51 protein-coding genes, 5 tRNA genes, 1 other RNA gene and 1 pseudogene (2 of these 58 running past the window's edge) are annotated in these 56,883 nt (G+C 63.8%); 25 read left to right on the top strand and 33 right to left on the bottom strand.

Translation table 11 applies throughout. The annotated features are described in order from the left end of the window. Positions 1 to 274, bottom strand: the 5' portion of a protein-coding gene (locus KG104_RS11550; protein WP_207347094.1) for a DUF488 domain-containing protein. It extends 146 nt beyond the left edge of the window; 274 of the gene's 420 nt are visible here — the first part of the coding sequence; it begins with the start codon at positions 272 to 274; its stop codon lies off the left edge, out of view. A gap of 113 nt (positions 275 to 387) precedes the next feature. Between KG104_RS11550 and valS the strand changes: the two genes are divergently transcribed. Next, entirely contained in the window at positions 388 to 3,030 is a 2,643-nt protein-coding gene (valS, locus tag KG104_RS11555; protein ID WP_207347095.1) for a valine--tRNA ligase, read from the top strand. A 79-nt stretch (positions 3,031 to 3,109) separates the two neighbouring features. Here the strand turns inward: valS and KG104_RS11560 are convergent, their stop codons facing one another. The 6 genes from KG104_RS11560 to KG104_RS11585 all read right to left on the bottom strand — a co-directional run bounded on the left by KG104_RS11560 (position 3,110) and on the right by KG104_RS11585 (position 8,423). Further along, positions 3,110 to 3,727, bottom strand: coding sequence for a mycothiol-dependent nitroreductase Rv2466c family protein (locus KG104_RS11560; RefSeq protein ID WP_372434135.1), 618 nt, complete (start codon positions 3,725 to 3,727; stop codon positions 3,110 to 3,112). An 85-nt stretch (positions 3,728 to 3,812) separates the two neighbouring features. Further along, positions 3,813 to 5,105, bottom strand: a complete 1,293-nt coding sequence (gene clpX, locus KG104_RS11565; protein ID WP_104053905.1) for an ATP-dependent Clp protease ATP-binding subunit ClpX — start codon at positions 5,103 to 5,105, stop codon at positions 3,813 to 3,815. Between the two features lie 163 nt (positions 5,106 to 5,268). Beyond that, the gene (locus tag KG104_RS11570) at positions 5,269 to 5,940 is read right to left on the bottom strand and encodes an ATP-dependent Clp protease proteolytic subunit (RefSeq protein ID WP_104053904.1); all 672 of its coding nucleotides are present in this window, start codon (positions 5,938 to 5,940) and stop codon (positions 5,269 to 5,271) included. Positions 5,941 to 5,988: 48 nt separating this feature from the next. After that, positions 5,989 to 6,609 carry an ATP-dependent Clp protease proteolytic subunit gene (locus KG104_RS11575; RefSeq protein WP_104054784.1) on the bottom strand — a complete coding sequence of 207 codons (621 nt, stop codon included), beginning with the start codon at positions 6,607 to 6,609 and terminating at the stop codon, positions 5,989 to 5,991. Positions 6,610 to 6,913: 304 nt separating this feature from the next. Continuing rightward, positions 6,914 to 8,293 (bottom strand): trigger factor, encoded by a 1,380-nt coding sequence (tig, locus tag KG104_RS11580; RefSeq protein ID WP_104053903.1) that lies wholly within the window; start codon positions 8,291 to 8,293, stop codon positions 6,914 to 6,916. A 56-nt stretch (positions 8,294 to 8,349) separates the two neighbouring features. Next, a tRNA-Pro gene (locus KG104_RS11585) sits at positions 8,350 to 8,423 on the bottom strand. Between the two features lie 140 nt (positions 8,424 to 8,563). Here KG104_RS11585 and KG104_RS11590 point away from each other — a divergent pair. Then, positions 8,564 to 8,634 (top strand) — tRNA-Gly (locus KG104_RS11590). A gap of 197 nt (positions 8,635 to 8,831) precedes the next feature. Next, complete coding sequence (locus tag KG104_RS11595; RefSeq protein ID WP_207347096.1) at positions 8,832 to 10,610, top strand: penicillin-binding protein; 1,779 nt, start codon at positions 8,832 to 8,834, stop codon at positions 10,608 to 10,610. Positions 10,611 to 10,759: 149 nt separating this feature from the next. Here KG104_RS11595 and KG104_RS11600 read toward each other — a convergent pair whose 3' ends face one another. Further along, a complete protein-coding gene (locus tag KG104_RS11600; RefSeq protein ID WP_207347097.1) occupies positions 10,760 to 11,647 on the bottom strand; it encodes an Fpg/Nei family DNA glycosylase in 888 nt (295 codons plus the stop codon). Beyond that, complete coding sequence (locus KG104_RS11605; protein ID WP_104053900.1) at positions 11,647 to 12,123, bottom strand: ribose-5-phosphate isomerase; 477 nt, start codon at positions 12,121 to 12,123, stop codon at positions 11,647 to 11,649. The genes KG104_RS11600 and KG104_RS11605 overlap by 1 nt, the downstream gene beginning before the upstream one ends. Before the next feature lie 276 nt (positions 12,124 to 12,399). Here KG104_RS11605 and pepN point away from each other — a divergent pair, with 276 nt between their 5' ends. Both pepN and KG104_RS11615 read left to right on the top strand, forming a co-directional pair. Further along, the gene (gene pepN / locus KG104_RS11610; RefSeq protein WP_207347098.1) at positions 12,400 to 14,952 is read left to right on the top strand and encodes an aminopeptidase N; all 2,553 of its coding nucleotides are present in this window, start codon (positions 12,400 to 12,402) and stop codon (positions 14,950 to 14,952) included. 111 nt (positions 14,953 to 15,063) lie between these two features. Next, positions 15,064 to 15,540: an OsmC family protein gene (locus tag KG104_RS11615; RefSeq protein ID WP_207347099.1), complete on the top strand. Its 477-nt coding sequence runs from the start codon at positions 15,064 to 15,066 to the stop codon at positions 15,538 to 15,540. Between the two features lie 61 nt (positions 15,541 to 15,601). On the opposite strand, the gene KG104_RS11620 is transcribed toward KG104_RS11615, so the two are convergent. Continuing rightward, positions 15,602 to 16,618, bottom strand: coding sequence for an NAD-dependent epimerase/dehydratase family protein (locus KG104_RS11620; RefSeq protein ID WP_104161316.1), 1,017 nt, complete (start codon positions 16,616 to 16,618; stop codon positions 15,602 to 15,604). Between the two features lie 96 nt (positions 16,619 to 16,714). Here KG104_RS11620 and KG104_RS11625 point away from each other — a divergent pair, with 96 nt between their 5' ends. Continuing rightward, the gene (locus KG104_RS11625) at positions 16,715 to 17,467 is read left to right on the top strand and encodes a mechanosensitive ion channel family protein (RefSeq protein WP_237686899.1); all 753 of its coding nucleotides are present in this window, start codon (positions 16,715 to 16,717) and stop codon (positions 17,465 to 17,467) included. Positions 17,468 to 17,493: 26 nt separating this feature from the next. After that, complete coding sequence (locus KG104_RS11630; protein ID WP_104054782.1) at positions 17,494 to 17,907, top strand: globin; 414 nt, start codon at positions 17,494 to 17,496, stop codon at positions 17,905 to 17,907. 21 nt (positions 17,908 to 17,928) lie between these two features. Here the strand turns inward: KG104_RS11630 and KG104_RS11635 are convergent, their stop codons facing one another. Further along, positions 17,929 to 18,615, bottom strand: a complete 687-nt coding sequence (locus KG104_RS11635) for a DUF8185 domain-containing protein (RefSeq protein WP_104053896.1) — start codon at positions 18,613 to 18,615, stop codon at positions 17,929 to 17,931. Then, the gene (locus KG104_RS11640) at positions 18,612 to 19,127 is read right to left on the bottom strand and encodes an acyl-CoA thioesterase (RefSeq protein ID WP_207347100.1); all 516 of its coding nucleotides are present in this window, start codon (positions 19,125 to 19,127) and stop codon (positions 18,612 to 18,614) included. Before KG104_RS11640 ends, KG104_RS11635 begins: the two co-directional genes overlap by 4 nt. 155 nt (positions 19,128 to 19,282) lie before the next feature. On the opposite strand from KG104_RS11640, the gene KG104_RS11645 reads away from it, so the two are divergent. Further along, positions 19,283 to 20,167 carry an acyl-CoA thioesterase gene (locus KG104_RS11645; RefSeq protein ID WP_104053894.1) on the top strand — a complete coding sequence of 295 codons (885 nt, stop codon included), beginning with the start codon at positions 19,283 to 19,285 and terminating at the stop codon, positions 20,165 to 20,167. Positions 20,168 to 20,302: 135 nt separating this feature from the next. Here KG104_RS11645 and ettA read toward each other — a convergent pair whose 3' ends face one another. The 4 genes from ettA to KG104_RS11665 form a co-directional block, all read right to left on the bottom strand. Next, positions 20,303 to 21,985: an energy-dependent translational throttle protein EttA gene (gene ettA / locus KG104_RS11650; RefSeq protein ID WP_104053893.1), complete on the bottom strand. Its 1,683-nt coding sequence runs from the start codon at positions 21,983 to 21,985 to the stop codon at positions 20,303 to 20,305. A gap of 125 nt (positions 21,986 to 22,110) precedes the next feature. After that, positions 22,111 to 22,602: a DUF6993 domain-containing protein gene (locus KG104_RS18130; protein ID WP_237686900.1), complete on the bottom strand. Its 492-nt coding sequence runs from the start codon at positions 22,600 to 22,602 to the stop codon at positions 22,111 to 22,113. 50 nt (positions 22,603 to 22,652) lie between these two features. After that, entirely contained in the window at positions 22,653 to 23,246 is a 594-nt protein-coding gene (locus KG104_RS11660; protein ID WP_104053892.1) for a single-stranded DNA-binding protein, read from the bottom strand. 361 nt (positions 23,247 to 23,607) lie between these two features. Beyond that, positions 23,608 to 23,680, bottom strand: a tRNA-Arg gene (locus KG104_RS11665). Between the two features lie 192 nt (positions 23,681 to 23,872). Here KG104_RS11665 and KG104_RS11670 point away from each other — a divergent pair. The 5 genes from KG104_RS11670 to KG104_RS11690 all read left to right on the top strand — a co-directional run bounded on the left by KG104_RS11670 (position 23,873) and on the right by KG104_RS11690 (position 27,708). Continuing rightward, a complete protein-coding gene (locus KG104_RS11670; RefSeq protein ID WP_207347101.1) occupies positions 23,873 to 24,694 on the top strand; it encodes a DUF4397 domain-containing protein in 822 nt (273 codons plus the stop codon). Positions 24,695 to 24,853: 159 nt separating this feature from the next. After that, positions 24,854 to 25,534, top strand: coding sequence for a class F sortase (locus KG104_RS11675; protein ID WP_104053890.1), 681 nt, complete (start codon positions 24,854 to 24,856; stop codon positions 25,532 to 25,534). A gap of 80 nt (positions 25,535 to 25,614) precedes the next feature. Continuing rightward, positions 25,615 to 26,187, top strand: a complete 573-nt coding sequence (locus tag KG104_RS11680) for an RNA polymerase sigma factor (RefSeq protein ID WP_104103915.1) — start codon at positions 25,615 to 25,617, stop codon at positions 26,185 to 26,187. Continuing rightward, positions 26,168 to 26,959 carry an anti-sigma factor gene (locus KG104_RS11685; protein WP_207347102.1) on the top strand — a complete coding sequence of 264 codons (792 nt, stop codon included), beginning with the start codon at positions 26,168 to 26,170 and terminating at the stop codon, positions 26,957 to 26,959. The genes KG104_RS11680 and KG104_RS11685 overlap by 20 nt, the downstream gene beginning before the upstream one ends. Continuing rightward, positions 26,959 to 27,708 carry a M50 family metallopeptidase gene (locus tag KG104_RS11690; protein WP_237688587.1) on the top strand — a complete coding sequence of 250 codons (750 nt, stop codon included), beginning with the start codon at positions 26,959 to 26,961 and terminating at the stop codon, positions 27,706 to 27,708. The genes KG104_RS11685 and KG104_RS11690 overlap by 1 nt, the downstream gene beginning before the upstream one ends. On the opposite strand, the gene KG104_RS11695 is transcribed toward KG104_RS11690, so the two are convergent. Then, entirely contained in the window at positions 27,705 to 28,121 is a 417-nt protein-coding gene (locus tag KG104_RS11695) for a DUF3224 domain-containing protein (RefSeq protein ID WP_104053887.1), read from the bottom strand. The genes KG104_RS11690 and KG104_RS11695 overlap by 4 nt on opposite strands. 117 nt (positions 28,122 to 28,238) lie before the next feature. Here KG104_RS11695 and KG104_RS11700 point away from each other — a divergent pair, with 117 nt between their 5' ends. After that, entirely contained in the window at positions 28,239 to 29,510 is a 1,272-nt protein-coding gene (locus KG104_RS11700) for a glycosyltransferase family 87 protein (protein ID WP_207347103.1), read from the top strand. Here the strand turns inward: KG104_RS11700 and mptB are convergent. Next, positions 29,473 to 31,011, bottom strand: a complete 1,539-nt coding sequence (mptB, locus tag KG104_RS11705; protein WP_181032301.1) for a polyprenol phosphomannose-dependent alpha 1,6 mannosyltransferase MptB — start codon at positions 31,009 to 31,011, stop codon at positions 29,473 to 29,475. The two genes, KG104_RS11700 and mptB, sit on opposite strands and share 38 nt — an antisense overlap. 337 nt (positions 31,012 to 31,348) lie before the next feature. On the opposite strand from mptB, the gene KG104_RS11710 reads away from it, so the two are divergent. The 5 genes from KG104_RS11710 to KG104_RS11730 all read left to right on the top strand — a co-directional run bounded on the left by KG104_RS11710 (position 31,349) and on the right by KG104_RS11730 (position 35,490). Next, on the top strand, positions 31,349 to 32,635 hold the full coding sequence (locus KG104_RS11710; RefSeq protein ID WP_207347104.1) for a hypothetical protein: 1,287 nt from the start codon (positions 31,349 to 31,351) through the stop codon (positions 32,633 to 32,635). Positions 32,636 to 32,710: 75 nt separating this feature from the next. Further along, a complete protein-coding gene (orn, locus tag KG104_RS11715) occupies positions 32,711 to 33,313 on the top strand; it encodes an oligoribonuclease (protein ID WP_104161322.1) in 603 nt (200 codons plus the stop codon). Positions 33,314 to 33,455: 142 nt separating this feature from the next. Beyond that, positions 33,456 to 33,531: transfer RNA gene (locus tag KG104_RS11720), tRNA-His, on the top strand. Between the two features lie 170 nt (positions 33,532 to 33,701). Then, positions 33,702 to 34,859, top strand: coding sequence for an acyl-CoA dehydrogenase family protein (locus KG104_RS11725; protein ID WP_104053883.1), 1,158 nt, complete (start codon positions 33,702 to 33,704; stop codon positions 34,857 to 34,859). Positions 34,860 to 34,917: 58 nt separating this feature from the next. After that, on the top strand, positions 34,918 to 35,490 hold the full coding sequence (locus tag KG104_RS11730; RefSeq protein WP_104053882.1) for a peptide deformylase: 573 nt from the start codon (positions 34,918 to 34,920) through the stop codon (positions 35,488 to 35,490). Positions 35,491 to 35,603: 113 nt separating this feature from the next. On the opposite strand, the gene KG104_RS11735 is transcribed toward KG104_RS11730, so the two are convergent. The 3 genes from KG104_RS11735 to rnpB form a co-directional block, all read right to left on the bottom strand. Further along, the gene (locus KG104_RS11735; protein WP_104054778.1) at positions 35,604 to 37,070 is read right to left on the bottom strand and encodes a glyceraldehyde-3-phosphate dehydrogenase; all 1,467 of its coding nucleotides are present in this window, start codon (positions 37,068 to 37,070) and stop codon (positions 35,604 to 35,606) included. A gap of 125 nt (positions 37,071 to 37,195) precedes the next feature. Further along, a complete protein-coding gene (locus tag KG104_RS11740; protein WP_207347105.1) occupies positions 37,196 to 38,479 on the bottom strand; it encodes an MFS transporter in 1,284 nt (427 codons plus the stop codon). A 115-nt stretch (positions 38,480 to 38,594) separates the two neighbouring features. Next, positions 38,595 to 38,996, bottom strand: an RNA gene (rnpB, locus tag KG104_RS11745) — RNase P RNA component class A. 87 nt (positions 38,997 to 39,083) lie between these two features. Here rnpB and KG104_RS11750 point away from each other — a divergent pair. Beyond that, entirely contained in the window at positions 39,084 to 39,863 is a 780-nt protein-coding gene (locus KG104_RS11750; protein WP_207347106.1) for a YaaA family protein, read from the top strand. Here KG104_RS11750 and KG104_RS11755 read toward each other — a convergent pair. From KG104_RS11755 to KG104_RS11765, 3 genes are all read right to left on the bottom strand, one after another. Further along, a complete protein-coding gene (locus tag KG104_RS11755; RefSeq protein WP_307858981.1) occupies positions 39,860 to 40,822 on the bottom strand; it encodes a reverse transcriptase-like protein in 963 nt (320 codons plus the stop codon). The genes KG104_RS11750 and KG104_RS11755 overlap by 4 nt on opposite strands. 3 nt (positions 40,823 to 40,825) lie before the next feature. Continuing rightward, a complete protein-coding gene (locus KG104_RS11760) occupies positions 40,826 to 41,566 on the bottom strand; it encodes a zinc ribbon domain-containing protein (RefSeq protein WP_104053879.1) in 741 nt (246 codons plus the stop codon). Positions 41,567 to 41,637: 71 nt separating this feature from the next. Continuing rightward, positions 41,638 to 42,570, bottom strand: coding sequence for a Nif3-like dinuclear metal center hexameric protein (locus tag KG104_RS11765; RefSeq protein WP_207347107.1), 933 nt, complete (start codon positions 42,568 to 42,570; stop codon positions 41,638 to 41,640). Positions 42,571 to 42,702: 132 nt separating this feature from the next. On the opposite strand from KG104_RS11765, the gene msrA reads away from it, so the two are divergent. The 3 genes from msrA (at position 42,703) to epsC (ending at position 44,904) form a co-directional block, all read left to right on the top strand. Then, a complete protein-coding gene (msrA, locus tag KG104_RS11770; RefSeq protein ID WP_104053877.1) occupies positions 42,703 to 43,227 on the top strand; it encodes a peptide-methionine (S)-S-oxide reductase MsrA in 525 nt (174 codons plus the stop codon). A gap of 114 nt (positions 43,228 to 43,341) precedes the next feature. After that, a complete protein-coding gene (gene cysK, locus KG104_RS11775) occupies positions 43,342 to 44,277 on the top strand; it encodes a cysteine synthase A (protein ID WP_104053876.1) in 936 nt (311 codons plus the stop codon). 42 nt (positions 44,278 to 44,319) lie between these two features. Beyond that, the gene (gene epsC, locus KG104_RS11780) at positions 44,320 to 44,904 is read left to right on the top strand and encodes a serine O-acetyltransferase EpsC (protein ID WP_104053875.1); all 585 of its coding nucleotides are present in this window, start codon (positions 44,320 to 44,322) and stop codon (positions 44,902 to 44,904) included. A 93-nt stretch (positions 44,905 to 44,997) separates the two neighbouring features. Here the strand turns inward: epsC and gndA are convergent, their stop codons facing one another. From gndA to KG104_RS11810, 6 genes are all read right to left on the bottom strand, one after another. After that, a complete protein-coding gene (gene gndA / locus KG104_RS11785; protein WP_104053874.1) occupies positions 44,998 to 46,434 on the bottom strand; it encodes an NADP-dependent phosphogluconate dehydrogenase in 1,437 nt (478 codons plus the stop codon). A gap of 77 nt (positions 46,435 to 46,511) precedes the next feature. Then, positions 46,512 to 47,459, bottom strand: coding sequence for a serine hydrolase (locus tag KG104_RS11790; protein WP_181032302.1), 948 nt, complete (start codon positions 47,457 to 47,459; stop codon positions 46,512 to 46,514). A gap of 255 nt (positions 47,460 to 47,714) precedes the next feature. Then, a tRNA-Val gene (locus KG104_RS11795) sits at positions 47,715 to 47,787 on the bottom strand. A 115-nt stretch (positions 47,788 to 47,902) separates the two neighbouring features. Beyond that, complete coding sequence (locus KG104_RS11800) at positions 47,903 to 48,874, bottom strand: NAD-dependent protein deacetylase (protein ID WP_207347108.1); 972 nt, start codon at positions 48,872 to 48,874, stop codon at positions 47,903 to 47,905. Next, positions 48,871 to 49,353 carry a peroxiredoxin gene (locus tag KG104_RS11805; RefSeq protein WP_237686901.1) on the bottom strand — a complete coding sequence of 161 codons (483 nt, stop codon included), beginning with the start codon at positions 49,351 to 49,353 and terminating at the stop codon, positions 48,871 to 48,873. The genes KG104_RS11800 and KG104_RS11805 overlap by 4 nt, the downstream gene beginning before the upstream one ends. A gap of 5 nt (positions 49,354 to 49,358) precedes the next feature. Then, entirely contained in the window at positions 49,359 to 49,778 is a 420-nt protein-coding gene (locus KG104_RS11810) for a DUF3052 domain-containing protein (protein ID WP_104053870.1), read from the bottom strand. Between the two features lie 360 nt (positions 49,779 to 50,138). Between KG104_RS11810 and aceE the strand changes: the two genes are divergently transcribed. Then, complete coding sequence (gene aceE / locus KG104_RS11815) at positions 50,139 to 52,877, top strand: pyruvate dehydrogenase (acetyl-transferring), homodimeric type (protein WP_207347109.1); 2,739 nt, start codon at positions 50,139 to 50,141, stop codon at positions 52,875 to 52,877. A 152-nt stretch (positions 52,878 to 53,029) separates the two neighbouring features. Here aceE and KG104_RS11820 read toward each other — a convergent pair whose 3' ends face one another. The 3 genes and pseudogenes from KG104_RS11820 to KG104_RS11830 all read right to left on the bottom strand — a co-directional run bounded on the left by KG104_RS11820 (position 53,030) and on the right by KG104_RS11830 (position 55,642). Continuing rightward, positions 53,030 to 53,944 carry an HNH endonuclease gene (locus tag KG104_RS11820; RefSeq protein ID WP_237688588.1) on the bottom strand — a complete coding sequence of 305 codons (915 nt, stop codon included), beginning with the start codon at positions 53,942 to 53,944 and terminating at the stop codon, positions 53,030 to 53,032. Between the two features lie 98 nt (positions 53,945 to 54,042). After that, positions 54,043 to 54,759, bottom strand: a pseudogene (locus KG104_RS18320) (DUF222 domain-containing protein); the annotation flags it as partial. A gap of 187 nt (positions 54,760 to 54,946) precedes the next feature. Continuing rightward, the gene (locus tag KG104_RS11830) at positions 54,947 to 55,642 is read right to left on the bottom strand and encodes a FadR/GntR family transcriptional regulator (protein ID WP_207347111.1); all 696 of its coding nucleotides are present in this window, start codon (positions 55,640 to 55,642) and stop codon (positions 54,947 to 54,949) included. 174 nt (positions 55,643 to 55,816) lie between these two features. On the opposite strand from KG104_RS11830, the gene KG104_RS11835 reads away from it, so the two are divergent. Then, positions 55,817 to 56,883 carry the 5' portion of an SLC13 family permease gene (locus KG104_RS11835; RefSeq protein WP_104053866.1) on the top strand. 295 nt of this gene lie beyond the right edge of the window, so only the first 1,067 of its 1,362 coding nucleotides appear in the window; it begins with the start codon at positions 55,817 to 55,819; the stop codon falls past the right edge of the window.

Genomic DNA, 56,883 nt, shown 5'->3' on the forward strand with positions numbered 1-56,883 from the left:
CGCAGTCCCGGGAGAAGTCCGGAACCTCCGGGTTCGCGGCAAGCTCCTCCCGGTACCGTTCCTGGAATCCGGTCCAGCGGTCTTCCCGGTGCCCGAACCACTTGCGCAGGTCATTGCTGGGGGCCAGGTCCTTGAGCCACTCATCCAGTTCCGCCCGGGCCTTCGAAACCCCGCGCGGCCAGAGCCTGTCCACCAGGACCCGGTAGCCGCCGTCGGGCGGTTCATAGATGCGGCGGATGCGGATCGACGCCGGCTTCTCCTGAAGCGTTGCCATACCCCGGATGCTACGGCCGCAGGCCCGGCTCCGAACAGGGCTTCCGACCGGCGGCGCCGGCAGGCAGCCGCAACAGTCCCCGTGCCGCGCTGCCCGCATGAAAGAATGGCAGTATGGCTGAAAACTTTCCGGGCACAGACACGCCCGACAATGAACCCAAGACCGTATCCGTCCCCGACAAGCCCGCCCTTGAGGGGCTGGAAGCAACACTGAGCCGCCGCTGGCGCGATGAGGGAACGTACGCGTTCAACGAAGACACGGTCCGCGAGGACGTCTACTCGATCGACACTCCCCCGCCCACGGCCTCCGGCTCGCTGCACGTGGGGCACATGTTCTCCTACACGCAGACCGACGTCATGGCGCGTTACCAGCGCATGACCGGCAAGAACGTCTTCTACCCCATGGGCTGGGATGACAACGGCCTGCCCACCGAACGCCGGGTGCAGAACTACTACGGTGTCCGCTGTGATCCTACAAAGCCGTACGATCCCGATTACCGGCCGCCGGCAACGGCGCCGAAGAACCAGCGCGATTTCGATGTCATCTCCCGCCGGAACTTCATCGAGCTGTGCGAAGAGCTGGCGGTCGAGGACGAGAAGGTCTTCGAGGACCTCTTCTCCACCCTGGGCCTGTCCGTTGACTGGACCCGCACTTACCGCACCATCGATGACAACTCCCGCGCCGTCAGCCAGCGCGCCTTCCTGGAGAACCTCAAGGCCGGGGACGCCTACATGTCCGAGGCCCCCACTCTGTGGGACGTCACCTTCCGCACCGCAGTGGCCCAGGCCGAGGTGGAGGACCGCGAACAGGCCGGCGCCTACCACCGCATCAGCTTCCATGCGCCCGACGGCGAAAAGGTTTTCATCGAGACCACCCGCCCCGAGCTGCTTCCGGCCTGTGTGGCGCTGGTGGCCCACCCCGACGACGAGCGCTACCAGCGCTTGTTCGGCACCAAGGTCACCTCCCCGCTGTTCGACGTCGAAGTTGAGGTCCGGGCACATCCGCTGGCCAAGCCGGACAAGGGTTCGGGCATCGCCATGATCTGCACCTTCGGCGACCAGACGGACGTCACCTGGTGGCGCGAGCTGAACCTTCCCACCCGCGCCGTCGTCGGCCGGGACGGCCGTCTGCTTGCTGATACCCCGGACTGGATCACCACGGACAAGGCGAAGGAAAACTACGCCGCTGTCGCCGCCAAGACCGTCTTCAGCGCCAAGGAAGCCGTCGTGGAAATGCTGCGCGAAAGCGGCGACCTCGAAGGCGAGCCGAAGAAGATCACCCACCCGGTCAACTTCTTCGAAAAGGGCGACAAGCCCCTTGAGGTTGTCACCAGCCGCCAGTGGTACATCCGCAACGGCGGCCGCGACGAGGACCGCCGTGCAGCCCTCATTGCCCGCGGCAGGGAAATCGACTTCCACCCGTCCTTCATGCGCTCACGCTATGAAAACTGGATCGAAGGCCTGAACGGTGACTGGCTGGTCTCACGCCAGCGCTTCTTCGGCGTTCCGGTTCCGGTCTGGTATCCCCTGGATGCCTCCGGCAACCCGGACTACGACAACCCCGTGCTGCCGTCCTCGGAGCAGCTGCCCGTGGACCCGGCCGCCGAACCGGCTCCGGGCTACGAGGAATCCCAGCGCAATCAGCCGGGCGGTTTCGTGGGCGACGCCGATGTCTTGGACACCTGGGCTACGTCCTCCCTGACCCCGCAGATTGTGGGCGGCTGGAGCCGGGACGAGGACCTGTTCAGCAAGGTCTTCCCGTTTGACCTGCGTCCGCAGGGCCACGACATCATCCGCACCTGGCTGTTCTCCTCCGTGGTGCGCGCCGATGCCCTGAACCACGCCGCACCGTGGAAGCACGCCGCCATCTCCGGCTGGATCCTGGACCCGGACCGCAAGAAGATGTCCAAGTCCAAGGGCAACGTGGTGGTTCCCACCGACGTGCTCAACGACTACGGATCCGACGCCGTGCGCTACTGGGCGGCCTCCGCCAAGCTGGGCGCGGACACGGCCTACGAGATTGCGCAGATGAAGATCGGCCGCCGCCTCGCCATCAAGCTCCTCAACGCCTCGAAGTTCGTCCTGAACCTGGGTGCCACCGAGGCAAACGTCGTCACGGCGGACACCTCGGTGATCACCAACGCCCTGGACTCCGCCCTGTTGAAGCAGCTGGCCGAGGTGGTCAATGCTTCCACCGCAGCGTTTGAACGCTACGACTACGCCAAGGCACTGCAGCTGACCGAATCCTTCTTCTGGTCCTTTACGGATGACTATGTGGAGCTGATCAAGGACCGCGCCTACGGTGCCGCCGGCGAAGCAGAGCAGGCTTCAGTGCTGGCTACCCTGGCCACCACACTGGATGCGCTGCTGCGCCTGTTCGCCCCGTTCCTGCCCTTCGCCACCGAAGAGGTTTGGGGCTGGTGGCGTAACGGCTCGGTGCACCGCGCCCCGTGGCCGAACGTTGACGCGCTGTCCTCCGCGGTCGCCACGGCCGACGCCGGCATCCTGGCTACCGTTGCCACCGCCCTGGGCGGCATCCGCAAGGCCAAGTCCGAGGCGAAGGTCAAGCAGCGCACCGAGGTCCTCACAGCCACGGTGACGGCGTCCGAGGCGCAGGTGGCGCAGCTGCAGGCCGGCCTCGCCGATCTGAAGGCAGCGGGCAATGTCCGCGAGCTCTCGCTGGCCACGGGCGAAGGTGAACTCGCCGTGTCCGGCGTCGAGCTGGCGCCGGTGGAACCGGCTCCTGCGGCCGAATAACAGACACAGCACAGAATAAAACAGAACGCCCGGCCGGAAATCTCCGGCCGGGCGTTCTGTTTGCTGGAAGCAAAAGCAGTTAGTCGAACTGCGGGCTTTCGGTGCGGCTGCGCTTGAGTTCAAAGAAGGCGGGGTTTTCAGCCAGCATAACGGCGCCGTCGAACATCCGGCCCGCTTCCTCGCCGCGCGGTATGCGCGTCAGGACCGGCCCGAAGAAGGCGGTGCCATTGAAAGCAACAATGGGGGTTCCGACGTCGTCGCCCACCTTGGAGATGCCTTCCTGGTGCGAGGCACGAAGCTGGGTGTCGTACTCATCGCTGTCGGCAAACCGCGCCAGGTCGGCCGGGAGGCCAACCTCGTCGAGGGACTCGCGGATGACAGCGTCGAGATCATCATTGCCGCCGACATGGATCCGGGTGCCCATGGCATCGTAGAGCGGCTTGATGTACTTGTCGCCGTGGAGCTCGGAGGCGGCAATGATGACGCGTACCGGCTTGATAGCCGCCTTCATGCGCTCCATGTAATCCTCGGGCAGGTCCCGTCCTTCATTCAGGAGGGACAGGCTCATCACGTGCCAGTCGGTGCTGACGTCGCGGACCTGCTCCACTTCACCCATCCAGCGGGACGTGACCCACGCGAACGGACAGATCGGGTCGAACCAAAAATCGGCTTTTGCTGCAGAATCGGGCAGGCTCACGAAATTCTCCTTCAGGGCATTGCGGACCCGCGGCGAAGATCGCGGGTTGCTGGGAACAGCATTAGTTATTCGTGCAAACCCGCGGTCAGGCTGATTTGTTCCGGCGTTTGGTGGCAACTGCCTGCGAAATCAGTGTGGGTTCGGCCTTTTGGGTCACCACTTCTTCGGTGATGACCACTGTGGCGACGTCGTCGCGGCTGGGCAGGTCAAACATGACCGGCAACAGGACTTCTTCCAGGATGGCGCGCAGCCCGCGCGCACCGGTGCCGCGGGACAGCGCTGCGTCCGCAACGGCGTCCAGGGCGGCGGGTTCGAAGGTGAGCTCAACGCCGTCAAGCTGGAACATTTTCTGGAACTGCTTGATGAGCGCGTTCTTCGGCTCGGTGAGGATCCGGATCAGTGCTTCCCGGTCCAGGTTCGAGACCGTGGTGATCACCGGGAGCCGGCCGATGAACTCCGGGATCAGGCCAAACTTCAGCAAATCCTCGGGCATGACGTCGGCGTACGAGTCGGCTTCCTTGGCGTTCTCATTCAGCGGTGCACCAAAGCCGATTCCCTTGCGGCCGGACCGTGACCCGATGATCTCCTCCAACCCGGCAAAGGCGCCGGCAACAATGAAGAGGACATTGGTGGTGTCGATCTGGATGAACTCCTGATGCGGATGCTTGCGTCCTCCCTGCGGGGGAACCGAGGCAACCGTGCCTTCCAGGATTTTCAGCAGGGCCTGCTGCACGCCCTCGCCGGATACATCGCGTGTAATCGACGGGTTCTCGCTTTTGCGCGAGATCTTGTCGATCTCGTCAATGTAGATGATGCCCTGCTCGGCCTTCTTGACGTCATAGTCTGCGGCCTGGATGAGCTTGAGCAGGATGTTCTCGACGTCCTCCCCCACGTAGCCGGCTTCGGTCAGTGCGGTGGCGTCGGCGACGGCGAAGGGTACGTTCAGACGGCGCGCCAGGGTCTGTGCCAGATAGGTCTTGCCGCAGCCGGTGGGACCGATCAGCAGGATGTTGGACTTGCCGATTTCCACGTCATCGGAGACCACGGCGTCAGACAGATTGCCTGTGTTGCGCGGTGCGTGGCCGGACTGGATGCGCTTGTAATGGTTGTAAACGGCGACGGCGAGGGAACGCTTGGCCGGTTCCTGGCCAATCACATACTCCTGCAGTGAATCGAAGATCTCCCGCGGCTTGGGCAGCTCGAAGGAGCCGAGGTCAGCTACCTCGGAGAGCTCTTCTTCGATGATCTCGTTGCAGAGATCAATGCACTCGTCGCAGATGTAGACTCCGGGACCGGCAATAAGCTTGCGGACCTGTTTCTGGCTCTTTCCACAGAAAGAGCACTTGAGCAGATCCGTGCTCTCACCAATGCGAGCCATAGTTCAGTCCCCTTAGATGGTCCATCGTTAATTCAGTGCCGGCAGTCGTCCCGAGGGGGACAGCGAAGCCGGTCAGCATGTTCCACTCTAGGACACTTGGTTCAGTGATACAGCAACCGAAAGGCCCGCGGTGCGATATTTCGGCCGCGGGCCTTCCTGAGGCTTACATCCGGTTGATGGCCGGAGTCTTGATCTTGCGGGAGTCAAGCACCTGGTCAATCAGTCCGTATTCGAGGGCGCCGGCGGCCGTGAGAATCTTGTCACGCTCGATGTCACGGTTGACTTCCTCCGACGTGTGGTTGGAGTGAAGCGCCAGGGTGTCTTCCAGCCAGGTCCGCATGCGCATGACTTCAGCTGCCTGGATTTCCAGGTCCGAAGCCTGTCCACGCTCGCCTCCGCCCAGTGCCGGCTGGTGGATGAGCACGCGGGCGTTGGGCAGCGCGAGGCGCTTGCCCGGCGTGCCGGCTGCCAGAAGGACAGCTGCGGCGCTGGCCGCCTGGCCCAGGCAAACCGTCTGGATTTCAGGGCGGATGTACTGCATGGTGTCGTAAATGGCCGTCATGGCCGTGAACGAACCGCCCGGAGAGTTGATGTACAGGGTGATGTCGCGGTCCGGGTCATTGGACTCAAGGACCAGCAGCTGGGCCATGACGTCGTCAGCAGATGCGTCGTCGACCTGGACGCCCAGGAAGATGATGCGGTCCTCGAACAGCTTGGTGTAGGGGTCCTGGCGCTTGAAGCCGTACGGCGTGCGCTCTTCGAACTGCGGCAGTACGTAGCGGCTGGACGGCATCTGCGGCGCCGATCCGCCTGCGGTTCCGAAATTCATGTTCATTGCTTTGCTCCTGAAGTCTAAGAAAAGTGCGCTGGAAGAGAGGAAGGGTTAGTCCTCGGCCGGAGCCGCGCCCTTGTCCTGATCCGTTCCGCCGCCGCCGGTGACGCCGCCCGCATGTGCGGAGATCTTGTCAAAGAACCCGTATTCCAGTGCTTCCTGGGCCGTGAACCACTTGTCACGGTCATTGTCCTTCAGGATGGTCTCCACGGTCTGGCCGGTCTGTTCGGCGGTCAGTTCCGCCATGACCTGCTTCATGTGGAGGATCAGTTCAGCCTGAATCCGGATGTCGGAAGCGGTGCCGCCGATGCCGCCGGAGGGCTGGTGCATGAGGATGCGGGCGTGGGGGGTGGCGTAGCGCTTGCCCTTGGTGCCGGAGGACAGCAGGAACTGTCCCATGGACGCTGCCAGGCCGGTTGCCACGGTGACTACGTCATTGGGGATGAACTGCATGGTGTCGTAGATGGCCATGCCGGCCGTCACTGACCCGCCGGGAGAGTTGATGTAGAGGAAGATGTCCTTTTCGGGATCCTCAGCGGAGAGAAGCAGAAGCTGGGAGCAGATGGCGTTGGCGTTGTCATCGCGGACTTCCGAGCCCAACCAGATGATCCGCTCACGCAGCAGACGATTGTAGATGTAGTCGTCCCGGCTGGCCGGGTCCACCGTTGCCATTGTGGGTGTGTTGGGTGCAATTGCCATACTGAGTGACCTCTCGCTCTGGCGGGGTACAGAACCGCTAACCGCGTCAGCTGGTCCCGCCGTTTATCTCTCCTAGGACCCTAACCTGTTGCGCGTGTGATCTGCTTGCGTTTCGCGGGCTGTTCGCTGACGGCGCACGATGCCGGTCACAGCTCGGGGCGGGGCGGATCACAGCACCGCGGGCGGCCGGGGGCACTTAAACGCAAATGCGCCGCCTGCCCTTCCGGGCGGACGGCGCATTGCTATGACCGGAGGTCATGCGCTGCTGTTGGGCAGGCTATGCCTTGTCGTCGCTCTTGGACTCTTCGGCAACCTCGGCCTCGGGAGCTTCGGTTTCGGCTTCTGCAACCGGTGCTTCTTCGCCTGCGGGGCGAACGAACTCGGTCAGGTCGATCTCATTGCCGGCGGTGTCGGTGACCTTGGCCAGCTCGAGAACCTTGGCCAGCGCCTTACGACGGCGGACTTCGCCAACCATCATGGGAACCTGGCCGCTCTGGTCGATCAGCTGTGCGAACTGGTTCGGATCCATGCCGTACTGGCCTGCTGCGGAAACGATGTAGTCAATCAGCTCGTTCTGGCTGACGCCCACCTCTTCCTTGTCGGCAACAGCGTCAAGGATGATCTCGTTCTTGAAGGCGGCGGCCGTGTTCTCGCGAACTTCTGCGCGGTGCTCTTCGGTGTCGTGATCCTCGCCCTGGGACTGGGCGCTCTCAGAGTTGAAGTGCTGTTCCAGCTGATCTTCGATGACGGATTCCGGAACCGGAACCTCGATCATTTCCAGCAGCTTCTCCAGAACCTTGTCGCGGGCTTCAACGCCCTGCTCCATGAGCTTGGACTCAGCGGCACGCTTGGTCAGGTCTTCGCGCAGCTCTTCGATGGTGTCGAATTCGCTGGCCAGCTGGGCAAAGTCGTCGTCGGCCTCGGGGAGCTCGCGCTCCTTGACTGCCTTGACCGTCACCGTGATGGTGGCGTCTTCGCCGGCGTGCTCGCCGCCGGCCAGCTTGGTTTCAAAGGTGGCGGACTCGTCAGCGGACAGACCGGCGACTGCTTCATCCATGCCCTCGAGCATGGTGCCGGCGCCAACCTGGTAGGACAGGTCCGCAGCGGAGTCGACCTCTTCGCCGTCGACCTTGGCTACGAGATCCATGGTGAGGAAGTCGCCTTCGGCAGCGGGACGGTCCACGGACTTCAGCGTGCCGAAGCGGCCGCGCAGTTCATCCAGTGCCTTGGTGACGTCATCGTCGGAGGCTTCAGCAGGCTCAACCGTAACCTCGAGGCCGGCGTAATCCGGGAGCTCGATTTCGGGGCGGATGTCCAGCTCAACGTTGAAGACCAGCTGGCCTTCGTTGGTGGCGGGATCCGGAACTTCGCTGATCTCAACCTCGGGGCGGCTCAGCGGACGGATGCCCGTTTCCTGCACGGCGCCCTGGTAGAAACCGTTCAGACCGTCATTGATGGCTGTTTCCAGGACGTAGCCGCGGCCAACGCGCTGGTCGATGAGCCTGTTGGGGACCTTGCCCTTGCGGAAGCCAGGCACCTGCACCTGGGTGGCGATGGTCTTGTAGGCCTCGTCGATGCTCGGCTTCAGTTCCTCAAACGGAACTTCGACGACGAGCTTTACCCGCGTGGGTGTGAGGTTTTCTACAGCGCTCTTCACAGCGTAGTTCTCCTGAGGTTTCTGGGGATTGGGTCTGCACCATGTGTACTACAGAGTCGGGGTGACAGGATTTGAACCTGCGACTTCCTGCTCCCAAAGCAGGCGCTCTTCCAAGCTGAGCTACACCCCGTCAGTGCACCTGACAGCCTACCGGCAGAAACCGCCCTGTGCACAATTGGAGGGAGCCCGGCCTTGCAGCAGGCCTGTTCTTGGACGGGATTACCGAACAGCGGAATTCCCGTGCTAAGGTAAAACCTGCCTTAGGGCGCCGGGGATGTAGCTCAATGGTAGAGCCTCAGTCTTCCAAACTGATTACGCGGGTTCGATTCCCGTCATCCCCTCAGTAATATAACCGGCTGCCGCCGGCTTCGAAAGGGTCCTGCACTATTGTGCGGGGCCCTTTTTTGTTTGCCTTCACGAACCACGGGCAGGCGGGCGTTCATGGACGGCTTGTCCGGAAACGGCCGATAAGGTCCCCGCAAGAGCAATTCGGAGCTTTCCCCGTTCCTTTTTCCCTGCGCGCAACTATCCTTCCGGCATGGGGAAGAACCGCCTGACAGCCGCCATCCTTGTTTTCTCGTTCCTGGGCCTTCCGCTGGCCGGATGTTCCGATGCAGAGCGCCCCGGACCGGAAGAAGCCGTCGCCTCGCTGGCGGACGGGATCTCCCGCGTGGACGTCACCGGAAACGAGTTCGCCGGTTCAACCGTCGAGGCCGTGAACGGCATGCTTGAGTACGTGGTCTCCGGCATGAAGATTAAACCTTCCGTCACAGTGTCAAAAATCGACGAAGTCTCAGCCAACGAGGCCGTTGCCACCTTGAACTACGTGTGGGACGTCAACGCGTCAACGGAGGACTACACCTACCAGACCACTGTGACGCTGGAGCGCGGAAGTGACACCGGCTGGCAGACCCGTTTCCGTTCCACCACGGTGCATCCGGACCTTCTTCCGTGGCAAAGGCTGGTGCGCAAGGCATCCCCGCCCACGCGGGCGGACATTCTGGGCGCCGGCGGGTCCGTGCTGGTGCGCCACTGGCCGGTTTGGCGGGTGGTCCTGGACAAGTCAGTGCTGGGCGAAAATGAGTACGCCGCTTCGGTCTATTACCTATCTCTCTTCCTCGGTCTGGATGCGGACGCACTCACGGCAAAAGTCCAGGCCGCCGGGCCCGATGATTTCGTTGAAGTCACTACCGTGCGCCAGGACAAGGTGTCGCCGTCCTTCGATTCCGAGATCGCAACCATTCCCGGCGCCGATGCCCTTCCGGAAAGGCGGGTACTGGGTCCCAGCCCCGGCTTTGCGGCAGACCTGTTGGGGACGGTGGGGCCCGCAACAGATGAAATGGCCGCTGACGGCCTGCTGGCTCCGGGGGACCTCACCGGGCTCTCCGGGCTCCAGCGTGAATACGATTCCCAGCTCAGGGGCTCAGACGCGGTGACTGTTCGTGTCCTGAACGCGGACAACACTCTTTCCCCGCCTCTTTTTGAAGCACCGGCGGAACCCGGCGTGGCCCTGGAAACCACCCTTGACCTGGGGATCCAGTCCCAGGCAGATGCCCTCCTGGCCGACACACCCGGTGGCTCGCTGGTGGCAATCCAGCCCTCCACCGGCAATGTCCTGGCCGTCGCCAATTCATCCGGAGGCAAGGGGACCCAGACTGCCTTGCTGGGCGAATACTCCCTGGGCCGTTCGTTCCTCCCGGTTACCGAGCTGGCCCGGCTCCGTGCCGGCGCACCGGGAGGAACCGAAGAACCTGACATTCCCGCTGACGCGGACCTGGCGGCAGCGTCTCAGAGCCTGGGGCTGGGCACAGCCGAGGGTCTGGGAACGCCGGCGTTCTACGGCGGAGTGCCGGGCGGCGGAGCCGAGCAGACAGTGGCCGGGGACGTTCCGGGAACGGTACTCGCTTCACCCTTCGCCGTGGCAGCCGTGGCGGCCTCTGTGGGCAGGGGCGAAAGGGTCTCTCCCGTGCTGGTCCTTAACCCCGGGGCCCGGCAGGACTCCGGGGACGGAGAGACTGAGCCCCCCTCATCCGCCGGCGCCCCGGCCCTGTTCGCCGACGAGGCGGAACAGCTGCAGTCGATTCTGCGTGCCAATGTGGCCGGCGTACGTGCCTCGGAGGAGTTGGAGGTCCTGGGATACGTCTCCGGCAAACCTGTCATGGCGGCGGCAGGCACCGCGGGGACCGGCGGTGAGAAGCCCGACCACGCCTGGGTGGCGGCCATCCAGGGCGATCTCGCCGTCGCCGTCTTCCTGCCCGGCAGCTCCGCCGACGCAGTGGCCGTGACAGCGGCGTTCCTTGAGGCCCTGGCGGGCTAGCGGCAGGACGGGCCCGGGTAGCGGGCTGATGCCGTAGGGGTCCCACCAAAACTCCCACCGGGAACAACTACCGATCCAACCTCCCCTTCCGTGGGATGAAAACGGTCTCTACGCACAGGATAAAAACGGAGAACGGGAGGAGTTTAGCTTCAGCGTTCCTGACAGCTCAGGCACCAATAGAGCTTTCGGGCACCCATCTCGGTACCGGCAACAGGCGTCCCGCATCGGCGGCACGGCAATCCGGTCCGCTGATAAACGTAGTGGGCGTCAGCCCGGGGCACCGGCAGAGCGTCGCTGGCCCGATCCGCAGGCAGGGTGGTGATTATCCTGCCCTCGGCAACGCCATCGCGCATAACGGACACAATGTCGGCCCACAGGTCCGCTGCTTCGTCCGCTGCCACATCCCGGCCCAGCCGGAAGGGCGAGATCCGCTGCCGGAAGAGCACTTCAGCCCGGTAGACGTTGCCTACCCCGGCAAGGATTTCCTGGTTCATCAGCAGCAGACCCACAGGGGAACCCCTCCCCCGCAGCCGCGCGGCAAACTCCGCACCGTCAGCGTCGTCCTGGAGCGGGTCGGGTCCCAAGCGGGCGACGACGGCCGCACGCTCGGCTTCGGTGATTACCTCACAGGCAGTGGGGCCGCGAAGATCGGCCCAGCCGTGCTCCGACACCAGCCGCACGCGAACAGCACCCTTGGGAGGGGGCGGACCCGCATAGCTGCCGCCGTCGTCGTCGGACGCGATCTCCCGCTCCCCCACTTTCCGCGGGGCCCCAAAACTGGAGGCGCCGAGGAAGCTGGAGTCGCCGCCAAAGTCGAACGCGCCGTACAGCCCAAGGTGGACGCGCAGGTACAGGTCATTGTCGAAGCCCAGGAACAACTGCTTGCCGTGCGCCGCAGCGCCCGCCAGAACATGTCCGTCCAGCCGTTGTGCACCAGCCGCGAATCGTCCCTGCGGGCTGGATACTTCCAGCCGGTGGCCGGCAAACACCGAAGTGAACTGCCGGGCCAGCCGGTGGATGGAATGCCCCTCAGGCATCAGGAATCCGCGATGGTACCGGTGGTCTCGTACTCGGCAATCTTCGCGATGCGGCGGTTGTGCCGCTCGGCGTTGCTGTAGGGCTCGGCGAGGAAGGCTTCAATGATTTCGGTGGCTTCCTCAACCGTGTGCTGGCGGCCGCCCACCGCGACCACGTTCGCGTCATTGTGTTCGCGGGCAAGCTTGGCCGTGGACAGGTTCCACGCGAGCGCGGCACGGACGCCGCGGACCTTGTTGGCTGCAATCTGCTCGCCGTTGCCGGAACCGCCCAGCACGATTCCCAGTGCATCAATACCGCTCTGCTGGTCAACCACCACGGCCTCGGCTGCGGCAATGCAGAACGCGGGGTAATCATCTTCGGCGTCGTATACCTGCGGGCCGTGGTCTACCATCTCGTAGCCCTTGCCGCGAAGGTGGGCCAGAAGGTGGGCACTGAGTTCCATGCCCGCGTGGTCGGTTGCAATATGGACGCGCATGTTCCATCCGTTTTCTGTGAGGGGAAATCCTGCCCTTCCAGCCTAGCCCGTGATCGCCGGGCACAAATAATGCTCGGCGGTCTGCGTCATGGTGTGCCCGCACCCGAAAAACTGCACTCTTTCGCCGGAAATCCGCGGTTCCTTTCCACCCCGGGCGTTAACCAGTGAGACAATGTTGCAATTGTTATAAGCCGTCAGGCCGAGTTCCGTCAGGCTGAGTTGTGGCGACGGCGGACTCCACTTCGCACATATTGGAAAGGCAACACCTTGCCAGGTATGAATCTCACGCGCTCAGAAGCCCGTGAACGAGCAGAACTGATCAGCGTCGATTCCTATGACGTGAACCTGGACCTCACCCGCGGGGACGAGGTCTTCGGCAGCACCACCGTGGTTCGGTTCTCCGCGCGGCAGGGCGCCTCCACGTTTATCGATGCGGTGACCGCCGCCGTCAGCCGTGTCACCCTGAACGGCGTTGACCTGGACCCCGCCGAGGTGTCCGACGGCGTCCGCATCCAGCTGCCGAACCTTGCCGCCACCAATGAACTCGTGGTGGAAGCCGACGCCTTCTACATGAACACGGGCGAAGGACTGCACCGCTTCGTGGACCCGGTGGACAACGAGGTGTACCTCTACTCCCAGTTTGAGGTCCCGGATTCCCGCCGGATGTTCACCGTCTTTGAACAGCCTGACCTGAAGGCCACGTTCCGCTTCACCGTCACGGCGCCCTCGCACTGGGATGTCATCTCCAACTCCCCCACCCCGGAACCGGTGCCCGCGGGTTCGCTGGAAGAAGGCGGCAAGAACGCCACGTGGTCCTTTGAACCGACCCCCCGCATTTCCTCGTACATCACTGCGCTGATCGCCGGACCGTACCAGTCAGTGCGCAGTGAACTCAGGAGCTCCGACGGCCGGGTAATTCCGCTGGGTGTGTTTGCCCGCAAGTCCCTCATGCAGCACCTCGACGCGGAGAATGTTTTCAAGCTGACCCGCCAGGGCTTCGAGTTCTACGAAGCGCAGTTCGGCACGCCGTACCCGTTTGAGAAGTATGACCAGCTGTTCGTCCCGGAATTCAACGCCGGAGCCATGGAGAACGCCGGAGCCGTTACCTTCCTGGAAAGCTATGTCTTCCGTTCCCGGGTGCCCGATGCCACGGTGGAGCGCCGTGCCATCACCATCCTGCACGAGCTGGCGCACATGTGGTTCGGCGACCTGGTCACCATGCGCTGGTGGAACGACCTGTGGCTGAACGAGTCCTTTGCTGAATTCATGTCCACCCTCGCTGCCGCCGACGCCACTGAGTTCAAGCAGTCCTGGACCACGTTTGCGTCCATGGAGAAGGCCTGGGCCTACCGCCAGGACCAGCTGCCCACCACCCACCCGATCGTTGCCGAGATCCGCGACCTCGAAGACGTGCAGGTGAACTTCGACGGCATCACCTATGCGAAGGGCGCCTCCGTGCTCAAGCAGCTGGTCGCCTGGGTTGGCCAGGACCAGTTCATGGCCGGTGTCCGCCAGTACTTCGGCAAGCACGCCTGGGGCAACACCGAGCTCAAGGACCTGCTCTCGGAGCTGGAAGCTGCCAGCGGCCGCGACCTGAAGGGCTGGTCCGAGCTGTGGCTCGAGACCGCGGGCGTCAACACCCTGCGTCCCGAGCTGGAAGTGGACGACGACGGCGTGATCACCTCGTTCGCGGTTCTCCAGAGCGCCGTGGCCGAGTACCCGACGCTGCGCCCGCACCGGCTCGCCATTGGTTTCTACGACAGCGGCGAGGACGGAAAGCTGCACCGCACCCACCGGGTGGAGCTGGATGTCGACGGCGAACGCACCGACGTTGCCGAGCTCGTGGGACGGCAGCGTCCGGACCTTCTGCTGCTGAACGACGATGACCTGGCCTACGCGAAGATCCGCCTGGATCCGAAGTCCGAGCACACCGCCGTCCGGCGCCTGCGGGACATTGCGGAGTCGCTGCCCCGCACTTTGGTGTGGGCCTCAGCCTGGGACGCTGCGCGCGACGGCGAGATCCCGGCCCGCAACTACGTGGAACTGGTGCTGCAGAACATCGGCTCCGAGTCCGACTCTTCGGTGGTCCAGGTGCTGCTGCGCCAGCTCGCCACCACCCTGGCCTTCTACGTGGCGCCGGCAGACCGGGAGGCCATGACGGCCGCCGCGGCGGACAGCCTGTGGGAGCTGGCGGCCGCGGCAGCACCCGGTTCGGATTCCCAGCTGCAGTTCGTGAAGTCCTTTGCCGGACACGCGGTGACGGATGAGCACCTGGACACGCTGGCCGGACTGCTTTCCGGGGACCGGACGCTGGAGGGCCTGCAGATTGATGCCGACCTGCGCTGGGAACTGCTCACCGGCCTGGTGGCCGGCGGCCGCCTGGGCGAAGCGGACATCGCAGCGGAGGCCGAGAAGGACGCCACCGCCACCGGCCAGCTCGCTGCCGCCATGGCCCGTGCCGCAATCCCCACCGCTGAAGCAAAGGCTGCAGCATGGGAAGCCATTGTGGAGCGCACCGATATGCCCAACGCCGCCCAGCGTTCGGCGATTGTCGGCTTCAGCCGCGTGCACGACTCAGCGCTGCTGGAACCCTACGCGGAGAAGTACTTCTCGTCGGTTCGTGAGGTCTGGAATACCCGGACCCATGAAATTGCCCAGCAGATCGTCACGGGACTGTACCCGTCCCGGCTGACGACTCAGGCCACTGTTGACACAACGGACGCGTTCCTGGAGTCTCTGGGCGACGAAGCTCCCTCGCTGCGCCGGCTCATCCTGGAAAGCCGTGACGGCGTGGTCCGTGCCCTGAAGGCCCAGGCTGCGGACAGGTAATACCCGACCGGCCAGCTAACACAACGGCGGTGTCCCGGCGAAACCCGGGACACCGCCGTCGTCGTGTCGTCAATTTCAACGAGCCACACCAGAAACGGGATGCCAGGAACCATGAACCTTTCCGAACACCGGTACACCGTCTCCCTTGAGTGGACGGGAAACCGGGGCAGCGGCACCTCCACTTACCGCGGCTACGGCCGCGACCACATCATCCGCGCCTCCGGTCTGCCGGATCTGGCCGGCACCGCAGACCCCACCTTCCACGGCGACCGGGACCGGTGGAACCCTGAACAGCTGCTGCTCACGGCGCTCTCTCAGTGCCACATGCTTTCCTACCTGCACGTTGCGGTGAAGCACGGCATCACCGTGGTGGCCTATACCGACGACGCCGAGGGCACCCTGCGCCTGAACCGCGACGGAAGCGGTGAGTTCACCGGTGCCGTGCTCCGTCCCCGGGTCACCGTTGCCGTGGGCGACTCGGCACATGCCGCCCAAGAGCTGCACGCGGAGGCCAACCGGCTATGTTTCATCGCCCGGAGCGTGAATTTCCCGGTGCTGCACGAGCCCGAGACCGCCGTCGCCACCTGAACCGCGCCACCTGAATCTGCACCGCCTGCTACTGCTGGCCTGACTGCTACTGCCGGCCTTGCTACAGGCCGGTGGAACCCAATGCATCCAAAGCGGCCAGCAGGGACGTTTCGCGGGCAGCAGACAACCCGGATTTACGCTCCCGGTGCAGTCCCCTGGCTTCCTCATCGGTGAGGACATCGCGGACGGTGTGTTCAACGGGCCTCAACTCAAGCCCGGCGGCCACGGCGGCAGCATTCGAGCGGGTGGAGAAGCCTTCGTAGCCTTCCGGCATCCACAACGGCAGGGACTCGTTTCCGGCCCAATAGGCCACTCCCTGCTCATGCAGCCACTGCGGATCCGCTGTGCGGAAGCTTCCGTGGTAGCCCGCCGCAGCCGTGGACAGCGTCAGAAGCTCTCCGAAGGGAACGGAGGGACCCATCGTGTTGTACGTGCCGGTCCGGTTGTCCTCAGCTCCCGTCACCAGCCACAGCGCCAGGTCGCGGACGTCAATGGTTTGCGTCATGGTCTCGGCCATGTCGGGGATCAGGACCGGGCTGCGTTCCTGGGCCACCCGTGCGGGCCAGTAGCCAAACCGGTCGCTTTCATCCTCGGGACCGGCGATCAGACCGGGTCTTGTCACCAGCACGTTCCCCGGGCCCAAGTCCCACACCAGTTCTTCGCAGGCAACTTTGCCGGCACCGTATTCATTGTCGGCGGGGTCCGGAAACACTCCGTCGACGGGCTTCAGCGCCGGAACAAGTGCGGCATTCTCGTCTTCTCCCGGGGTGTCGTTGGAGGCGTACACCGAGGCTGTGGACACCAGCGACCAGTGGCTGCTGCGTCCTGACAGTGCGGCCAGGGCTTCCTGAACCTGCTGCGGCTTGCGGGCGACGTCGATCACTGCGTCCCAAACGCCGTCGAGCTCCTCGTAGGCGGACGCGCCTGCGTCCCGATCCGCTCGAACAAAGTCCGCACCGGTGACGGGCGGCCCGGATTCTCCCCGGGCCAGACAGGTCACATCATGACCGCGGGCAACGGCCTGCCGGGCAACTTCGCGGGACAGGAATCGGGTTCCACCAAGAATAAGGATGCGCATGTTGGGAGCCTATCCCGGTAGCCTTGTTTGTGCCCGCAGCTTGGTTGCCAACACGGCAGAGAAGCTCCATCACACGAAAGGGACGGTACCCGTCCGTTGCTGACCGCCGCAGAAATCGACACCCCATCCGTCCCCATTGAGGACTTTGACTGGTCCGGGCTGATCCAGGCAGGGTTCATTATCCTGACCGGCCTGCTGCTCTGGACGGCAGCACGGTTCCTGATCAACCGCGTGGTCCAGCGCGCACAGAAGGGGTATGCGCTCTTCAGCTCATCGAAGCTGAAATGGGCCCAGCCCGTCATGCGCACCCTGGACAGGAAACGCCGCGCCCAGCGTGCAGACACCATCGGCGCACTGCTGCGCAGCGCCGTGAGCCTGTTCATTTGGACCACCGTGATCATCATGGTGCTCAAGGCCGTCGGCATCGACGTTGCCCCCTTGATTGCCAGCGTCGGAATTGTCGGCATCACCCTCGGTTTTGGTGCCCGCGAGCTGATCCGCGATGCCCTGGCCGGATTCTTCATTACCATCGAGGACCAGTACGGCATCGGCGATGTGATTGAAGTGGGCGACACCATCGGTACCGTGCAGTCAGTGGGCATCCGCATCACCCGCATGGTCGATGACCGCGGCGTGATCTGGTATATCCGCAACGGCGAGCTGGCCAAGGTGGGCAACCGCTCGCAGGGGAATTACCGTGAGCCCCAGGAGGTTCCCGGAGAGGGCACCGCAGGCAACGTTGCTTCCGGAAACATTGCCGCGGGCAACGATGCCGCGGCTCCCGCCGAAGCTGCGCCTGCCGCGGCGCCGGCCGCACCTGCCGATTCGACCAAGGGGAAAAACCTGTGAGCACACCGTCAGAGAACCGTCCTTCCATGCCGCTGTCCGTACAGCCTGCCTTTACGCAGCCTGGCTACACGGAGAACTTCTACGAGGCAGTGGGCGGACATCCAACCTTCGTCAAACTGGTTGACGTCTTCTATGACGGTGTTGCCGAGGACCCGCTGATGCGGCCGATGTACCCCGAAGAAGATTTGACCGCAGCCAAAGAGCGTCTGCGGGGATTCCTGGAGCAGTATTGGGGCGGGCCGAAGACCTACTCGGAGCAGCGCGGACATCCGCGGCTGCGGATGAGGCACATGCCCTTTACCGTCACTCCCCAGGCCCGCGACGCGTGGCTAAAGCACATGCGCGACGCCGTCGACGCCTTGGACCTCTCCCCGCTGCACGAAGCGACGCTGTGGGATTACCTGGAGCGCGCCGCACACTCGATGGTCAATTCCGCTTAGGGCAGGCGCGTTCAGCCGTACTTAGGACAGGACAGCTGCCGATCGGATCAGCACGTGGCCCCGGGGCATGCTCAGCCGGATCCAGCGGCCGCAGCGGAACACCGCTGCGGCCCCGTCCGATCCGGCCGGTAAGAAGCCCAGCGTCAGCGCAGCAAACGCCGCACCGGCCGGGACGGGCGCGGAAACGTCCGGCAACTGCTGTCCCCAGACCGCACCGCGTGCAGTCTGGACCACCGGCGCTCCCGAGCTGGCGGGAACCAGTGCAGCAACTTCCCTGATGCCGCGGTGCGCGGCCTGTTCCAACGCTTTGAACGGAATATCCTCGCTGCGCTCCCATCCGCTGCGCGGCGCCCCGACACCGGTCCAGCTTTCCGTAACCGTCATGGGCGGCACCGGCAGTACCGTCTCGGTCTCCCCCATTCGGGCCAGCCGGTCCGCGACTGAGGCCAGGGATACGGCAGTATCAAGCCGTGCCTCGGCAGCGAGCGGCATCGTCCGCATCCCAAGGACGGTGGGGGTGTCCTCTCCCAGTGCACGCGGCCGGAGAACGCAAACATAGGCAGCCAGCACGGATCCCACTGCTTGAAGCCGCACGGCGCCGTCCTCTGCTGCCCTGGCGCGCACGACGAATGTCCTCAGATCGGCTGTGACCTGGGGGTCTGCGAGGACCAGTTCGGTGGCCGCCGGCAGTGACGAGGGCCCGGTCATCGGTTTGCTCCGGCGGACGCGGACATCCCGTTGCCGGCGTTGGCCGGTCTGCTCCTCCGGAAAGGCACGGGGTCCCCGCGCCAGCTCTCCAACACCCGGATCTGCAGATCGGACAGGGCTGTGGGACGGCCGGTTTCCGCGTCAGCCATCACCAGTGTGCATTCAGCGAGGGCGTAGACCGTGCCGTCGTCGTCGGCGATGCGGAAGCCGTACGCGAGGCTGGAACCGCCGACTCCGGTCACCCAGACCTCAACCCATACGGGCTCCTGCCGGTACACCATGGGGGCTCGGTATTCGATTTCCTGATGTGCCACCAGCGTCATCCCGGTTCGGGAGGTCACTGATCGGAAGGTCGCGGCAGGTTCGGCCGGGCTAAGTTCCTCACCAAGCGGCAGGAGACTCAGGCGTACCCGTGCCTCTTCCAGGAACTGGACAAAACGCACGTTGTTCACGTGTCCGTTGGAATCCTCGTCGCCGAAGCGCAGCTGGATGGGAAAGCGATTCATAGGCATGACCCCATCCTCTCAAACGAGGCGGACACCTGCGCATTCCTGCTCCGGCTTGGGTGTGGCCGGACGGTGCGTCTAATCTCGAAGGGGGCCTCCGCGATTTTTCCGGAGCTCTCACCCATGCATATTTTATTTTTGTCCAAGGAGACCAACCACCCATGGCCGACACCGTCGATCCCACCGCTTCCCTGCTGAGCCTGCTTAACCTCAGCCCTGCCGACGGCGCGCAAACAGATGAAGACATTTTTGTGGGCCGATCACAGCAGGAACCGCGGAAACGGGTGTTTGGCGGGCAGGTGCTCGGACAGTCGCTCGTGGCGGCCGCACTGACCGTGGAGCCCGGACGCCTGATGCATTCGATGCACGGCTACTTCCTGCGGCCCGGAGACACGGATATCCCCATTACCTTCGGTGTACAGCGGTTGCGTGACGGCCGGTCCTTCTCGGCCCGGCGGACGCATGCGTACCAGAACGGCGCCCCCATCCTGTCCATGATCTCCTCATTCCAGGAGCCGGGCGAGGGGCTCGACCACCAGGTAGAGATGCCGGACGGAGTTCCGGAGCCGGAGTCGCTGCCGACCACCGCCGAACTGCTTCAGGGCATCGACCATCCCGTAGCCAAGGCTTGGTCCCACGAGCGGCCGATGGACATCCGGCACGTGGAAAAGCCCGTGTACTTCGAAGCCGGACCGGAGAAGGTGGCCCGCAATGCCGTGTGGATGAAGACCTTCGGTCCGATGCCCGATGATCAGAACCTGCACCGTGCGGCCCTGGCCTACGCCAGCGACTACACGCTGCTGGAGTCGGTTCTGCGCCGGCACGGCCTGGCCTGGTCCGCCCGCGGCATGTCCGTGGCCAGCCTGGACCACGCCATGTGGTGGCACCGCCCGCTGCGGGTTGACGACTGGCTGCTCTATGTCCAGGAATCGCCGAGTGCCTCCGGAGCCCGCGGACTGGCAAGCGGCAGGATTTTCAACCGGGCCGGTGAGCTCGTAGCCACTGTCGCGCAGGAAGGCATGATCCGCATTCCGGAACAGCCGTAACGCTGACGTAGGCCGCGTTCTGGCCGCGTTAACGCGCTTTGGAAGGAACCCGGTTAAAAAAGAACCCGCCCCGTTTGTACGGGGCGGGTTCTTTTGGTTCCGGCGGCTGCCGCCGGTGCCTGTCTGGCCGCTGTACTAGTCGCGGGTCAGACGGCGGTGGGTCACGCGGTGCGGCTTGGCTGCATCGGGGCCCAGACGCTCGATCTTGTTCTGCTCGTAGGCTTCGAAGTTACCCTCGAACCAGTACCAGTTCGCCGGGTTCTCCTCGGTGCCTTCATAGGCCAGGATGTGGGTGGACACGCGGTCCAGGAACCACCGGTCGTGCGAGACAACCACTGCACAGCCGGGGAATTCCAGCAGCGCGTTTTCGAGGCTGGAGAGGGTTTCCACGTCCAGGTCGTTAGTGGGCTCATCAAGCAGGAGAAGGTTTCCTCCCTGCTTCAGGGTCATGGCCAGGTTCAGGCGGTTCCGCTCACCACCGGAGAGCACACCGGCCTTCTTCTGCTGATCCGGGCCCTTGAAGCCGAACGCGGAGACGTAGGCACGGGAAGGCATTTCCACCTGGCCGACCTGGATCCAGTCATGGCCGTCGGAGACTACCTCCCACAGGCTCTTCTCGGGGTCGATGCCGCCGCGGGACTGGTCCACATAGGAAATCTTGACGGAATCACCGATCTTGAGCTCACCGCCGTCGAGCTCTTCAAGGCCAACGATGGTCTTGAACAGCGTGGACTTACCAACACCGTTGGGGCCGATCACGCCGACGATGCCGTTGCGCGGCAGCGAGAAGGACAGGCCGTCGATGAGCTTGCGGTCGCCGTAACCCTTTTCCAGGTTCTTGGCTTCCAGCACCAGCGAGCCCAGGCGCGGGCCCGGCGGAATCTGGATTTCTTCGAAGTCCAGTTTGCGGGTGCGGTCCGCTTCGGCAGCCATTTCCTCGTACCGGGCCAGACGGGCCTTGGACTTGGTCTGGCGTCCCTTGGCATTGGAACGGACCCAGTCCAGTTCCTCGGTGAGGCGCTTGGCCAGTTTCTGGTCCTTCTTGCCCTGGACTTCGAGGCGGGCGCGCTTCTTCTCCAGGTAGGTGGAGTAGTTGCCCTCGTACGGGTAGAGGTGTCCGCGGTCCACTTCGGCGATCCACTGGGCAACGTGGTCCAGGAAGTACCGGTCGTGGGTCACGGCCAGGACGGCGCCGTGGTAGGCGGAAAGGTGCTGCTCAAGCCACAGCACGCTCTCAGCGTCAAGGTGGTTAGTGGGCTCATCGAGAAGCAGCAGGTCCGGCTTCTGCAGCAGCAGCTTGCACAGTGCAACACGGCGGCGCTCACCACCGGAGAGCAGGGTGACATCGGCATCGGCCGGCGGGCACCGCAGCGCGTCCATGGCCTGTTCGAGCTGGGAGTCAATGTCCCAGGCGTCGGCAGCGTCAATGGCTTCCTGCAGCTTGCCCATTTCTTCAAGCAGACTGTCGAAGTCTGCGTCGGGCTCGGCCATTGCCTCGGAGATCTCGTTGAAGCGCTGGATCTTGGCATAAATCTCGCCAACGCCCTCCTGGACGTTGCCGAGTACGGTCTTTTCCTCATTCAGGGGTGGTTCCTGGAGCAGGATGCCCACGGTGTAGCCGGCGCTGAGCCGTGCTTCACCGTTGGAGGGGGTGTCCAGTCCGGCCATGATTTTGAGGATGGTGGACTTACCCGCACCGTTGGGACCCACCACGCCGATCTTGGCACCGGGGTAGAAGGACATGCTTACGTCGTCGAGGATAACTTTGTCGCCAACGGCCTTGCGGGCCTTGGTCATCGTGTAGATAAATTCCGCCATAGGTTCAAGGCTAGTGGGTCAGGCCGGAATAGTGCCATTTGGCCTTTGACGCATAACTATGGACAGCCGGTCGCCCAACAGGCTCATTTCCCGCAGGCAGCCCGGCGGCCCCTCCCGGACGAGGCTTAGCGCTGGTCGCCCACGAAGCAGTACCCGCTGTCCAGCACGGGCAGAACACTGACCGAGACTGCGCCTTGCCGCACCTCTCCGAAGAGACAGGAGCCATCCTCTGCCGCCGCTCCGCGAATGGAATCGACGGCCAGACCGGTAGGCGTAATGTCCAGCGACACTTCCACTGATTCACCGGGGAACCCGGCCTCCGTGAATGCCTTTCGGATCATGGCACGGTCCGGAGTGGGAGATTCGGCGGCGAGCGCTTCAAGTGCCTTCGTCAGGCTTTCCGGGGTCCGCTCTGCTGCCATTGGAAGCAGGGTTTTCGCGTCCGGCTGGACGGCTGCCCCCTGAATGGGAGTCACCGCCTGGGCAGCGGTGCTGTTTTGCAGGGATCCCGCAGGCGATGCCGGCACGGCAGCCGGAGCAAGCAGGCCTGCGGAGCCAATCAAAAGCAGAGAAAGAGTAACCCCGGAGAGCCTGCTGCTGCGGTGAACGCGAATCATTCGCCTATTGTGCCACGCCCCTGCACCCCACGCGCCGCTGCAGCTCCCGTTCAGCGCTTCGTTTTGGACAACGCTGCCTCCGACAATCCGCTCTCCGGCAACGCGTTGGGATCCTGTGGATTGTTCTCTGATCCGTCCCCTTCAATCCCGTCGGACGCAGTTCCGACCAGTTCACCCGTGTCCAGGTCCAGATCTGCGGGAAGGTCATCGGTACCGCCGTCCTCGCCGTCCTCGCCGGCAGAACCTTCACTTCCCTCAGCCCCGGCCCCGCCCACGGCCCGGTCCTGAACATTTCGGCGGTAATTGGCCGTACCCCACATGAGGTCATGTCCGACGCTCTCGGCGTCAATGTCTACGGAGGTTCCGCTCCTACCATCCTCAGAGACCCATTGCCGGACCTTCAGCCGGCCGGTGACGATGACCCGATCCCCTTTGTGAACGCTGAATGCAGCATTGGTGGCCAACTGGCGGAAGAGGGAAACGGAGAACCAGTTCGTTTGGCCGTCAGCCCAACTTCCGGTGTCCCTGTCATAGCGCCGTTCCGTGGTGCACATGCGGAACCCTGCAATCGCGAGTCCGCTGTCCGCAGTGGTGCTTCGAACGTCCGTGGCAACGTACCCCCGGAGTGTGATGGTGTCGCTCATGCTGTTCCCTGCCTGTCTGTGGATGGTCCGAATCCTTCGCTCGGGCAACCAGATCACCTGGGGTCGCTGCGAAGTCATGGCCGGCCGCTTCGGGCCCGCTCAGGCAAGTCTTCTTCGCACGATGCAACAACGGGCGGCAATCACCCCTTTTGTGGATGGGCCCCGCCAACGGGGGCTATGTGGAGGGAACACACCGGCACACAGCCAGGCCGGCCAAACCGCTTAAAGCACTGGTGCCGAAACGCTCACGGGATCTCCCGGAATGTACCGGAGATCCCGTGAGCCGTTTCGGCACCACGAAAACACATCACAGACTCAACTACTGACAGACAGCTGCAGAAGTTCTCAGCTGCAGAAACTGTGCCCCCGGCAGGATTCGAACCTGCGACCAAGAGATTAGAAGGCTCCTGCTCTATCCCCTGAGCTACGGAGGCGACCTGACGATAATACTACGCAGCGGCAGGGGCTCAGCCACGGGGTGGCCGGCCGGGTCCGGCAGGTCACGGGAGCCTGGAAAAAAACTTTGTAGAAATTTGCATCCAAACTCCCGGCCCCGGAAGTAGAGGAGATGTAAGCAACATAAAAACTCTTCGCTGCCGGCGGAGATGCGACCCCCAGGAGAGATCATGCGTAAGACCGTCACCGCCCTTGCAGCAGCCGCAGGTTTGACTGCCGCAGTTGGTTTTATGACCCCGGCCGCAGCAGCAGACACTGCTCAGCTCTCGGTCCTGCACGCGGTACCCGACACGACGGTGGATGTGTATGTGAACGGTGCACTGACCCTCGACGACTTCACCCCGGGCACCCTTGCCGGACCGCTTGACCTGCCCGGCGGCAGCTACGACCTGGCCATCACCGCCCCCGACGCCGCCGATGCTTCGGCACCGATTATCGGTCCGGTGACGGTGGAAATGGCTGCGGGCGGTAACTACACCGCCGTGGCCAACCTTGATGCAACCGGTAAGCCGACGGCAAACTTCTACACTAACGACCTCTCCATGGTCGAGCCGGGTAAGGCGGACCTGACCGTGCGCCACGATGCAGCAGCACCTGCCGTGGATGTGCTGGCCAACGGAACGCCGGTGATCACCGGGTTGGAAAACCCAAATGAGAAGTCCCTGACCGTTGATGCCGGAACCATCTCCGCATCCGTGGCTGCAGCAGGAACCACCGATCCCGTTATCGGCCCGGCAGATCTGACGCTGGCCGAAGGCACCCACACCTTCGTGTACGCATGGGGTTCGCTGGAGGACGGCAACCTTGCTCTGGCCACCCAGACAATCCACGGCATGGAATCTGCCCCGAACGCAGTTCCCGGGGCGCTGGCCTCCTCCGATGAGGGCAACGGCGGCGCTCTGGCCGCAGGTGCCGGCGTCGCAATGATGCTCCTGGTGGGCGCAGCAGCAGTGGCACGCCGCAAGCACTCCGCATCAGCAGCCCGCAGCTAGCTGTTCCGTCCATCCCCCCGTGCCGCAAGGCACGCCGGGTGGGCGGCGGCTGAGATCCGCAGCCGGCGGCCGGACCAATCTCCGGCCGCCGGCGTCCGCCTTCACTGGCCTTTCCCCGACTACATATCGTTTACACCTTCTGGATTGGAAGTTCTTCCTATGCCCCGCACCGCCGCCGGCCGCAAATTTTGGGCCAGTGCCGCTCTCCTTGCCGCGCTGGCCGCAGGAACCTCTGCCTGCGGAAGCCCGGCAGAGCAGCCGGCGGAGAATTCCCCGGCGGCTGTCAGCTCTCCTTCAACGTCCGCTGCAGCCCAGCCTGCCAGCCCCGCCCCGCCGGTTCCTGCGCCGTCAAGCATCCCCATCCGTCCGGCAACTCCGGAACCCAGCGTCAGCATCCCGGCGCCGGTGCGGGTCGAGGTCGAGGGAACCGGGATCAGCCTGGAAGTGATTCCCGTGGGCGTAGAGGACAACGGCGCCATGACTCTTCCCGACAACCACTATCAGGCCGGCTGGTATCAGTATGGTCCCGCACCGGGAGCAGATGCGGGTTCCAGCGTGCTCGCAGCGCACGTGGACTCCCGCACCGAGCAGCTGCCGATCGCCGGACTCAAGAACGTTGCCCCCGGCACCATCGTCACTGTTACCCGCGAGGACGGTTCCGTGCAGCGGTACGCCACCGAGAAGGTGGAAAACATCGCCAAGCGAAGCCTGGACGGTCACCGGCTGTTCGACCGCACCGGAGAACCCCGGTTGAAACTAGTCACCTGCGGCGGCAAATGGCTCGAAGCGGAGGACGACTACGAAGATAACGTGGTCTTGACCGCGGCACCGGTATCATAGGGAAAACTGCCGATCCTCGGGGCGGGCCGGACGGCCGCACCGCAGAGGACCGGCTTCCCGAGATCAGGAGTCCGCACCCGATGCCACTTGGTTCCCCGGAGGAGGACGCAGGCCTCGACCAAGCCTTCGCTTCCGGCAATCAGAGCGCGCTCGCTGAAGCCTACCGGCGGTTTGCACCCCTGATCCGTTCGCTGGCCCTGCGGCGCCTCTCCGATTCCGCAGCAGCGGATGATGTGGTGCAGGAAGTTTTCATCAGGGCCTGGAAGTACCGGGACAGCTACTCCCCACAGCGGTCAAGCCTTGTGGCCTGGCTGGTTGGCATTACCCGCAACGTTGCGGCCGGCATGGGCACCTCGCGGGCACGCGAAGAGAACCTGCGGGAACTGGCTGCCGCCCAGCACCGGGAGGAGGACGACGACGGAACCGGAAACCCCGACCGTGTTGCCGACAAGGTGGTCATCGAAGCGGAACTGGACCGGCTGGGAGAGCCGCAGGGTTCCATCCTCCGGCTGGCTTTCCATGCGGACCTGACCCACCAGCAGATCGCCGACCGGCTCGAAATGCCGCTGGGAACCGTTAAGAGTCATATACGCCGAAGTCTCGTCCAGTTGAGGCAAAGATTGGAGGTCAGTGATGCAGCACCTGCACGATGACGCGCTCACCCTCCTGGCTCTGGGTGAAGAAGCCACTGACGAGGAGCGTGCCCATCTTGAGGCCTGTCCGCGCTGCAGCGCGGATCTGGGTTCTTTCCGCCGTGTGGTGTCCGCCGCCCGCCTGGCCGGCACGGCAAACGAGGACGACGACGCATCAACCGCCGGAGCAACGGACGGAACCGGACAGCTCTTCACCCTGCAGGCACCGGACTCCGCGGTGTGGGAGAGCATTCACCGCGAACTGAATCTGGATGAAGAGCTGAGGCCGGACCCGCTGTCAGCTCCCGCCTCATCACAGCCTTCGCCAGTGGCCTCTCTTGACGCAGCCCGCCGCCGGCGCCGGCGCACCGGGCCGTGGCTGGCAGCCGCGGCAGCCGCCGTCGTCGTGGCGGCCGCAGGAACCTGGGGTGCGCTGGGAGCGCTAGATTCCAATCCGGAACCCGTTGCTATCGCCTCGGTGGAGCTGTCCCCGCTGGCCTCGTACTCGGACACGGGCCGCGCCGTCGTGGACGAGCTTCCGGACGGCAAGCGGGAACTTGTGGTGACCTCCAGCAGCGATGCAGCCCAGGGCTACCGGGAGGTGTGGCTGCTCGCCCCGGACGCGACGTCGATGGTGAGCCTTGGAACCATGGAAGGCACCGAAGGACACTTTGTGCTGCCGCAGGATCTTGACCTCAGCAAGTATCCCGTCGTGGACATTTCAGACGAGCCGTATGACGGCGATCCTGCGCACTCCGGTGATTCCATTCTGCGCGGGCAACTGGATCTTTAGTGGACGCAGGAACCGCCGGCTCCATCATCAGCACGTGGTTTTCGAAGGTCGCGGACGGCTTTTCCCGCGGAGATCCGCTGGAGCTCCCGCTGCCTGTCCTGCTGCTCATTGCTGCTGCGGCGGCCCTGCTGACCGTGCCCCGGCCGGTGTGGCGGTGGTTCGGTCTTTTCGTCACGTTTGTCCATGAACTGGGGCATGCCTTTGCCGCCCTGATGACCGGACAACTGGTTAAGGGCATCCAGCTCCGGTTTGACCACTCAGGCCAAATGCGCAGCATGGGCCGCAGCCGCTTCGCCGCGGCCTGGACCGGGTTCTGGGGTTATCCCGTACCCGCCGTCGTGGGTGCACTGCTGGTCTGGGCGGCCTTTAACGGCTGGGCCGGATTTGCCCTGTCCGCCGGTGCGCTGGTCCTGCTGGCGGGCCTGCTGTTCATCCGCAATGCCCAGGGTCTGCTCATTGCCCTGGGCTGCACCACGGTTTCAGTGCTGCTGGTGTGGTTTGCCTCGCCCAATGCCGTCTCATACGTCACCCTGGGCACGGGCCTCGCCCTGCTGGCCGGTGCGGTGCGCGACTGGTTCAACGTGCTCAGCGTCCACACCCGGCGACGCCGTTCCCTGCAGAGCTCGGACGCCTTCATCCTGTACCAGCGCACAGGCGTCCCGTCCGCGATCTGGCTTGCTGCCTTCGCCGCGGTCATCGCGGTGTCGGTGGTTGCTGCCCTGTGGTGGTTCCGCCCGGCGACCGGCTAAACGTCTTCGGGGAGCGTAATGCGCAGTTCCAGCCGGTGCTGGCCGTCGGGTTCCTGCGTGAAAATGGCTTTTCCGGCGATTCCGGCCAGCCCGTCAGTCCCGGAGCCGGGAACGATATGTCCGGAGCTGGCCGTGGCTGTACCCTCAGCAACGCCCCAGTGCTGGATCACCATGGTGCCTTCACGTCCGGCGATCGTGCCGGCGAAAACCTCGGAACAAACGTAACCGGCCCCCACGGCGTTTCCGGCCATAAGGAGGTCGGCAACACTGGTCCCCACAATGTCCCCCTCGAAGATCTTTACCGCGCGGACCGTCGAGAGTTCGCTGTTGGTTCCTTCCACCTGATAGGGCGTGGGCTCCCACTGCGAGACATCAAAATCGGCCGTTATTACCTGTTCTGTTCCGTCGGTCATGCGTCCAGTATCCCGTGTCCGGCAATGGATTGCATGCCGCGGCGCGGCCGCCGGTACCCTTATCGCTGTGCCTGATCCCGGCACGGCACCTGCATCACCTAAGGAGAATCACCCGGAATGCCGCAGAAAAAGACCTCTCTGCAGGAGCGCTTTATGCGCCGGAAATCGTTATGGATTTGCTTCACTATTGTCCACCTGGTCTTTTTTGCCGCATTGTCCTCCCTGATCTTCTCCGGCGGCGTCCTCAGCGACATCAATCTCTACCGGCTGTGGGCCTTTGAAGGCATCAATGAAGGGACCTGGCAGGGCATCAGCACGGACTGGGTGTATCCGATCGGGGCGCTCCTGCCGATGCTTGTCTCCGCTGTTTTCGGCTGGGGAGCGTATCAGCTGGTCTGGTTCGCCATCTTCACGGCTCTGAACGCCGCAGCCGTGGCCGTCATCAGCAAGCCGGGAACCCCGTCCCGATACGCGGCCTCCTACTGGTGGCTGGTGGTTACCGGGCTGCTGGGGCCGGTGGCGGTGGGCCGGGTGGACGGTCTCACGGCCCCCCTGGTGATTATGGGCCTGCTGCTCCTGGCGAGCCGCCCCGTAGTTGCCTCGTCGCTGCTTGCCGTGGCGACCTGGATGAAGGTCTGGCCCGCTGCCGTGATCCTCGCGGTGCTGGTCGCCTCGCGCCGGCGCCTGACAGTGGTGGCCACCGGGGCGGCGGTGTCCGCCGTGATGGCCGGGATTGTCATCGCCGGCGGCGGCATCCGTCACCTGCTGTCCTTTGTGGGCGCCCAGGGTGCACGCGGCATGCAGATGGAGGCGCCCTTCACCACTCCGGGCCTCTGGCAGGCCATCCTCGGCGGCGATTCCGGTGCCTACATCTTCGAGGACAAGATCATCAACACCCGCGAAGTGCGCGGTGCCCTCGGCGAGCCGGTGGCCGCACTGATGACGCCGCTGCTCGCGGCGGCGGCCCTCGCCGTCGTCGTTCTGCTGATCTGGGCACTGCGGCGGGGCGCCGATGCCGGCCAGCTGCTCATTGCCGGTTCACTGGCCCTGGTGGCGGCGTTCATTGTGTTCAACAAAGTGGGTTCGCCCCAGTTCATGCTGTGGCTGGGCGCCGTGGTGGCCGTTGGTGTGGCCTGGGAGGGCCGGAGCTGGCGGGTCCCGGCGGTCCTCATGCTGGCCATCGCTTCCCTGACCACCCTGGTGTATCCGATGTTCTACGCCGCGCTCTACAACGATCTGAACATCGGGGTTGCCCTGCTGCTGACCATCCGCAACATTGCGCTGCTGGTGCTCTTCGGCTGGTCGCTGGTCCGGATTGTCCGGTTGACGAAGGCGGGCAGCAGCCGTCCGCTCAGCGCACCCGAAGTTCGCCCGGAGACGGCTCCGTAAGTTTCTTCCGGAACAGGACCTTGGTCTTGGGATCCAGGAAGATCAGGTAGAGCGCGAAGCCCAGTGCTATGACGGCAGCAATCTGGCGGGCGGCGCTGAGGCTGAAGTCGAAATACGGCCAGATATCCAGCTGGTCGCTGATCGCGTACACCATGAAGAACGAGACCAGCAGATACAGGGTTTTAACCTGCCAGTCGTTCCGGATGCCGGTCACGGCAAACAGCGGAATCAGCCACACCACGTACCAGGACTGGATCATCGGCGCGAGCATAACGACGGCGGCAAAGGCCAGGGCGAGCCGGCGCACCAGCCTGCTGTACTCCCCCACGAACATCTGCCAGAACACGATGAGCACCGAGGCCACTCGGCCCAGGGTGTGAACAATGTCGCCAAAGGTCCAGCCCGGCAGGCCCAGGGCATTGCCCAGGGTGGCAACAAGCATGCCGAGGAAGCCAACCGGCGCGTACCAGATCCAGACGCTGCCCGGCGTGCTCAGTGCACTCACCCAGCCGAAGCCCAGACCGTTGATGATGCCCAGGATCCACAGCAGGCCCAGGGAGATTCCCGCGGTCATGAACCAGTAGAGGAACTTGCGCGGCCAGGATGCACCTTTGCCGGCCCACATGAGGCCCACGAAGGGCAGCAGGATCAGTGTGATCGGCTTGATCCCCACGGAGAGCGTAATGAGGAGAATGCCGGGAATGGCGTGCTTGGTTGCGGCAAGGTAGAGGCCTGCCAGGGCCAGGCCGATCATCAGCGCATCGTTGTGGATGCTGGCGATGAACGTGGTCAGGAACAACGGGTTTGCGGTTGTCAGCCACAGTGCACGGTTGGGGTTGATGTTGTGCAGTTCCGCGAGCTTCGGCACGTAATACACGCACAGCGCCACGCCGATCAGGGAGATGACCCGGAACAGCAGAATGGAGTATTCCGGCTGGCCGCCGGTGGCCCGGACCACGAGTTCCTCCAGCCAGAGGAAAATCGGACCGTAAGGAGTGGGGCTCTGGGCCCACAGGTCGTCGGCGCCAATCTGCACGTAGTTGGAGATCTGGGAGTAGCCGTCTTTGTACGGGTCCAGTCCGCTGACCATTACCAGGCCCTGGGCGATGTAAGCGAACACGTCGCGGCTGAAAAGCGGAAGAGCCACGCACATGGGTGCAGCCCAGGCGATGGTGGCCTTCAAAACCACCGGACGGCTCTCGGGACCCCACGAGGTTATGCGCTGGCCCAGCCGCAGCCAGGAGCGGACCAAGAGCATTCCGCCCAGGGCCAGCAGGAAGACGGAGAGCACTGCACCCTCCGGCTCAAAGCGGAGCCACATGATCACGGGGTTGCGGCGGAGGTCGTACGAGGCCAGAGACAGCCATCCGACGCCGAGCGAGCCCGCGAGCATCATGAGGGAACCGATGAGGCCCTGGATGATCGCGACATTGGGGTGGTTGGCTTTCGCTAGCTCCGGGCCGGGAGACGAAGGCTCGGTCGCGGGGACCTGGGCGGTCATCTGCGTGGTTCCAATCTTTGGGTTCGTACAGTTTGCCCAACGGCAGCGGCGCATGCCTGGCATCACGGCGAAGCCGGACTTCATGGGAGCACTCACCAGCAGTAAACCAGCGCGGCCGGCGGAACCGCGGTACACGCGACAAAGGCACCGCGGCAAGGACCGTCAGTAGCCAAGATATTAGCACCGCAGGGTGTACAAAGCCGGGATGCACGGACGCGCCGGAGGCGGATCCTACGGATGCGCAGTACGTCACATAGACTGAAAACCGTTGAAACAACAAGGCAAGGCGGTACGGGCTGTGGGGCGCCACCGGGCAGACACTGGAGATAAGCAGCACGTGGACACGCGACAGCAGGTCCGCGGGCAGCAGAAACCCGGAGGGCCGCAGCTTGCTGACAGCCCGAAACCGGATGTATCGGGTGGTGCGGCGCCTGAGGCTGCGGGGCTGCGTCCCCGCAGGGAGTCCCGGCGAAAGCCCCGGGAGGCAGGACAGACGACCCTGGAGTCCCGGGAGAGATCCGCCGCCGTATCTGCCGTCGGTTCAGCTGCCGCCGTTGAGCCGGCTTCGGGCGCCGCACAGGCAACGCCGGCAACGCCTGCATCTCTGCCAACCGCGCTCCCGGGCAGCGTACGGCGGAAAAACCATGACCTGCTCCTTTGGGGCGTCTTCCTGGCCGTCACGGCTGTCGGAGCGATGACGTGGGCCGAGATTGATTGGCGCATAACCGGAGCCGTTGCCTTCCTGCTGCTGCTGTCCTTCACTGCCGTCTGGCAATTTTCCTCGGATTCCCCTGCGGTGCATGACGCGGCGGACCAGGCCGGCTCAGAGCACCCGAACCCTTCAGCACCGGTCACGTCAGAGCCGGCGCACTCAATATCACCCGCCCCGGCGCTGAGCACCTCAACACCGACAATCCCGGCACCGGCACCGGCAGCCACAGCGACAGTCTCGGGGCCCGCACCAACCGGGCACGCCTCCGGGACGGACCCGAAACCTCCGATCACCCGCAAGGAAATGCGCGCGGCCGATCCCACCACGGGGGTCTTGCCGGTGGTTTCGGTTTTCGCCCGCAAGCCCGGCGCGGGAAACAGCCGTCCTTCTGCGCGGCCTGCCCCGGGAGCCCCTGGAACGAAAACGAATGCTGCAACCAGCCCCGGCGTCCCTCTGGCACCCGCAGGACAAGAGCTGCTGGGAATCGATACCGGACAGGCAAAGGCAGGAAGCAGGAAGGCACGGCGGCGGGCTGAGGCTTCGACGCCTGAAGCGACAAAGCCCGCGCAGGCCCCTGAAGCTGCAAAGCCTGCGCAGGCCCCTGATTCCGCAGAGACACGCAAACCCGCCCAGACACTCAAAACCTCCGAAGCCGCCAAATCCTCGGCGTCCTCAGCGTCGTCCAAATCCTCGGCGTCGTCAGAGTCTTCCGAACCTGCAGAGTCCACCAGGGCAGACAATGCTGGCACAGCAGACCAGAACGGTTCCGGCGACAGCCGCTGGACGCGTACCTTCGGTCCGCCTGAAACCGGCCAGCTGCCGATCCAGCAGTATGACGCAGCGGCGGCCGCCGTCGTGCCCTCCCAGCCGGAGTCAGCGGACCGCCGCCAGCGGAGCCATTCAAGCCTCTGAACAGGACGGAGTCCTGAGCGGGACGAAGCGGTTGTCTCGGGCCGGTACCCGGGGGCAGCGCGGTACATTGGTTGTGTGCCAATAACTAATGAACGCATTGTTTGGATTGACTGTGAAATGACCGGTCTGGACATCAAGAATGACGCCCTCATTGAGGTTGCGGTCTTGGTGACGGACTCCGAGCTGAACATCCTGGGTGACGGAGTGGATGTGGTCATCCGCCCCGATGACGCCGCGCTGGCGCAGATGGGTGATTTTGTGCGAAACATGCACACCACCTCCAAGCTCCTGGACGAGCTGCCCAACGGGATGACCATGGCCGAGGCTGAGGCCCAGGTCATCGAGTACATCACCAAGTGGGTGCCGGAGCCGAAGAAGGCCCAGCTGGCTGGAAATTCCGTGGGAACCGACAAGATGTTCCTGGCCCGGGACATGCCGGAAGTCATTGACTACCTGCACTACCGGATCATCGATGTTTCCACCATCAAGGAACTCGCCCGCCGCTGGTACCCGCGCGCCTACTTCCAGGCACCGGCGAAAACCGGGAACCACCGTGCGCTGGGCGACATCGTGGATTCCATCAACGAACTCCGGTACTACCGCGAGGCGATTTTTGTGCCGGCTCCGGGCCCGGATTCGGCGACGGCAAAGAAGATTGCGGAGGGCATCAAGAGTTAGCTCGGTCACATTTTGGGGTCTTGGGCGCCAGTTGGTCAGGACCACCCCAAAAACCGTGTAAGCTTGATTCCGCTGCCTCAGATAAATGAGTTCGCAAAAACCACTCGCCTGGATTTTGCGAATATGTTATCCGAGGCACATGGTGGGTATAGCTCAGTTGGCAGAGCGCCTGGTTGTGGTCCAGGAGGTCGCGGGTTCAACCCCCGTTACTCACCCCAAGGAGACTGGCAGGATCAGTTTCACAGAGGCCGTCCCGGTTCATCGGGGCGGCCTTTGTTGTGTTTGAACTTATGTTTGACTTGTTTATGAGGCCGCCCGGCCGGTGCTGCGGCGGCCCGCAGCACCGCCGCTGGAACGTACTGTGGCCAATCATTGAGGAGGCGCCGCCTTGGAGCGCAGATTGTTCGACGAAGACCACGAGCTTTTCCGTGACCTTGCCAGGGAATTCAATTCCCGCGAGGTCGCTCCCGGGTACGCCAAGTGGGACGCCGAGCACATGATGCCCCGGCAGCTGTGGAAGGCTGCCGGGGAGCAGGGACTGCTGGGACTTGCCGTGCCGGAGGAGTTCGGCGGCGCCGGCATGCCCGACTACCGCTACCGCGCCGTCATGGACGAGGAGTTCGCCAAGGCCAACCATCTCGCCGTCGGCCTCGCCTTCCATCTGCATGACGATATGGTCCTCCCCCACCTGCTGGCGTACGGTTCCGATGACCTCAAGGAACGCTGGCTGCCGGGGATGGTCAGCGGCGACACCGTCACCTCAGTGGCGTGGACCGAACCCGGCGCCGGCAGCGATCTGCGCGGCATCCGCACCAAAGCTGTGCGTGAGAACGACGGCGGCTGGCGGCTGAACGGCCAGAAGACTTTCATCGGCAACGGCATCAGCGGCGACGCCTCCCTGGTCCTGGCCCGCACCGACGGCGGAACCGGCCGCGGCACCAAAGACTCCTTCAGCATGTTCATGGTGGAAAAGACCGAGGGCTACAAGACGGGCGGCCAGCTGGACAAGATGGGCCTGAAGGCCTCCGACACAGCCGAGCTGTTCTTCGATGATGTTCATATCCCCGAGGGCAACCTCGTGGGCGAAGTGGGCCGCGGCCTGGAATACGCCGCCGGGCAGCTCCCCCAGGGCCGGCTGGCCATCGCCGTCGCTTCATCCGCCGTTGCCCGGCAAATCTATGAAGCCACCGTTGAGTACACAAAGAACCGCAACGCCTTCGGTGAGCGCATTGCCGATTTCCAGAACAGCCGGTTTGTCCTGGCTGACATTGCGACCGAGGTGGAAGTCACCGAATCCTATGTGGATTCGGCCATCCTCGCCTTCAATGAAGGCCGGCTGGACGCCGTCTCCGCAGCGAAGGCGAAGCTCTGGGCCAGTGAACGGGTTCAGTCCATCACCGACCGCTGCCTGCAGCTGCACGGCGGCTACGGGTACATCCTGGAATACCCGGTGGCGCAGGCCTTCCTGGCCGCCCGGCTGCTGACCATCTTCGGGGGAACCTCCGAGATCATGCGCGAAGTCATCGGCCGGCAGATCACCGCCTAGCCTCTCCCCCGGTACACAGACAGCAGCCGGCACCACCCACCCAACAGAAAGACCAGCAATGACCGTCCGTCCCATCGTTATCCACGGCGAACCCGTTCTGCACCGCCGAGCCGCTCCGGTGGAAAAGTTCGACGACGAACTGCGCACCCTGGTGGCCGATATGTACGAAACCATGGACGTGGCCAACGGCGTCGGGCTGGCGGCTACCCAGGTTGGCGTGGGGCTGCGCCTGTTCACCTTCGCCTACCAGAACGACGACGACGCACCGGACCGCGGCGTCGTCGTCAATCCCGTGCTCATCACGTCCAAGGTGCCTGGCTCGGCGCCGGACCCGGAGGACGATGCCGAGGGTTGCCTGTCCGTCCCGGGCGAGAACTTCCCCGTCAACCGCGCCGAGTGGGTCAGGATTTCCGGTTTCGATGAGAACGGAGCCCCGCTGGAATTTGAGGCCACCGGCTGGTTTGCCCGGGTCCTGCAGCACGAGTACGACCATTTGGACGGCAAGCTGTACGTGGACAAGCTCAATGACCGGTGGAGCAGGAAGGCCCGCAAAGCCATCAAGGCTCACGGCTGGAATGTTCCGGGACTGACGTGGATGCCCGGAGTGGATCCGGATCCTTTCGGCCACTAAGGGTACTCAGAAACCCGGGAGCCCACACCGGAGCAAAGCGAAAGGCGCGTTCCCCGACAGGGAAACGCGCCTTTCGCTTTGTCTATTTGCCTTGTCTTCGGTGAAGCTCCCGCCTAGATCGAGGCGGCCAGCTCCTCAACGCGAGGGTAGGCCGGCGGATTCACGTGGGCCATTTCCTCCAGTACCCGGATGACCTGGCAGCTGTAGCCGAACTCGTTGTCATACCAGACGTAGAGGACGGCATTCTTGCCGTTGGAGATGGTGGCCAGTCCGTCCACGATGCCGGCCCGCTTGGACCCCACGAAGTCGGTGGAGACAACCTCGGGAGAGTCGATGTAGTCGATCTGCTTGTGCAGGTCAGAGTTCAGCGATGTTTCCCGCAGGAAGGTGTTGATCTCTTCCTTGGTGGTGGAGGTCTCGAAGTTCAGGTTCAGGATGGCCATGGAGACGTCGGGGGTGGGAACCCGGATGGCATTGCCGCTGAGCTTGCCTGCCAGTTCCGGCAGCGCCTTCGCAACGGCCTTGGCGGCACCGGTTTCGGTGATCACCATGTTCAGTGCAGCGGAGCGGCCGCGGCGGTCACCATTGTGGAAGTTGTCGATCAGGTTCTGGTCATTGGTGAAGGAGTGCACCGTCTCCACATGCCCGTGGATGATTCCGTATTTGTCGTTGAGCACCTTCAGGACCGGCGTGATGGCATTGGTGGTGCAGGAAGCCGCGGTGACAATCAAGTCATCATCGGAAATCGATTCGTGGTTGATGCCGTGCACAATATTCTTCAGGTTGCCCTTGCCCGGAGCGGTGAGCAGGACGCGCGAGACTCCCTTGGCGGACAGGTGCTGGGACAGTCCCTCTTCGTCGCGCCAGCGGCCGGTGTTGTCCACCACCACGGCGTCGTTGATGCCGTAGGCCGTGTAGTCCACAGTGGACGGATCGTTGGAGTAGATGACCTGGATCAGGGTGCCGTTGGCCAGGATGGTGTTGTTTTCCTCGTCGACAGTGATGGTTCCGTCGAAGGCACCGTGGACGGAGTCGCGGCGCAGCAGCGAAGCACGCTTGACCAGGTCATTTTCCGCTCCCTTGCGGACAACGATTGCCCGGAGCCGCAGGCCCTGGCCGCCCCCGGCATGGTCGATGAGGATGCGGGCCAGCAGCCGGCCGATCCGGCCAAAGCCATAGAGGACGACGTCGGTGCTGGTGCGGTCGTCAGCGCCGTGCTTGCCCGCCACATCGGCCAGCTCGCGGCGGAGGAAATCCATGAGATCCACGCCGGCGCCCTCTGCCTTGTACTTCAGGCTCAGGCGGGCCAGGTCGATGGATGCGGCGCCCAGCTCCAGTTCAGTCAGTGCCTGCACCAGCGGGAACGTGTCAGAGACCGGCAGTTCAACTTCATCGATCTGCCGTGCAAAGCGGTGTGCCTTGAGGATGTCGATGACGGAACGATTGACCAACGGGCGGCCGTACACCGAAGTGACCACACTGTTTTCCCGGTACAGCCGCCCGATCAGCGGAATCATTGCCTCGGCAAGGGCCTCACGGTCCATCCATGTATCCAGGCAGGCATCGGAGAACTGGCTCAAGATTTTCACTTCCTTTTCTCAGCCGGCACTGCTTTGTGCCGGTTGGTCGTCCCTCCAAGTGTATTAGGACACACTTGCCGCACCGCTTTGTTGAGCGAGATGTTTGTCACACTGACATGTTCGGGTCAGTGGACCTCCAGGGTTTCGTCAGCCGGTTCGGGCTCCAAGTCTTCGAGATCCCTAATCCCCCGCAGCGGACCGAACGCTGCAACGGCCGGAGCCAGGAACGCAATCGCCAGTCCGGTGAGGATGGCCCCGCGGATTCCCAGGACTTCCACGAGGAAGCCCCCGATGACGCCGGCAACGGCCAGCATTCCCCAGGTCACCATCCGGGACGCAGATCCCAGCCGGCCCAGCATTCCGGGCGGGCAGACCCGCTGGCGGAAGCTGGTGGACACCACAACGTTCATGGAGATGGCATATCCGGCCAGGAAGAGCCCGGCGAATCCCGGCAGCATTCCCCAGTCCGGCGTCATCAAAAGCAGGCTGGAATAGCCGGCTGCAGCGGGCAGCATGGAGAATCGCCACACAGTTCCCGAGCCCCAGCGCTGCGTGACGTGCTTTACGGTGAGCCCGCCCAGCGTTCCGCCCAGCGCGGTGGATGCGGTCAGGAATCCGAGCATGGCTCCGGATTCGCCCAGTGTCCGCACCACAAGGATGACCATGAGGGAGACTACGATTGCGCCGCCCAAATTCCAGAGCGCACCGACCAGCAGGATCGCGCGCAGCGGAGCTGTGCTGAAGCTGTACTGCAGCCCCTCTTTCATGTCGCGGAAGATCCTGCTCCCGCTTTTTTGCGGAGTGGCCGCCTCCTGAACCTTGAGTGTTGCCACCGAAAGCAGCGATGCCGTGGATGCGGCCACCTGCAGCAGGAGCGAGTTTGATGCCCCCCAGACAGAGGTCAGCCAGCCGCCCAGACTCCGGCCCACTGCGTCCGCTGAAGCAGCGGAGCCGGTCATGAGACCGTTGCCCTCGATCAGTTCCTCACGCTTGACCGCCCGGGGAACCAGGGCCGACTCCGCCAGCATGGAGAAAACGGCAGCCAAGCCGGACAGGAAGGACACCACGAAGAGTTGGATGACAGTGAGCCGGTCCAGCCAGAACGCCACCGGCAGGCTAATCAAGACGGCTATCCGTATTACCAGCGCGGCCATGACTACTGGTTTGCGGCGGTAGCGGTCCACCAAAACGCCAATTGGCAGTCCAAACAGCAGCCACGGCAGGAACCCCACGCCGGACAGGGCAGCAACAGCGAAGTCCGAGGCGTCCAATTCGACGGCGGCGATGAGAGGCAGCGCCACAGCGGCAACGGAAGTGCCAAAGATGCCGGCGGTCGAGGAAATCCATAGGGCGCGGAAGTTCGCATTACGGAGCACCAGCGGGCGGCGTTTTGTCGTAGTTCTGGACATTGCCACAGAATAGTCGCGCAGTTGCCGGTGCGCCTGCATTGCGGACCGCTTGTGCAAATCCTGCGGAAAAACAGCGCCAAATCTTGAGACACTGTTGCCCCCGGGGCTGTTTGAGTGGACGGGCTGGCCGATAAGCCGGGTTTTGTATCTCCGGTCCGTTACCGGGCCGGAGGCGGCAATCATCCATCTGGGAACGCCGTTGCCGGCGCCCTCAAGCGGCCTACCCGGACGCATCGGGCGAGCAGCCCTCAAACGCGTCCTGTATGGCCTTGCTCCGGGTGGGGTTTACCTAGCCGCTCCGGTCACCCGGAACGCTGGTGGTCTCTTACACCACCTTTTCACCCTTACCGAACAGACAGTGTTCCAAGCGGATCACCATCAACGGCGGTTTCTTTTCTGTGGCACTGGCCTGCGGGTTTCCCCGAGTGGGCGTTACCCACCACCCTGCTCTGCGGAGCCCGGACTTTCCTCGGTGGCTCCTTTAATAAGGACCCAACGCGATCGCCTGGCCAACCCGTCCAGCCTCAATGCTACCGTCTCCGGCGGGTTGTTCGGGTTCAGTGCCCCGGCCGGGAGGCTCACACACCTCGCGTAGGATTAATTGGTGTTGATTTTGCTCCCGCCCTCTGAAGGAAAAACCGCCGCCGTCTCAGGTCCGGCTTTCGACCCCGACAAGCTGCATTTCCCCGGGCTTAACGACGCCCGCAAACAGGTCCTTGAAGCCGTGGCGCAGGCCAGTGCTGCGGCGGACGCGCACACCGTCCTGGGCGTCGGCCCGTCACTGGCCGCAGAGGTGCAGCGCAACACCGTCCTGCAGGATCAGCCCTGCGCCCCGGCACACCGCATCTACAGCGGAGTGCTCTACGACGCCCTGGGCTACTCAACACTGACTCCCGCCCAGCAGCGCACTGCGGATAGCTCCGTCATCGTCATCTCAGGATTGTGGGGGGCGCTGGGATTCGGCGATCCGATTCCCGCTTATCGGTTGTCCATGGCGGTGAAGCTTCCGGAAACGGGCAAACTCGCTTCCTTCTGGAAACGCCATTTGACGCCCGTCCTGAACGAGTATGCGGCGGAACAGCTGGTGGTGGACTGCCGTTCCAGCACCTACGCGGCTGCGTGGGCGCCGGAACCGGCTCGGGCAGCGGCTGTGAACGTCTTCCAAATTCGGAACGGAAAACGCACCGTTGTTTCGCACTTCGCCAAGCACACCCGCGGCGAGCTCGCGCGTCATTTGCTGACCCGCACCGGCGCCGCACCTGAGACGCCGGAACAGCTGGTCGCCGCTGCCGCCGAGAAGTGGGAGGCAGAGCTGGTGCCGGCCACGGCCCGGAAGCCCTTCCAGCTCAACCTCATCCTTCCCGGGCAGGAAGCCGCAAACTAGTCTTCGGCAACCAGCTCCACTTCGAAGCCCGCACTGTTTTCGAGGTAGGCAGCGTAGTGGTCCGGACCGCCGGCATGGGGATGCCGGTCGGTGAACAGCAGGGTCCAGCCATGGCTTGCGGCGCGCCGGGCCAACAGGTCCACATCCGCCCGCGATCCGGCGTGGAAGGCCAGATGGTTCAGGCCCGGACGCCGCCGTTCGTACGCCGTATCCAGCACGTCCGGTCCTGCTTCGATAACCACGTAGCTGTCCGCTCCCTGCCACCGGGCACCGGTTTTCCAGCTGTCCGCGCGCAGGTATCCCAGGCGTTCCAGGAGCCAGCCCAGCGAGGCTTCAGCGGCGGCGAAGTCCCGGACCCACAGCTCGGTGTGGTGCAGCCTGCCGGTGGCAGTCGGTTTGGGCTCGGCGACCGGCTCGGAAACCTCTTTCGGTTCCTGGAGCGCAGTTGCAGCTGCACCCTTTTGAACCCAGGGAACCCCTGCCATGCCGGCGTCCATTGCCTCATTGGAGAGCCGGTCGGCGTCCTTGTTCAGTTCGCGCGGGATCCACTGGTACTTCACCCGGCGCGGGTTGACGATCCCCCGGGCCTTGGCTGCCAGCTTCTGCATGTCCTCGTGCTTGATCTTCCAGCGGCCGCTCATCTGCTCCACAACGAGCTTGGAGTCCATCTTGGCCAGGATCCAGCAGTCGGGGTCAATGTCGTGGGCCATTTCGAGAGCCGCCACCAGGCCGGAGTACTCCGCCACGTTGTTCGAGGCCTTGCCGATGTACTGTGCCTTTTCCGCCAGAATGCGTCCGGTCTCAGGATCGCGCACCAGGGCGCCGTAGCCGGCGTGCCCGGGATTGCCGCGGGAGCCGCCGTCGGCTTCCACAATCAGCGTGCGCCGGGTCGCGTTCGAAGAGGCCGCGGCGTTCCCTGAAGGCTCAGCAGGGGCGTCGGACGGGTCAAACAGGGTCACCGGTCAGCTGCTCCACTCATCGGAGCGCACCAGGATGGCGCCGGAGTCGGGGCAGAAGACAATGTCGTCCTCTGCGGCCTTGCGGATATCGGCAAGGTCTCCGGGGCTCAGCTGCATGCCGGAGCCCTCGGAGGTGCCGTGGAACAGGCGTGCGGCGCCAATACCGTGCTTGGCCAGTGTCTTTTCGTAAACGGCCAGCAGGCCGGGCTCAAAGGTGGCTGCCAGTTCCTCACGGCTGGCGACCACTGCCTGCCGCTCGGTTTCGATTTCCGCCAGTTCGGCGTCGCGCTTTTCTTCCAGCGCCGCCATTTCAGCGTCCAGGGCAGCGGCGGCTTCACGTGACTGCTCCTCGGCGGCCTTGGCCGTCTCGAGGCGCTCCATGACTTCAAGCTCCACGTCTTCCAGATCGGAACGGCGGCGCTTCAGCGACTCCATTTCGCTCTGCAGGGCGGTGAGCTCCTTGGAAGTGCCGTGGCCGCTGTCCAGATGCTTCTGGTTGCGCTCTACCCGGGATGCCACGGCTGCGACGTCGGCTTCGGCACGGGTCAGTTCACGCGTGATGTCGGCGGCCTCGGTGGAAGCGGCAACCAGCCTGCTCTGCGCCGCGGCCCGCTGCAGGGCAAGGGCTGCAATCTCCGAGTTGTCGCTGACGGTGCGGGCCCGGTTCCGGAGTTTGCGGACCGTACTGTCCAGAGCCTGCAAATCGAGCAGCCGCAGCTGCTCCTCCGACGATGCTTTTGCCACCGAAAAACCTCCAACTATGACCGGGCCAACCTGACCCGGTTCTTCCCCCTAGCCTATGCCAACGGGGCAGGTCAGTTCAGCCCGGGTGTCAGCACAAAGTCCCACGGATCGGTGTTGGTGCCGCTGATCCGGATCTCCGCGCTGAAGCCCTGATCGTTCAGGACGTTTTCCAGGGCAGCGGCTGCAGGCGTCAACCACAGCCATTCACTGCCGAAATGGGACACATCCATCAGGTAGGGGCGACCGTTAACGGCAGCCTCACGGGCTTCGGACGCGGGATGGTGGCGCAGGTCGGCTGTGACGTAAACGTCAGCCTGGTGCCGGCGGACGGCGTCAAAAAGACTGTCACCCGCACCGCCGCAGACGGCAACCCGGCGGACCAGCCCGTGCGGATCGCCGGCAACACGGACTCCGCCGGCGACGGCGGGCAGGATGCTGAAAACCAGCTTGGCGAAGTCCGCCAGCGTGGTGGCCTCAGGCAACTCCCCCACCCGGCCGATGCCCTCTTCGGGCAGTCCGTCCTCGGCGGGAACCAGCGGTTCCACCCCTTCGAGTCCAAACGCGTCTGCCAGCACATCGGAGACCCCGCCCACGGCGCTGTCGCCGTTGGTGTGGACCGTCAGCAGCGCACAGCCGCCTTCAATCAGCCGGTGCACCACGTCACCTTTGAATCCTGTGCCCGCCACCGAGTGAACCGGCTTCAGGAACAGCGGGTGGTGCGTCACCAGCAGGTCCGCGCCCCATTCCAGGGCTTCGTCAATGACCTCAGAGGTGGGGTCCACGGCGAAGAGAATCCGCTTGACCGAGCGGAATGGCCGGCCGGCCACCAGACCGACGGCGTCCCAGCCTTCAGCCAGGGATTCCGGCCACAGTTCTTCGGCGGCCAGGAGGACGTCGCCGAGTGTGGGCGCGGAGCCGTCCGTTTCTGCTGCGGCGACGGGGGTTTCCGGGTCCGGTCCCGGTGCCGCCGGCTCGGCGCCTTCGGCGGGCTTGTCTGTATCCATGGTTTCAGTTCTACCTGCTAGGTTTCCCGCGCTCAATTCGGCCGCGCCGCAGCAGGGCATGATTCGCCCCGCACCGGGTATTGGAATGGAAGATCGGGAATCATTGCGGGCACGCGTGCATTGATACAGGGTATGAAGACCTATGTACTTGGCGGAGGCTGCTTTTGGTGCCTCGACGCCCTTTACCAGAAGACCCGCGGTGTCACCGACGTCGTTTCCGGCTACACCGGCGGGCACACCGCCCATCCGGACTATGACAGCGTCTGCTCCGGCACCACCGGACACGCGGAAGTGGTGGCGGTGACCTTTGACGAGGACATCATTGACGGTGAAGTGATCCTTGACATGTTTTTCATTTCACATGACCCCACCACGCTGAACCGGCAGGGGTACGACGTCGGCACCCAGTACCGGTCCTCGATGTTCTACACCAGCGAGGCTGAGCGCGAGGAGTTCGAGAAGGCACGCGACCGGGCACAGGAGCACTGGGACAATCCGATCGTGACGGAGATCGTCCCGCTGCCCCGCTTCCACGTGGCGGAGGATTACCATCAGGACTTCTACGCCAAACACCCCGAACAGGGCTACTGCCAGGTCATCATCAATCCGAAGCTGGCCAAGGCGCGGAAATATTACGCTGAATGGCTTGACAACTGACCCACCCTCATGCAGAGGGGTAGGCTGGGACGGGCCCCGGTGCGGACATTCCCGGGAGCAGCAACCTCCAGCCGCCCCTGACTCACTTTCATTCCAACGGATAGAGGACAAACCATGGCACGGATTTACGACGACGTCACCCAGCTGGTAGGCGGTACCCCGCTGGTCCGGCTCAACCGCCTGACCGAGGGCCTTGACGCCGAGGTGGCGGTCAAGCTCGAGTTCTACAACCCGGCCAACAGCGTGAAGGACCGGATTGGTGTGGCCATTGTGGACGCCGCCGAGAAGGCCGGCGCCCTCAAGCCCGGCGGAACGATCGTCGAAGGCACTTCCGGCAACACCGGCATCGCCCTGGCCATGGTGGGCGCCGCCCGCGGCTACAAGGTCATCCTGACCATGCCCGAGACCATGTCCACCGAGCGTCGCGTCATGCTTCGTGCGTACGGTGCCGAGATTGTCCTGACGCCCGGCTCCGAGGGAATGCGCGGCGCCGTGGATAAGGCCAAGGAGATCGTGGCCACCACCGAGAACGCCATCTGGGCCCAGCAGTTTGCCAACGCCGCCAACCCCGAAGTCCACCGCCAGACAACGGCCGAGGAGATCTGGGAAGACACCGACGGCAAGGTTGACATCTTCGTGGCCGGTGTCGGCACCGGCGGTACCATCACCGGCGTCGGGCAGGTCCTGAAGAAGCGCAAGCCCGGTGTCCAGATTGTCGCCGTCGAGCCGAAGGACTCGGCCATCCTCAACGGCGGCTCCCCCGGACCGCACAAGATCCAGGGCCTGGGCGCCAACTTTGTCCCCGAAGTGCTGGATACCGACATCTACGACGAAGTCATTGACGCTTCCGTTGAAGACTCGGTTGCCACAGCGCGTGCTTTGGGTGCCAAGGAAGGTATTCTCGGCGGAATCTCGTCCGGTGCAATCGTCTGGGCGGCCCTTGAGCTGGCCAAGCGGCCGGAAAACGCCGGTAAGCTGATTGTCGCCGTCGTCTGCGACTTCGGTGAGCGCTACATCTCCACGGTGCTCTACGACGATATCCGGGGCTGATCTCCGCTCCGCCTACAGTTCCGCACGATCAGAAAGTCACCTGTGAGCTTCCTAGCACGCCTGCGTGAAGACCTCGACGCCGCTGCGTCCCATGACCCGGCCGCGCGCGGTTCCATGGAGAACCTCGTGGTCTACTCCGGGCTGCACGCCATCTGGATGCACCGGCTGACCCATCGGATGTGGGCGCGGCCCGGACTGCGCTTCCCTGCCCGGGTGCTCTCGCAGCTGACCCGCTTCGCCACCGGGATCGAAATCCATCCCGGGGCAACGATTGGGCGCAGGTTCTTCATTGACCACGGCATGGGCGTGGTCATTGGCGAGACTGCGGAGATCGGTGACGACGTCATGCTTTACCACGGGGTCACCTTGGGCGGGCGGTCCCTGGCCCGGATCAAGCGCCACCCCACCATCTGCGACGGCGTCACGGTGGGGGCTGGCGCCAAAATCCTGGGTCCGGTGACCATTGGCAAGAACAGCGCCGTGGGCGCCAATGCCGTGGTGGTTAAGGATGCGCCGGCCGATTCCATTATCACCGGCATTCCGGCCCGATGGCGGCACCGTCAGGTCAAGGAAACGCAGGCAGCTGTGGATCCGGCCGAATATATCGATCCGGCGATTTATATCTGAGACAAGTCGTAACTGCGGCAAACTCGCAGACAATAGACAAAGGCCGCCGGCACCCATTGGGTGCCGGCGGCCTTTTGCGTACTCAGCGGTTGGCTAGTGGGTGTCCACTGCTTCCACCTCGGAGTGGTCCCCGCTCCACATTGTGTGGAATGTACCCTCGGAATCGACCCGGTTGTAGGTATGCGCCCCGAAGAGGTCACGCAGGCCCTGGGTGAGTGCGGCAGGCAGGCGCTTGCGGCGCAGTCCATCGTAGTAGGCCAGGGAAGAGCTGAAGACGGGCACGGGAATGCCCAGCTGGACGGCAACGGACACTACGCGGCGCCAAGCCGGCAGAGCCGCGGCAATGGACTCCGCGAAGGCCGGAGCCAGCAGCAGGTTGGCCGGAGCATTGTCTCCCTCATAGGCCTTCATGATGTCATCAAGCAGTTCCGCCCGGATGATGCAGCCGGCGCGCCACAGCGAGGCGATCTGGTCCAGCTTCAGGTCCCAGCCGTATTCCTTGGCGGCGCTGTTGAGCATGTCGATGCCCTGGGCGTAGCTGACGAGCTTGGAGGCGTAGAGCGCCTGGCGGACGTCATCAACGAAGGTTTCGGGCAGCTCGACGGTCGCTTCGCCGCCGGCAAGGATCTCCTGTGCTTCTGCGCGCTGGCCCCGCTGGGAGGACAGGGCCCGGGCGAAAACGGACTCGGCAATAGCGGAAACAGGCGAGCCCAGGTCCAGACCGGACACCACCGTCCAGCGTCCGGTGCCCTTCTGTCCGGCGGAATCCACGACGACGTCGACAAACGGCTTGCCGGTCTTTGCATCCGTGTGGGCCAGGACTTCGGCCGTGATTTCAATCAGGAAGGAACTGAGCTGTCCGGTGTTCCATTCCGTGAAGATTTCGGCCTGTTCAGCCGGTTCAATACCCCCGGCAGAGCGCAGCAGGTCGTAGGCCTCACCGATGACCTGCATGTCTGCGTACTCGATGCCGTTGTGCACCATCTTTACGAAGTGACCCGCGCCGTCGGTGCCGATCCAGCTGCAGCAGGGCTCGCCGTCGTACTTCGCCGCGATTTTCTCGAGCATGGGGCCCAGGGAGTCGTAGGACTCGCGCGAACCGCCGGGCATGATGGACGGGCCGAGCAGCGCGCCCTCTTCACCGCCGGAGACGCCGACACCCACAAAGTGAAGATCCTTCTCCGCCAGGGCGGCCTCGCGGCGCCGGGTGTCCTCGTAGTGTGAGTTGCCCGCGTCAATCACAATGTCGCCGGCTTCCAGCAGCGGCACCAGCTGGTCGATCACGGAGTCCACCGGAGCACCGGCCTTCACCATGATCAGGACGCGGCGGGGCTTCTCCAGGGAATCGACGAGTTCCTGAAGGGACTCGGTTCGGATGAAGTCGCCTTCATCGCCGTGGGCAGACAGCAGGGCGTCCGTTTTCTCGATCGACCGGTTGTGCAGGGCTACGGTGTAGCCGTTCCGGGCGAGGTTCCGCGCCAGGTTTGCACCCATGACGGCCAGGCCGGTGACACCAATTTGTGCGCTCAAGTTTTCTCCACGATTCTTCGGGTGCCCAGCAAGGGGGCACGGCGATTGGCGCTCGCCCGCCGTCTTTATCTCCCAGCCTATGCTTCCGAGCCGTCCGCCCGCCACATGGGACTCTCCGTGTCGGCGGAGTCGGGCGTTCCCGTGGTTTCGAAGGAGTTGATGATGCGGGCCACGCGCTCCACCACGGACACTCCGTCTTCCATCGTGCTGGTTCCGGAGGTGAGGACCACCACTGCGTATTCTGCACCGCCGGCACGGACAAAACCCATGCTGCCGACGTTCCAAGACAAGGCGTCGTCCTGCAGCCAGCCATTCTTCAGGGCAATTTCGGCGCCAAGGTCTGAGGCTCCGGCGCTGATTCCCCAGCTTTGGCCTGATTCCACATTTTCCATGAGCTCCACGGCGAACTCCTGCAGGCCGGGGTCGATCCAGTCCACTCCCTCAAGAAGCGCGCGTGCAATCTTGAGCTGGTCCTCGACTCCGGTCTCATTGGCACCCCATACCTCGGAGGCGTTAGTTTCCGTGACACCGAGCATGCCGTAGGTCCGGGCCAGTTCCGGCGCTCCCCCAACGGCTTCGTACAGCGCCGTGGTGGCATCATTGTCGCTGTACTCGATCATCATCACGGCCTGGTATTCCTCTTCCAGCGTCAGGTCCCGTTCCTCCTGCGTCGCTTCGCGCAGCAGGGTCAGCAGGATCGGCACCTTGACGAGGCTTGCTTCCAGATAGCTGCCGCCGGGGTTGTAGTGCCAAGCGCGGCCGGAAGTGGCTTCATAAACAGCTGCGGAGAACTCCGTGCCTGATGAGTTGCCCTCCGGGTCCGTGTAGGCGTTGACCTCATCCGCCCAGGCATCAAGCGCGTCGGTAAGCAGGTCTGCTTCATCCACCGGAAGCGGGGCGGAGGACGATTCCTGCGCAGCACCTGTTGCGGCACTTTCCGTGGTCACCATGCCGCAGCCGGCAGCGGTGAGCGGGAGCAGCAGCGCCGCAACGGTCGCCACCGTACGCCGGAACGTCATACGCATGCGGGTACCTCCTCTTCCTGGGTGCACACTTTGTCCGTCCATCCCAGAAATAGCAACGGAGACTGTTCAAAAGCTGAGAGTCTGTGCGCAGGGACCGTGCGTGCCGCCCAGCCTGGAGCGCCGCCGCCGGGCGGGCCTGGCGCGATACCAGGCGGAACAATGGCCCCGCTCGGATGTTGGCGGCTTCGAACGCCGTTCACGCAAAGCAAAACCCGCCGTCCTTCCGGACGGCGGGTTCATAGTTTGCTTCTTCTGTGGGTCCTACCGGGATCGAACCGATGACATCCACGGTGTAAACGTGGCGCTCTACCAGCTGAGCTAAAGACCCTTTGTGACCGTTATGCCTCTCAGGTTTTCCTGATCAGCGCCGCATCACGAGGAATTACTCTACCGGACGTTTGCGGATAATGCCTAATCAGCTCATTACGCCTGGTGATTCGCCGTCACGGACCCTGATTTGGGCCGCCCGCGTCCCGGGACAAATCCGGCAGTTCAGCTGCAAGATATTCAAGTGCCGTCGACACGCCCGCGTCTATCTTTAGGTCCGCCAAGTCATCCCCGCGGGTGGGGCCGCGGTTGATGATAACCACCGGTTTTCCCGTCTTATGCGCGTGTTTGACGAACCGCAGGCCGCTCATCACGGTCAGGGACGATCCGGCAACCAGGAGGGCATCGGCAGCATTGAGCATGGCAAAGGCTGCGGCTACGCGGTCCCGGGGCACGTTTTCACCAAAATAGACGAAATCCGGTTTCAGCATTCCGCCGCAAACGGGACAGTCAGCCACGACAAAGTCTTCGGTGTCCGCGACGTCCGCATCGGCGTCGGGGGCAATGTCACCGTCCAGCCTGGTGCGCTCGAGAAAACCCGGGTTCAGTTCTTCCAGCAGCCGGGAGATGGTCTGACGGGAGTATCTGGTTCCGCATTCCAGGCACATGACGCGGTCATAGCGCCCGTGCAGGTCCACGGCCAACGCACTGCCCGCGTCCGTGTGGAGCCGGTCCACGTTTTGGGTGATCAGTCCGGTGGTGAGTCCCCTGCGTTCCAAACGGGCGACGGCGGCGTGGCCGGCATTGGGCGCCGCCTGGCGCAGATGGTGCCACCCCACATGGTTTCGTGCCCAGTAACGGCGGCGCAGGTCCGGGTCCCCGACGAATTCCTGATAGGTCATCGGGTTGCGCGGCGGCGCCTCCGGCCCCCGGTAGTCGGGGATGCCGGAATCGGTGCTCATTCCCGCCCCGGTGAGGATGGCCAGCCGGCGACCGGCCAGCAACTCAACGGCACGGCGAAGCTGACGCTCTTCATCCGCGGTGGGCGGCGGAGCGGACGGTGCGGGGTCGGAGCGGACAAAACCGGTAAGTCCCAGCCCCGGCCTTGAGCCGCCGGAACGGCCGCTGCCGGCAGGTGTGTTGGTCACGGAGAAGTCAGCTCCCGAACTGCATCGCGGTACGCCTGCAGCGGGCGGGGTGTTCCGGCGCCGGAGCGCACTACGCTTCGCACCAGGCCCTGTTCATCGATGAGAAAGGAGGCCCGCAGCGGACGGCCGAGGTCGGCGTCGAACGCCTCGTAGGCGCTGGCCACGCGGCCGTGGGGCCAAAAATCCGCCAGCAGGTCAAAGGAATAACCGCGGGCCTGAGAATAGGCACGCAGGGCATATTTCGAGTCGCAGGAGACCGCCAGCATGCGGACCCCGTCGCGGCCGAATTCCTCCCGGACCGTCTCAAGCTCATCAAGTTCCCCGGAACACACGCCTGAAAACGCGAAGGGGAAGAAAACAACAAGGACCGGCTGACCTTGAAGCGCAGACAAACGGACAGGCTCCCCAAACTGGTTGGGGAGCTCAAAGTCCGGAGCCGGATACCGCCCGTCAGCTGCCGGTGACGGTGTCAGCTCCAAGGCGGCTACTTCTTGCGTCGGGCAACCAGGCGGGTGGCAGCCCAGTCATCGCTTACTGCCGGCGATGTGGTGACGTGCAGGCCGGCCGTTGGTGCCGCCTCTTCGATGTCTGCGGGAGGAACGTACCCGTCCCGACCGGACTTAGGCGTCAGCACCCAGACCACTCCGCCGTCGTCGAGCGTTGTAATGGAGTCCACCAGCGCATCCACGAGGTCTCCGTCGTCGGCACGCCACCAGAGGATAACTCCGTCTACGACTTCATGGTCCTCTTCGGTGAGGAGCTCACTCCCGACCAAGTCCTCGAGTCCGTCGCGGAGGTCGAAATCGACGTCCTCGTCGTAGCCGAATTCCTGAATCAGGTCTTGGTCTTTGAAACCCAATCTTCCCGCCACGCTGTTTTCCGTGACGGCTTCGGCCTCGCTCACTTCACTCCTCCTGGTTGACTGCATAAATACAAGGGAATCACATATTTGGACGAGATGCGGTGTCTTGGACACAAGCCAACACCTTTTGGGCAGAACCTTCAAGGTTCCGTGGCATGCACCGGAGGGTTATCACATGTACCCGCAGGTGGGACAGCGGGACCGCGTGCACGGGCGTTGGTTGACCCGCCCGCCGCCGGAAGCGAACAGGCTACGCAAGACGCGCTCTCCGGGACTAGAGTGGACGGAAGAGGCTCCGGAGGCAACCAGCATCCGCATAGCCGCCGTGATCGTCCGGATTGAAACCGGATCCCCACAGTCGTAATTGGTGCAGACACAATCTGCACCCGAGAGAGGTTTGCCGTGGCCGCAGAAGACACAACGGACATCCTGAGCGGGTTAACCAACCAGCTTCCGGACCGTGACCCCGAGGAAACCGCGGAATGGATTGAATCGCTTGACGAACTAATCCGTTCGCAGGGCACCGAACGCGCCCAGTACATCATGCGTTCACTGCTCCAGCGCGCTGGTTCCCAGAGCGTAGGCGTGCCGATGGTAACCACCACCGACTACGTCAACACCATTCCCGTCGACCAGGAACCAGAGTTCCCGGGCGACGAGGAAATCGAACGCCGCTACCGTGCCTGGCTTCGCTGGAATGCCGCCATTATGGTGCACCGTGCCCAGCGCCCGGGCATCGGCGTCGGCGGACATATTTCCACCTACGCCGGAGCGGCCACCCTTTACGAAGTGGGTATGAACCACTTCTTCCGGGGCAAGGACCATCCGGGCGGTGGAGACCAGATTTATTTCCAGGGTCACGCCTCCCCCGGCATGTACGCCCGCGCGTTCCTTGAAGGCCGGCTGTCCGAAGAAGACATGGACGGTTTTCGCCAGGAGAAGTCCCGTGAGGGACACGCCCTGTCCTCATATCCGCACCCGCGCTCCATGCCTGATTTCTGGGAATTCCCCACCGTGTCCATGGGTATCGGTCCGATGAACGCCATTTACCAGGCGCAGTCCAACCGCTACCTGCAGAACCGCGGCCTCAAGGACACCTCTGACCAGCACGTCTGGGCCTTCCTTGGCGACGGCGAAATGGACGAGCCGGAATCGCGCGGACTGCTGCAGCTTGCCGCCAATGACAAGCTGGACAACCTGACGTTCGTGGTCAACTGCAACCTGCAGCGCCTGGACGGTCCGGTCCGCGGCAACGGCAAGATCATGCAGGAACTTGAGGCCTTCTTCCGCGGCGCCGGCTGGAACGTCATCAAGGTTGTCTGGGGCCGCGAGTGGGACTCGCTGCTCGAGAAGGACAAAGACGGCACGCTGGTGGACATCATGAACTCCACCCCCGACGGCGACTACCAGACATACAAGGCTGAGAACGGCGGGTTTGTCCGCGACCACTTCTTCGGCAAGAGCCCGGCAACCAAGGAACTGGTTGCCAATCTCACCGACGAGGAAATCTGGCAGCTTAAGCGCGGCGGCCACGATTACCGCAAGGTCTACGCCGCCTACAAGGCAGCCATGGAATTCAAGGGCAAGCCGACGGTCATCCTGGCCCACACGGTCAAGGGCTACGGCCTGGGCACGCACTTCGAGGGCCGCAATGCGACCCACCAGATGAAGAAGCTGACCCTGGATGACCTGAAGGCCTTCCGGGATCACCTTCGCATCCCGATCAGCGACGAGCAGCTCGAAGCCGATCCCTACCAGCCGCCGTACTACAACCCGGGACCTGACGCTCCGGAGATCAAGTACATGCTGGAACGCCGGCGCGAGCTGGGCGGCAATGTTCCCGAGCGTCGGGTTAAGCACGAGCCGCTGCACCTGCCGGACGAGAAGGCCTACGAAGTGGCCAACCGCGGCTCCGGCAAGCAGCTGGCCGCCACCACCATGGCGTTCGTGCGGCTGCTCAAGGACCTGATGCGGGATAAGGAGTTCGGCAAGCGGATTGTGCCGATCATTCCGGATGAGGCCCGTACCTTCGGCATGGACTCGTTCTTCCCCACCGCAAAGATCTACAACCCCAAGGGTCAGAATTACCTTTCTGTAGACCGGGATCTCGTCCTGGCCTACAAGGAGTCCCCGCAGGGCCAGATCGTGCATGTGGGCATCAACGAGGCCGGTTCCATTGCTGCGTTCACCGCCGCCGGAACGTCCTACGCCACTCACGGCGAACCGCTAATTCCGGTGTACGTGTTCTACTCGATGTTTGGGTTCCAGCGCACGGGCGACTACATCTGGGCGGCCACCGACCAGATGGCCCGCGGTTTCATGATTTCCGCGACTGCCGGCCGCACCACCCTGACCGGTGAAGGCCTGCAGCATGCTGACGGACACTCTCCGATCCTGGCCTCCACCAACCCCGCGGTGAAGACCTACGACCCGGCATATGGGTACGAGATTGGGCACATTGTCCGCCACGGCCTCGAGCAGATGTACGGCCCGGATTCTGAGGATCCGAACGTCGTCTACAACCTCATGGTCTACAACGAGCCGATCCAGCAGCCCAAGGCTCCGGAGGACCTGGACGTGGAAGGCATCGTCAAGGGCATTTACCTTCTTGCTCCGGCAAAGGTTGACGGTCCCCGCGCTCAGCTGCTCGCATCCGGCGTTGCCGTACCGTGGGCTCTTGAAGCTCAGAAGATCCTCGCTGAGGATTGGGGCGTATCTGCCGATGTTTGGTCCGTGACCTCATGGAATGAACTGCGCCGCGACGGCTTGGCCGCCGAGGAAGAAGCATTCCTGAATCCCGACGCCGAACCCCGCGTGCCGTTCGTGACCCAGCAGCTCGCTGGCGCTACCGGTCCGATTGTTGCTTCCACGGATTACATGAAGGCTGTCCCGGATCAGATCCGCCAGTTTGTGCCCAACGAGTTTGCAACCCTTGGCGCTGATGATTTCGGCTTTGCCGACACCCGCGCTGCGGCACGGCGGTACTTCAAGATCGATTCGCACTCCATGGTCGTTCGGACCCTGGAAATGCTCGCCCGCCGCGGCGAGGTGGACGCCAGTGCGCCCGCTGAAGCCATCAAGAAGTACGACCTGCTCAATGTGAACGCTGGAACCTCCGGCAACGCCGGCGGCGACGCCTAGCACTGATGTTGTCCTGAACTGATGTTGTCCTGATCAGGTGTCCTCCTGACCTGGGGCAGGAAAAGAACCGTCGCAACCGCGGCGGTTCTTTTCTTTTGCCTGTAAACCACAGGCCATCAACGGGTGGATCCGACTGGTTGGGTGCGTCGCTTTTAGAAGGGTGGCGGATCGTCGCCGTAGTCGACTGGAGTCTCGCCTTCAGGGGTCCAGCCCGAAATTCGGGTTGCAGCAGGTTTCGTGGCTTCCACCCTTGGTCCCGCACTTAGTCCTGTGCTGGGTCGCGTGCTCAGTCCTGTGGCCAGGGTGAGGTGCGGATCGGTCCGGTAGGTCCGGCCTCCCGGTGACGTCCACTCAATAATTCCCGGGCTGCGTTGGTGGGCTTTCCAGAAGCCCCGGTACTTGAACATGTGATGTCTTCTGCAGAGATGCTCCAGGTTGTCGTGATCGGTGGTCCCGCCGTGGGACCACGGTTTGGTGTGATCAATTTCCGAGATCATGGCGTTGGTCCGGCACCCCGGGAACCGGCAGGTTCCGTCCCTGGCCCGCAGCCAGCGCTGCAGCCCGGCAGGAACTTTCCGCCGCCGCCCGACCCGCAGAATCTCTTCAGTGTCCGAGTTTCGTTCCACCGGAGTCCAGTGCGCCGCCTGCCGGGCCAAACGACGGGCAGCTTCGGGGCTGATCGGCCCGTATCCGTGCAGTTCGGCAGGCTGTTCGTCAGCACCGAACAGGGTCTCGGCGGTGATCAGGACCAGGATCTCGGTGCGGGCCCGGGCACGTGCCCGGGCCTGGTTATCCTTGGTGTCGCGGCCGCTGTCCCTATCCCTGTCCCTGCGGTCCCGGTCGCCGTTGCCCGGGCCGTTGCCGTTGCGGTTGCGGTTGCCGTTGTGGCCGGCTTGGATGTTCCGCCGGCCATTGTCGCCAGAGTCCGGGTTGCTGCTGTCCCTGTCACCGGGGTCCACCTCGCTGGCAGGCCCACTTCGTTCGAGGTCATAACTGTCCGTTGCATCCCTGGCGTCAGGATCACCGTCGAGCAGGTCGGCCAGAATGTCCGCCCGCAACTGGTCCACTCCCCGCGGATCCCCGCTCCCTGCTCACCCCACGCCACCGTGGTCAGCTGCGTATAAACCAGCTGCGCCCGCGCTGCCGGCAATAACGCCGACAGCCACGACATCCCGTCCTCCTCCGGCACCAAACACACCCGCCGCCGTTCAAAAGCACTCTTATGCCGGACCGGAACGGTTTCCGGATACCGATTCTCCCGCAGCCTTCTGGCCTTCACCCGGAACTGGGACGACGTCTGCCCCGCACCCGCGGCCTCCAGCAACACCGTTTCGAAGCCGGCCAGTTCGGGTTCTGGGACGTTTTGGGATTGGTCCAGCACCGTCTGCACATGCCCGTAACCCAGGTCCCCGTCCTCCAGCCGGGCCAGCGTTGCGGTGTGGGTGGTGCACAACCGTCCCGCCTCACTCATCAGCATCTTCGCGGTGTTCGTCGGCAGGTGCAGGATGGCTGCGGCTTCCTCCGCGGCCAGGCTAAAGGTCAGGGCCGGATCCTCCCGGCCAACATCTTCGAGCAGGTCGTCACGGAAGAGGATTTCCATCCGGTGCAGCACTTTGGCCTGCTGGGCCTGCGCCCACCGCACCAACGCATCCAACCGGGACAACACCACACTGGTTTCGTCCTGGGTCAGGGACTCCGCACCCTGCAGGACCAACGAACCGGTAAGCCCGTCCCGGTAGGCCGGGTCCATGTGAGCGGTTTCGGGATACCTCGGGGCACTGTCCGGCTCAGCGTTGTAAATCGACAGGCTCGGGCCGGCAGCCTGCCCGGCACCGAATGCTTCACCAGTGCCGCCGCGTCGAAAAGATCCGTTCTGATCCATGACTTCAGGCTGTCACCTGCCACCGACATTTCCGTCCCGAAAACAGCCCCAAAAACGCCCAAAACAGAGACTTTCGAGAACCCGAGATACCCGTCTTTTCCAGAAGACTACCTACGCCAGGTGTCTGTTTACCTGCTCAGGTTCTGCGCACCGCAGATCACCGTCGAGTTCGGATAACGGGACGTCCTCAGATCCCGGTCTTGGACACCAGATCGATGTGTGCCTGCATGGCACGCGCCGCCGCCGCGGGATCAGACGTTTGGATGGCGTCAGCAATGGCTCGGTGAGACTGCAAGGACTGCTCCGGGCGTCCCGGCTGCCCGAGGGATGCCAGCCGGGTCTCCCGGACCAACTCCGAAATGAACGTCATCATGGACGCCAGGATGGAGGAATGGGCAGCAGCGGCCACGGCTTGGTGAAACTGCTCGTCTCCGGCAGTTCCCCGGCTGCCGTCGGCAATCTCCGCAGCCATTGATTCCAGCGCCAGGTCGATGGCCGCCAGGTCCTCAGTTGTGCGGCGCTCCGCCGCAAGTTCGGCCAGCTTTACTTCCAAGGTGCTGCGGGCTTCGACGATTTCCGGCATCCGGTCGCGGTGCTCGCGCAGTTCGCGCAGCACCGACGCAACACTCGGCCGATACATCAGCACCGCCCCGGTTCCGTGCTGCACGTCAATCACCCCCAGGACTTCAAGAGCGACCAGCGACTGTGCCAGCGTGGCCCGGGAAACCCCCATGCGCTCCGCCAGATCCCGCTCCGCCGGCAGCAAGTCCCCCGGCCCCAGGCCGGCTGACGCAATATAACCCAGAAGCTGTTCCACCAGCCGCTCATACAAACGGGGCTTGGAAACACGAACAAATCCGTTGCCATCACCGCTGCCTGACATGGCGTCCTCTTTCTACGTCCACCGGGCATCCCCACGGCTGAGACGAACTATAGCGGGGATTGACAAAGAGACCCAGTGTCTAAGAGGCTAGTCCAGTGGTGTGGCCTGCATCACTTTTCAGGTTGGGCCGGCAGCCCGGGGGCAGTGCCGGCTCCTTCGACCAAGGGAACATAGATGTCCGCTCCACTCCTTTCCATCCTGATACTGGTGGCCATGTTCCTTTTGGCAACAGTGCTGCCGCTGAACATGGGGGCGCTTGCCTTCGTTGGCGCCTTCCTTCTGGGCTTTGTCTTCCTCGATATGAGCACCGACGAGATTCTCGCTAATTTTCCCGGCGCGCTCTTCCTGACCATCGTCGGCGTGACATACCTCTTCGCGATAGCTCAAAACAACGGAACCATTGACCTGCTGGTCCGGGGCGCTGTGAAGCTTGTCGGGAACCGGGTGGCGCTCATTCCCTGGATCATGTTTGCCATCACCGCCATCATCACCGCCGTCGGCGCACTCTCTCCCGCCGCCGTCGCCATCGTGGCCCCGATTGCCCTGGGTTTTGCGGCCAAACACAAGATCAATCCGCTGATGATGGGCATGATGGTGATCCACGGCGCGCAGGCAGGCGGATTCTCGCCGATTGCCGTCTACGGAGTCACGGTCAACGGCATCATCGGTGAAACCGATCTGGAATCCAGCCCCCTGGCCGTATTCCTGGCCAGCCTGCTCTTCAATACCTTCATTGCCCTGATTCTGTTCTTTGTTCTGGGCGGCAGCAAACTTCGCAGCGGCAAGGTGGGCGGCTTCGTGGAGGAAGTTGCCCAGGCACGGATGAACCTCAGCACCGCAGGCCGCGCCGACGTCGCCTTCAAGGGATTCGGCTCCGACATCTATGGTCCGCGCGACCCTGCCGGAGACGGTCTTACCGCCACAAAATCCCGCACCGAACTGTTTCCGCAGATTGTGACGATCGCCGGTTTGGTCGCCCTTGCCGTCATCGCCCTCGGATTCAAGGTTGATGTTGGCTTTGTCTCCATCACCATCGCCGTGATCCTGGCGTTGGTTTCCCCGCAGGCGCAAAAGGGCGCCATCAACAAGATCAGCTGGACCACGGTCCTGCTGATCTGCGGCATGCTCACCTTTGTCGGTGTGCTCCAGGAAGCAGGCACCGTTGAGTACGTGTCCGACGGCGTCGTCGGACTTGGTATGCCCCTGCTGGCTGCGCTGCTCATCTGCTACATCGGCGCCGT

Origin of the sequence: Arthrobacter sunyaminii, assembly GCF_018866305.1 — a bacterium.
Lineage (GTDB): Bacteria > Actinomycetota > Actinomycetes > Actinomycetales > Micrococcaceae > Arthrobacter_B > Arthrobacter_B sunyaminii.

Excerpts from the sequence above, each read along its gene's own strand:
- valS (WP_207347095.1), top strand. The coding sequence starts at position 388 with ATGGCTGAAAACTTTCCGGGCACAGACACGCCCGACAATGAACCCAAG.
- clpX (WP_104053905.1), bottom strand. The coding sequence starts at position 5,105 with ATGGCTCGCATTGGTGAGAGCACGGATCTGCTCAAGTGCTCTTTCTGT.
- KG104_RS11570 (WP_104053904.1), bottom strand. The coding sequence starts at position 5,940 with ATGAACATGAATTTCGGAACCGCAGGCGGATCGGCGCCGCAGATGCCG.
- KG104_RS11575 (WP_104054784.1), bottom strand. The coding sequence starts at position 6,609 with ATGGCAACGGTGGACCCGGCCAGCCGGGACGACTACATCTACAATCGT.
- KG104_RS11595 (WP_207347096.1), top strand. The coding sequence starts at position 8,832 with ATGGGGAAGAACCGCCTGACAGCCGCCATCCTTGTTTTCTCGTTCCTG.
- KG104_RS11600 (WP_207347097.1), bottom strand. The coding sequence starts at position 11,647 with ATGCCTGAGGGGCATTCCATCCACCGGCTGGCCCGGCAGTTCACTTCG.
- KG104_RS11605 (WP_104053900.1), bottom strand. The coding sequence starts at position 12,123 with ATGCGCGTCCATATTGCAACCGACCACGCGGGCATGGAACTCAGTGCC.
- pepN (WP_207347098.1), top strand. The coding sequence starts at position 12,400 with ATGAATCTCACGCGCTCAGAAGCCCGTGAACGAGCAGAACTGATCAGC.
- KG104_RS11615 (WP_207347099.1), top strand. The coding sequence starts at position 15,064 with ATGAACCTTTCCGAACACCGGTACACCGTCTCCCTTGAGTGGACGGGA.
- KG104_RS11620 (WP_104161316.1), bottom strand. The coding sequence starts at position 16,618 with ATGCGCATCCTTATTCTTGGTGGAACCCGATTCCTGTCCCGCGAAGTT.
- KG104_RS11630 (WP_104054782.1), top strand. The coding sequence starts at position 17,494 with ATGCCGCTGTCCGTACAGCCTGCCTTTACGCAGCCTGGCTACACGGAG.
- KG104_RS11635 (WP_104053896.1), bottom strand. The coding sequence starts at position 18,615 with ATGACCGGGCCCTCGTCACTGCCGGCGGCCACCGAACTGGTCCTCGCA.
- KG104_RS11640 (WP_207347100.1), bottom strand. The coding sequence starts at position 19,127 with ATGCCTATGAATCGCTTTCCCATCCAGCTGCGCTTCGGCGACGAGGAT.
- KG104_RS11645 (WP_104053894.1), top strand. The coding sequence starts at position 19,283 with ATGGCCGACACCGTCGATCCCACCGCTTCCCTGCTGAGCCTGCTTAAC.
- ettA (WP_104053893.1), bottom strand. The coding sequence starts at position 21,985 with ATGGCGGAATTTATCTACACGATGACCAAGGCCCGCAAGGCCGTTGGC.
- KG104_RS18130 (WP_237686900.1), bottom strand. The coding sequence starts at position 22,602 with ATGATTCGCGTTCACCGCAGCAGCAGGCTCTCCGGGGTTACTCTTTCT.
- KG104_RS11660 (WP_104053892.1), bottom strand. The coding sequence starts at position 23,246 with ATGAGCGACACCATCACACTCCGGGGGTACGTTGCCACGGACGTTCGA.
- KG104_RS11670 (WP_207347101.1), top strand. The coding sequence starts at position 23,873 with ATGCGTAAGACCGTCACCGCCCTTGCAGCAGCCGCAGGTTTGACTGCC.
- KG104_RS11675 (WP_104053890.1), top strand. The coding sequence starts at position 24,854 with ATGCCCCGCACCGCCGCCGGCCGCAAATTTTGGGCCAGTGCCGCTCTC.
- KG104_RS11680 (WP_104103915.1), top strand. The coding sequence starts at position 25,615 with ATGCCACTTGGTTCCCCGGAGGAGGACGCAGGCCTCGACCAAGCCTTC.
- KG104_RS11685 (WP_207347102.1), top strand. The coding sequence starts at position 26,168 with ATGCAGCACCTGCACGATGACGCGCTCACCCTCCTGGCTCTGGGTGAA.
- KG104_RS11695 (WP_104053887.1), bottom strand. The coding sequence starts at position 28,121 with ATGACCGACGGAACAGAACAGGTAATAACGGCCGATTTTGATGTCTCG.
- KG104_RS11700 (WP_207347103.1), top strand. The coding sequence starts at position 28,239 with ATGCCGCAGAAAAAGACCTCTCTGCAGGAGCGCTTTATGCGCCGGAAA.
- mptB (WP_181032301.1), bottom strand. The coding sequence starts at position 31,011 with ATGACCGCCCAGGTCCCCGCGACCGAGCCTTCGTCTCCCGGCCCGGAG.
- KG104_RS11730 (WP_104053882.1), top strand. The coding sequence starts at position 34,918 with ATGACCGTCCGTCCCATCGTTATCCACGGCGAACCCGTTCTGCACCGC.
- KG104_RS11740 (WP_207347105.1), bottom strand. The coding sequence starts at position 38,479 with ATGTCCAGAACTACGACAAAACGCCGCCCGCTGGTGCTCCGTAATGCG.
- KG104_RS11765 (WP_207347107.1), bottom strand. The coding sequence starts at position 42,570 with ATGGATACAGACAAGCCCGCCGAAGGCGCCGAGCCGGCGGCACCGGGA.
- msrA (WP_104053877.1), top strand. The coding sequence starts at position 42,703 with ATGAAGACCTATGTACTTGGCGGAGGCTGCTTTTGGTGCCTCGACGCC.
- cysK (WP_104053876.1), top strand. The coding sequence starts at position 43,342 with ATGGCACGGATTTACGACGACGTCACCCAGCTGGTAGGCGGTACCCCG.
- KG104_RS11790 (WP_181032302.1), bottom strand. The coding sequence starts at position 47,459 with ATGCGTATGACGTTCCGGCGTACGGTGGCGACCGTTGCGGCGCTGCTG.
- KG104_RS11830 (WP_207347111.1), bottom strand. The coding sequence starts at position 55,642 with ATGTCAGGCAGCGGTGATGGCAACGGATTTGTTCGTGTTTCCAAGCCC.